Annotated in this window: 62 protein-coding genes and 3 pseudogenes (1 of these 65 running past the window's edge); 33 read left to right on the top strand and 32 right to left on the bottom strand. The window is 57.6% G+C overall.

Annotation, left to right across the window (positions count from 1 at the left end; genetic code table 11):
* Window positions 1-639 precede the first annotated feature (639 nt).
* Together GYN01_RS20875 and GYN01_RS20880 are read left to right on the top strand one after the other, a co-directional pair.
* Complete coding sequence (locus tag GYN01_RS20875) at window positions 640-1323, top strand: hypothetical protein (protein ID WP_203307726.1); 684 nt, start codon at window positions 640-642, stop codon at window positions 1321-1323.
* Between the two features lie 34 nt (window positions 1324-1357).
* A complete protein-coding gene (locus tag GYN01_RS20880; protein ID WP_203307727.1) occupies window positions 1358-2020 on the top strand; it encodes a hypothetical protein in 663 nt (220 codons plus the stop codon).
* Between the two features lie 131 nt (window positions 2021-2151).
* On the opposite strand, the gene GYN01_RS20885 is transcribed toward GYN01_RS20880, so the two are convergent.
* Together GYN01_RS20885 and GYN01_RS20890 are read right to left on the bottom strand one after the other, a co-directional pair.
* Window positions 2152-2634, bottom strand: a complete 483-nt coding sequence (locus GYN01_RS20885) for a hypothetical protein (protein WP_238936378.1) — start codon at window positions 2632-2634, stop codon at window positions 2152-2154.
* Window positions 2631-3014 (bottom strand): annotated as a pseudogene (locus tag GYN01_RS20890) (glycoside hydrolase family 19 protein); the annotation flags it as partial. The pseudogene GYN01_RS20890 and the gene GYN01_RS20885, both read right to left, overlap by 4 nt.
* Before the next feature lie 166 nt (window positions 3015-3180).
* Between GYN01_RS20890 and GYN01_RS20895 the strand changes: the two are divergent.
* Window positions 3181-3390, top strand: a complete 210-nt coding sequence (locus GYN01_RS20895; RefSeq protein WP_203307729.1) for a cold-shock protein — start codon at window positions 3181-3183, stop codon at window positions 3388-3390.
* Window positions 3391-3432: 42 nt separating this feature from the next.
* Here GYN01_RS20895 and GYN01_RS20900 read toward each other — a convergent pair whose 3' ends face one another.
* From GYN01_RS20900 to GYN01_RS22860, 3 genes are read right to left on the bottom strand one after another with little or no spacing between them, the layout of a single operon-like run.
* Window positions 3433-3684 carry a hypothetical protein gene (locus tag GYN01_RS20900; protein WP_048402435.1) on the bottom strand — a complete coding sequence of 84 codons (252 nt, stop codon included), beginning with the start codon at window positions 3682-3684 and terminating at the stop codon, window positions 3433-3435.
* Window positions 3681-4055: a hypothetical protein gene (locus GYN01_RS20905; protein WP_203307730.1), complete on the bottom strand. Its 375-nt coding sequence runs from the start codon at window positions 4053-4055 to the stop codon at window positions 3681-3683. The genes GYN01_RS20900 and GYN01_RS20905 overlap by 4 nt, the downstream gene beginning before the upstream one ends.
* A gap of 56 nt (window positions 4056-4111) precedes the next feature.
* Entirely contained in the window at window positions 4112-5269 is a 1158-nt protein-coding gene (locus GYN01_RS22860) for a hypothetical protein (RefSeq protein ID WP_476748491.1), read from the bottom strand.
* A 351-nt stretch (window positions 5270-5620) separates the two neighbouring features.
* Here GYN01_RS22860 and GYN01_RS20915 point away from each other — a divergent pair, with 351 nt between their 5' ends.
* Window positions 5621-6532, top strand: coding sequence for a bifunctional GNAT family N-acetyltransferase/nucleoside diphosphate kinase regulator (locus GYN01_RS20915; protein ID WP_203307731.1), 912 nt, complete (start codon window positions 5621-5623; stop codon window positions 6530-6532).
* Between the two features lie 226 nt (window positions 6533-6758).
* On the opposite strand, the gene GYN01_RS20920 is transcribed toward GYN01_RS20915, so the two are convergent.
* A complete protein-coding gene (locus GYN01_RS20920; RefSeq protein WP_241485756.1) occupies window positions 6759-7109 on the bottom strand; it encodes a replication protein P in 351 nt (116 codons plus the stop codon).
* Window positions 7110-7437: 328 nt separating this feature from the next.
* On the opposite strand from GYN01_RS20920, the pseudogene GYN01_RS20925 reads away from it, so the two are divergent.
* The 3 genes and pseudogenes from GYN01_RS20925 (at window position 7438) to GYN01_RS20935 (ending at window position 9159) form a co-directional block, all read left to right on the top strand.
* A pseudogene (locus tag GYN01_RS20925) lies at window positions 7438-8120 on the top strand (Arm DNA-binding domain-containing protein).
* A gap of 22 nt (window positions 8121-8142) precedes the next feature.
* Window positions 8143-8688, top strand: coding sequence for a GTP cyclohydrolase I FolE (folE, locus tag GYN01_RS20930; protein ID WP_048366310.1), 546 nt, complete (start codon window positions 8143-8145; stop codon window positions 8686-8688).
* A 99-nt stretch (window positions 8689-8787) separates the two neighbouring features.
* A complete protein-coding gene (locus tag GYN01_RS20935; RefSeq protein ID WP_048366309.1) occupies window positions 8788-9159 on the top strand; it encodes a glutathione S-transferase N-terminal domain-containing protein in 372 nt (123 codons plus the stop codon).
* Between the two features lie 86 nt (window positions 9160-9245).
* Here the strand turns inward: GYN01_RS20935 and GYN01_RS20940 are convergent, their stop codons facing one another.
* Window positions 9246-9848, bottom strand: a complete 603-nt coding sequence (locus tag GYN01_RS20940; protein ID WP_203307732.1) for a glutathione S-transferase family protein — start codon at window positions 9846-9848, stop codon at window positions 9246-9248.
* An 11-nt stretch (window positions 9849-9859) separates the two neighbouring features.
* Complete coding sequence (locus tag GYN01_RS20945) at window positions 9860-11026, bottom strand: aminotransferase-like domain-containing protein (protein WP_048366307.1); 1167 nt, start codon at window positions 11024-11026, stop codon at window positions 9860-9862.
* Between the two features lie 82 nt (window positions 11027-11108).
* Here GYN01_RS20945 and GYN01_RS20950 point away from each other — a divergent pair, with 82 nt between their 5' ends.
* From GYN01_RS20950 to GYN01_RS20960, 3 genes are all read left to right on the top strand, one after another.
* On the top strand, window positions 11109-11546 hold the full coding sequence (locus tag GYN01_RS20950; protein WP_203307733.1) for a MarR family winged helix-turn-helix transcriptional regulator: 438 nt from the start codon (window positions 11109-11111) through the stop codon (window positions 11544-11546).
* 187 nt (window positions 11547-11733) lie between these two features.
* Entirely contained in the window at window positions 11734-13083 is a 1350-nt protein-coding gene (locus GYN01_RS20955) for an NCS2 family permease (protein ID WP_048366305.1), read from the top strand.
* Window positions 13084-13143: 60 nt separating this feature from the next.
* A complete protein-coding gene (locus tag GYN01_RS20960; protein WP_048366304.1) occupies window positions 13144-13770 on the top strand; it encodes a LysE family translocator in 627 nt (208 codons plus the stop codon).
* Between the two features lie 207 nt (window positions 13771-13977).
* On the opposite strand, the gene uraH is transcribed toward GYN01_RS20960, so the two are convergent.
* A complete protein-coding gene (gene uraH, locus GYN01_RS20965) occupies window positions 13978-14331 on the bottom strand; it encodes a hydroxyisourate hydrolase (protein ID WP_048366303.1) in 354 nt (117 codons plus the stop codon).
* Between the two features lie 410 nt (window positions 14332-14741).
* On the opposite strand from uraH, the gene puuE reads away from it, so the two are divergent.
* The 8 genes from puuE (at window position 14742) to GYN01_RS21005 (ending at window position 22729) form a co-directional block, all read left to right on the top strand.
* Window positions 14742-15671, top strand: coding sequence for an allantoinase PuuE (puuE, locus tag GYN01_RS20970; protein ID WP_048366302.1), 930 nt, complete (start codon window positions 14742-14744; stop codon window positions 15669-15671).
* The gene (gene uraD / locus GYN01_RS20975) at window positions 15668-16183 is read left to right on the top strand and encodes a 2-oxo-4-hydroxy-4-carboxy-5-ureidoimidazoline decarboxylase (RefSeq protein ID WP_203307734.1); all 516 of its coding nucleotides are present in this window, start codon (window positions 15668-15670) and stop codon (window positions 16181-16183) included. Before puuE ends, uraD begins: the two co-directional genes overlap by 4 nt.
* Window positions 16184-16244: 61 nt before the next feature.
* Window positions 16245-17240: an allantoicase gene (gene alc / locus GYN01_RS20980; RefSeq protein ID WP_048366300.1), complete on the top strand. Its 996-nt coding sequence runs from the start codon at window positions 16245-16247 to the stop codon at window positions 17238-17240.
* Between the two features lie 78 nt (window positions 17241-17318).
* Entirely contained in the window at window positions 17319-17822 is a 504-nt protein-coding gene (locus GYN01_RS20985; protein ID WP_048366299.1) for an ureidoglycolate lyase, read from the top strand.
* A 48-nt stretch (window positions 17823-17870) separates the two neighbouring features.
* A complete protein-coding gene (locus tag GYN01_RS20990) occupies window positions 17871-19160 on the top strand; it encodes a urate hydroxylase PuuD (protein WP_048366298.1) in 1290 nt (429 codons plus the stop codon).
* Between the two features lie 158 nt (window positions 19161-19318).
* Window positions 19319-20683: a nucleobase:cation symporter-2 family protein gene (locus tag GYN01_RS20995; protein ID WP_048402428.1), complete on the top strand. Its 1365-nt coding sequence runs from the start codon at window positions 19319-19321 to the stop codon at window positions 20681-20683.
* Window positions 20684-20809: 126 nt separating this feature from the next.
* A complete protein-coding gene (locus GYN01_RS21000; RefSeq protein WP_203307735.1) occupies window positions 20810-21595 on the top strand; it encodes an outer membrane protein OmpK in 786 nt (261 codons plus the stop codon).
* A 348-nt stretch (window positions 21596-21943) separates the two neighbouring features.
* On the top strand, window positions 21944-22729 hold the full coding sequence (locus GYN01_RS21005; protein WP_048402427.1) for an outer membrane protein OmpK: 786 nt from the start codon (window positions 21944-21946) through the stop codon (window positions 22727-22729).
* Window positions 22730-22739: 10 nt separating this feature from the next.
* Here GYN01_RS21005 and GYN01_RS21010 read toward each other — a convergent pair whose 3' ends face one another.
* Window positions 22740-23351 (bottom strand): TetR/AcrR family transcriptional regulator, encoded by a 612-nt coding sequence (locus GYN01_RS21010; RefSeq protein ID WP_203307736.1) that lies wholly within the window; start codon window positions 23349-23351, stop codon window positions 22740-22742.
* A 137-nt stretch (window positions 23352-23488) separates the two neighbouring features.
* Between GYN01_RS21010 and GYN01_RS21015 the strand changes: the two genes are divergently transcribed.
* The 3 genes and pseudogenes from GYN01_RS21015 to GYN01_RS22790 all read left to right on the top strand — a co-directional run bounded on the left by GYN01_RS21015 (window position 23489) and on the right by GYN01_RS22790 (window position 25925).
* On the top strand, window positions 23489-24694 hold the full coding sequence (locus GYN01_RS21015; RefSeq protein WP_203307737.1) for an MFS transporter: 1206 nt from the start codon (window positions 23489-23491) through the stop codon (window positions 24692-24694).
* A gap of 559 nt (window positions 24695-25253) precedes the next feature.
* A pseudogene (locus GYN01_RS22785) lies at window positions 25254-25532 on the top strand (methyl-accepting chemotaxis protein); the annotation flags it as partial.
* Window positions 25533-25562: 30 nt separating this feature from the next.
* Entirely contained in the window at window positions 25563-25925 is a 363-nt protein-coding gene (locus tag GYN01_RS22790; RefSeq protein ID WP_420850460.1) for a CZB domain-containing protein, read from the top strand.
* 4 nt (window positions 25926-25929) lie between these two features.
* Here GYN01_RS22790 and GYN01_RS21025 read toward each other — a convergent pair whose 3' ends face one another.
* The gene (locus tag GYN01_RS21025) at window positions 25930-26871 is read right to left on the bottom strand and encodes a DUF808 domain-containing protein (RefSeq protein ID WP_048366292.1); all 942 of its coding nucleotides are present in this window, start codon (window positions 26869-26871) and stop codon (window positions 25930-25932) included.
* A gap of 131 nt (window positions 26872-27002) precedes the next feature.
* Here GYN01_RS21025 and GYN01_RS21030 point away from each other — a divergent pair, with 131 nt between their 5' ends.
* Window positions 27003-27608, top strand: coding sequence for a TetR/AcrR family transcriptional regulator (locus GYN01_RS21030; RefSeq protein WP_048366291.1), 606 nt, complete (start codon window positions 27003-27005; stop codon window positions 27606-27608).
* A gap of 91 nt (window positions 27609-27699) precedes the next feature.
* On the opposite strand, the gene GYN01_RS21035 is transcribed toward GYN01_RS21030, so the two are convergent.
* On the bottom strand, window positions 27700-28140 hold the full coding sequence (locus GYN01_RS21035) for a GlcG/HbpS family heme-binding protein (RefSeq protein ID WP_203307738.1): 441 nt from the start codon (window positions 28138-28140) through the stop codon (window positions 27700-27702).
* Window positions 28141-28406: 266 nt separating this feature from the next.
* On the opposite strand from GYN01_RS21035, the gene gcl reads away from it, so the two are divergent.
* The 7 genes from gcl to GYN01_RS21070 all read left to right on the top strand — a co-directional run bounded on the left by gcl (window position 28407) and on the right by GYN01_RS21070 (window position 37114).
* Window positions 28407-30182 carry a glyoxylate carboligase gene (gene gcl, locus GYN01_RS21040; RefSeq protein ID WP_048366289.1) on the top strand — a complete coding sequence of 592 codons (1776 nt, stop codon included), beginning with the start codon at window positions 28407-28409 and terminating at the stop codon, window positions 30180-30182.
* Between the two features lie 54 nt (window positions 30183-30236).
* Window positions 30237-31019, top strand: a complete 783-nt coding sequence (gene hyi, locus GYN01_RS21045; protein WP_048366288.1) for a hydroxypyruvate isomerase — start codon at window positions 30237-30239, stop codon at window positions 31017-31019.
* A 121-nt stretch (window positions 31020-31140) separates the two neighbouring features.
* Window positions 31141-32031 carry a 2-hydroxy-3-oxopropionate reductase gene (locus GYN01_RS21050; protein ID WP_048402423.1) on the top strand — a complete coding sequence of 297 codons (891 nt, stop codon included), beginning with the start codon at window positions 31141-31143 and terminating at the stop codon, window positions 32029-32031.
* Window positions 32032-32107: 76 nt separating this feature from the next.
* Window positions 32108-33007, top strand: a complete 900-nt coding sequence (locus tag GYN01_RS21055) for an urea transporter (protein WP_203307739.1) — start codon at window positions 32108-32110, stop codon at window positions 33005-33007.
* Window positions 33008-33046: 39 nt separating this feature from the next.
* A complete protein-coding gene (locus tag GYN01_RS21060; RefSeq protein ID WP_048402421.1) occupies window positions 33047-33868 on the top strand; it encodes an ion transporter in 822 nt (273 codons plus the stop codon).
* 93 nt (window positions 33869-33961) lie between these two features.
* Window positions 33962-34963 carry a sulfate ABC transporter substrate-binding protein gene (locus GYN01_RS21065; protein WP_203307740.1) on the top strand — a complete coding sequence of 334 codons (1002 nt, stop codon included), beginning with the start codon at window positions 33962-33964 and terminating at the stop codon, window positions 34961-34963.
* A 210-nt stretch (window positions 34964-35173) separates the two neighbouring features.
* Window positions 35174-37114 carry a DNA topoisomerase III gene (locus GYN01_RS21070; RefSeq protein WP_203307741.1) on the top strand — a complete coding sequence of 647 codons (1941 nt, stop codon included), beginning with the start codon at window positions 35174-35176 and terminating at the stop codon, window positions 37112-37114.
* 99 nt (window positions 37115-37213) lie between these two features.
* On the opposite strand, the gene GYN01_RS21075 is transcribed toward GYN01_RS21070, so the two are convergent.
* The 11 genes from GYN01_RS21075 to ccmA all read right to left on the bottom strand — a co-directional run bounded on the left by GYN01_RS21075 (window position 37214) and on the right by ccmA (window position 45246).
* Entirely contained in the window at window positions 37214-37507 is a 294-nt protein-coding gene (locus GYN01_RS21075; protein ID WP_048402418.1) for a hypothetical protein, read from the bottom strand.
* A gap of 292 nt (window positions 37508-37799) precedes the next feature.
* Window positions 37800-38201 (bottom strand): hypothetical protein, encoded by a 402-nt coding sequence (locus tag GYN01_RS21080; RefSeq protein WP_048366280.1) that lies wholly within the window; start codon window positions 38199-38201, stop codon window positions 37800-37802.
* 71 nt (window positions 38202-38272) lie between these two features.
* The gene (gene ccmI, locus GYN01_RS21085) at window positions 38273-39475 is read right to left on the bottom strand and encodes a c-type cytochrome biogenesis protein CcmI (protein WP_048402417.1); all 1203 of its coding nucleotides are present in this window, start codon (window positions 39473-39475) and stop codon (window positions 38273-38275) included.
* Window positions 39468-39941: a cytochrome c-type biogenesis protein gene (locus GYN01_RS21090; protein WP_048366278.1), complete on the bottom strand. Its 474-nt coding sequence runs from the start codon at window positions 39939-39941 to the stop codon at window positions 39468-39470. Before GYN01_RS21090 ends, ccmI begins: the two co-directional genes overlap by 8 nt.
* A complete protein-coding gene (locus tag GYN01_RS21095; protein WP_048366277.1) occupies window positions 39938-40474 on the bottom strand; it encodes a DsbE family thiol:disulfide interchange protein in 537 nt (178 codons plus the stop codon). The genes GYN01_RS21090 and GYN01_RS21095 overlap by 4 nt, the downstream gene beginning before the upstream one ends.
* Complete coding sequence (locus tag GYN01_RS21100; protein WP_048402416.1) at window positions 40471-42459, bottom strand: heme lyase CcmF/NrfE family subunit; 1989 nt, start codon at window positions 42457-42459, stop codon at window positions 40471-40473. The genes GYN01_RS21095 and GYN01_RS21100 overlap by 4 nt, the downstream gene beginning before the upstream one ends.
* The gene (gene ccmE / locus GYN01_RS21105) at window positions 42459-42932 is read right to left on the bottom strand and encodes a cytochrome c maturation protein CcmE (protein ID WP_048366275.1); all 474 of its coding nucleotides are present in this window, start codon (window positions 42930-42932) and stop codon (window positions 42459-42461) included. Before ccmE ends, GYN01_RS21100 begins: the two co-directional genes overlap by 1 nt.
* Window positions 42929-43105 carry a heme exporter protein CcmD gene (ccmD, locus tag GYN01_RS21110; protein ID WP_048366274.1) on the bottom strand — a complete coding sequence of 59 codons (177 nt, stop codon included), beginning with the start codon at window positions 43103-43105 and terminating at the stop codon, window positions 42929-42931. Before ccmD ends, ccmE begins: the two co-directional genes overlap by 4 nt.
* The gene (locus GYN01_RS21115) at window positions 43102-43860 is read right to left on the bottom strand and encodes a heme ABC transporter permease CcmC (protein ID WP_203307742.1); all 759 of its coding nucleotides are present in this window, start codon (window positions 43858-43860) and stop codon (window positions 43102-43104) included. Before GYN01_RS21115 ends, ccmD begins: the two co-directional genes overlap by 4 nt.
* A gap of 85 nt (window positions 43861-43945) precedes the next feature.
* On the bottom strand, window positions 43946-44614 hold the full coding sequence (gene ccmB, locus GYN01_RS21120) for a heme exporter protein CcmB (protein ID WP_048366272.1): 669 nt from the start codon (window positions 44612-44614) through the stop codon (window positions 43946-43948).
* Window positions 44611-45246 (bottom strand): cytochrome c biogenesis heme-transporting ATPase CcmA, encoded by a 636-nt coding sequence (ccmA, locus tag GYN01_RS21125; RefSeq protein ID WP_048402443.1) that lies wholly within the window; start codon window positions 45244-45246, stop codon window positions 44611-44613. Before ccmA ends, ccmB begins: the two co-directional genes overlap by 4 nt.
* Before the next feature lie 191 nt (window positions 45247-45437).
* Between ccmA and fliK the strand changes: the two genes are divergently transcribed.
* Window positions 45438-47009, top strand: coding sequence for a flagellar hook-length control protein FliK (fliK, locus tag GYN01_RS21130; RefSeq protein WP_048402414.1), 1572 nt, complete (start codon window positions 45438-45440; stop codon window positions 47007-47009).
* Window positions 47006-47326: an EscU/YscU/HrcU family type III secretion system export apparatus switch protein gene (locus tag GYN01_RS21135; RefSeq protein ID WP_048366270.1), complete on the top strand. Its 321-nt coding sequence runs from the start codon at window positions 47006-47008 to the stop codon at window positions 47324-47326. The genes fliK and GYN01_RS21135 overlap by 4 nt, the downstream gene beginning before the upstream one ends.
* Window positions 47327-47340: 14 nt before the next feature.
* Here the strand turns inward: GYN01_RS21135 and GYN01_RS21140 are convergent, their stop codons facing one another.
* The gene (locus GYN01_RS21140; RefSeq protein WP_048402413.1) at window positions 47341-47643 is read right to left on the bottom strand and encodes a hypothetical protein; all 303 of its coding nucleotides are present in this window, start codon (window positions 47641-47643) and stop codon (window positions 47341-47343) included.
* Window positions 47644-48039: 396 nt separating this feature from the next.
* Between GYN01_RS21140 and GYN01_RS21145 the strand changes: the two genes are divergently transcribed.
* Both GYN01_RS21145 and GYN01_RS21150 read left to right on the top strand, forming a co-directional pair.
* Window positions 48040-49389 (top strand): FAD-dependent monooxygenase, encoded by a 1350-nt coding sequence (locus GYN01_RS21145; RefSeq protein WP_203307743.1) that lies wholly within the window; start codon window positions 48040-48042, stop codon window positions 49387-49389.
* Window positions 49386-49649 (top strand): NUDIX hydrolase, encoded by a 264-nt coding sequence (locus GYN01_RS21150; protein WP_053221376.1) that lies wholly within the window; start codon window positions 49386-49388, stop codon window positions 49647-49649. The genes GYN01_RS21145 and GYN01_RS21150 overlap by 4 nt, the downstream gene beginning before the upstream one ends.
* An 87-nt stretch (window positions 49650-49736) precedes the next feature.
* Here the strand turns inward: GYN01_RS21150 and GYN01_RS21155 are convergent, their stop codons facing one another.
* The 8 genes from GYN01_RS21155 to GYN01_RS21190 form a co-directional block, all read right to left on the bottom strand.
* The gene (locus tag GYN01_RS21155) at window positions 49737-50129 is read right to left on the bottom strand and encodes a DUF2802 domain-containing protein (RefSeq protein WP_048402412.1); all 393 of its coding nucleotides are present in this window, start codon (window positions 50127-50129) and stop codon (window positions 49737-49739) included.
* Window positions 50130-50609 carry a chemotaxis protein CheW gene (locus tag GYN01_RS21160; protein ID WP_048402411.1) on the bottom strand — a complete coding sequence of 160 codons (480 nt, stop codon included), beginning with the start codon at window positions 50607-50609 and terminating at the stop codon, window positions 50130-50132. It abuts the gene before it with no gap.
* Window positions 50610-50693: 84 nt separating this feature from the next.
* Window positions 50694-51545 carry a CheW domain-containing protein gene (locus GYN01_RS21165; protein ID WP_048402410.1) on the bottom strand — a complete coding sequence of 284 codons (852 nt, stop codon included), beginning with the start codon at window positions 51543-51545 and terminating at the stop codon, window positions 50694-50696.
* Between the two features lie 84 nt (window positions 51546-51629).
* Window positions 51630-52418 carry a ParA family protein gene (locus tag GYN01_RS21170; RefSeq protein WP_048366265.1) on the bottom strand — a complete coding sequence of 263 codons (789 nt, stop codon included), beginning with the start codon at window positions 52416-52418 and terminating at the stop codon, window positions 51630-51632.
* Between the two features lie 51 nt (window positions 52419-52469).
* Window positions 52470-53360 (bottom strand): flagellar motor protein MotD, encoded by an 891-nt coding sequence (motD, locus tag GYN01_RS21175; protein WP_048366264.1) that lies wholly within the window; start codon window positions 53358-53360, stop codon window positions 52470-52472.
* 15 nt (window positions 53361-53375) lie between these two features.
* Window positions 53376-54116, bottom strand: a complete 741-nt coding sequence (locus GYN01_RS21180) for a flagellar motor protein (protein WP_048366263.1) — start codon at window positions 54114-54116, stop codon at window positions 53376-53378.
* Window positions 54116-55255, bottom strand: a complete 1140-nt coding sequence (locus tag GYN01_RS21185) for a protein-glutamate methylesterase/protein-glutamine glutaminase (RefSeq protein ID WP_048366262.1) — start codon at window positions 55253-55255, stop codon at window positions 54116-54118. The genes GYN01_RS21180 and GYN01_RS21185 overlap by 1 nt, the downstream gene beginning before the upstream one ends.
* A gap of 49 nt (window positions 55256-55304) precedes the next feature.
* Window positions 55305-56078: the end of a chemotaxis protein CheA gene (locus GYN01_RS21190; protein ID WP_203307744.1), read on the bottom strand. Its footprint extends 1386 nt past the window's final position; 774 of the gene's 2160 nt are visible here — the last part of the coding sequence; the start codon falls outside the window, past its right edge; the stop codon is at window positions 55305-55307.

The raw sequence follows: 56078 nt of genomic DNA on the forward strand, positions 1-56078 counted from the left end.
CCTTCTAAGTCAATAATTGCACTTATCATTTTTACGGGGATGCAGAACATGTGAACAACAGGGTTATCGAGAGGTGAAATCAGCAATATTTTTTCAGGCTTTTTTTGAATATTTTCAGATAAGCTTTTTGAAAATATCGGCTTCTAGCAAACCGCAGGCTGTCCACTTAAATCCCTTTTCCGTCCCCTAAACATGGTCGTCCTCACCTACCGAAGCACTGAATAAGTATCTAAAGTCTGTACAAAAATACTGTGTTGCTACAGCCGGTTGAGTCCGCCCAGCACTGGAGCCGCCAATTTTTGCCAACGATTATGACGCTACCCCATGCGCCAGAGCATGAGCCTCTGAGGAAATGGCTGGGATAATGCAACGAAGGCGCGTGTAATTCACAATTTGAAAAAGACTAAATACCGACTATTGTATTTATGAGAAGCCAGTAAGACCAGCGAGGCCTCAGCCAACACCTAATGCATAACTAGAACTGAAGCCGGCCCCATAAATTTAACGATGGATAACCCTGGCGAAAACTGAAGAGAACCTCAAAGTCCTGCCCGGTACAACAAGCCCTCCAAAAAACGGGCTAAATGATTTGTGTTTTTTGAAATTCAGCTATATGCAACAATCACAAGGAGCCGTTAAGTGCCATATACATCTGATAATTTTGAATCTCGTTCATATTCAGAAGCCGAAGCTAAAAAGGTATTAGCAAGATTACAGTCCATTATTGATAATGAAAAAGAATATCGAAGGAATATGTTGGATTCAGCAGATGCTTTCTCCTCAATTTTAAGTGCCTCGGGTGATGTGTTGGGTATGATTTCTCAACAAGAAAAAGCCAGCAGGAGCGTTGCCTTTAAAATTAAAAACGACAGCGAAATGGTGTTGATCCCACAATACACCACAATTAAAGACGTTAAGTCGGTTAAAGAAAACATGAATGCTTGTGCTCCGGGAATTGGCACGCAGATTAAATTTTCATACAGTCACAATGGTGGCATTAATGCTGGTGGACATATTGAAATAGGATTCATGCTTACCAATTCAAAATTTGATTCTTTAAAGTGCGTCATTGACTTTCAAACGAATTATGATGAATGGCACCCAAGGATGGTCGAAATTATCGACCCCGAAACAGATAAAGCAATAAAGAGACACCTATTCAAAACCAGTCGTTACAGCTTAAGCTATATTCGATTCAATCATAAAAGCGATGAAAGCTTTTCTTTCGGGTTAGCTACATTTAACAGCCTGGATAGCAAAGGGGAATCATATCTAAACCTTACGCTTACCGCATGGCGAAAGGCAGCGGATGATGTGTTGTAAATGTATTTGAACCAATATTTACAGGCGATAAATAATGACTTCTAAAGATTTTTCCGCAAGTACCTCCAGAAACTCCAGCTCATGCCTAAAACTATCTAAAGCGTACTGGAAACATATTCACAGAACTTCGGGTGAAGACCAGTCAGCGAGAATACTTCCATATATTGGCTTGGTTGCAGGAATGATTTCAGGGACAACGTCGTTAATAAACGGTGTTATGGGCATGAAGAATTCCAACAACGCCGCGAGATCGATAAATGTTTCTATTAATAACTTCTCCACGTATTCACTGGTTATTTATAAGCTAGCGGACGTTTTCGAAACGGAAATCAATGACATTATAATACCAAGGGATCAGAAAGGCACGCTGATACTCAATAACTGTAAGTTTGAAGTCAATAACGGGCCAGAGCTACACATCATGATTGATGATGGCAAAGCCAGTGCTTTATGCATAGCCAAATTGGGATGGACGCTAAGCAAAGAGCAAATGCGCATCCGCTCTATCACATTCAACGCTGATAGAGATATTGTTTATAATGATTCAGATTGCAGCTCCACAAAAGGTAATCTTGACTATCCGATTTACGACTTAGCTTCGCCAGGAAACAACAACGTATCTATTATCATTACTAACCCTCCAGTAAAGGATGCTGAATGCAGCATTAGTATCAACTTCTTTGACGGCGACGTTTAATTTTCTAACTTAAAAGGCTGTGAATACGACCTCGTTTCTCCCAGGCTTGTTCGTGCTGCATGGATATTTTCGTCAACGATCCGAAAGGTAAAGCAAGCCTAGAAACACGTGAACATATTTATTGCGGATACCTAAATAAACTCTGAAAAGACTGGTGCAATACGCCTGCTCCACGAACTGAACGCTTGGGCCATGATGAAACAGATGTCTTTCGCTGATGCCGAATCCGCTGATAAACGTAAGCTGACCTGTCGCGAGCTTTTTCTGATTGCGCCGGTTGCGTCGAGTAGGACTGACAGCCGCAGGTCAGCAGTAGCAAGGCGATCACGCAGACGTGCCTGTTTCGTTTTCTCATCGGTGAGGGCTCGGTAATGGGATTGGTCGCTGGCTGCCAGCCATTGCTCCAGGGCGAGGCGCTTGCCCTGCTCTGCCATAATTTGCTCTGAGTTGGCATTGCCCAGATTCGTGCGCTCGGTTAGGTGGGCCGTTTCCTTGATGGCCAACCGCAGACCATGGGCGTTGGCCTGCCACTCCCATGCGGCCCACGCGCTGCCAGCCATAAGTCCAAGCGTCAGCAGTAATGACCCGCCCCACTTCACCGCATCAAGCTTCAAGACAACACCTTCAGTGCTCGCGCATAGAGCATCTGACGATCAGCCAGCCCATTCAGCCCGCCATTGATGCGCCGGGTGATGGTTTCAAACTTGCCTTCATCAGCCAGGGTGTTGTGGCCTCGGGTGGCCCAAAACCACGCCGCCGACATGCACGCGTGTTGTGGCTTTTCCAGCAATTCGGCTTGGTTGATCAGATCAAGGCCCAGCGCTTCGCCGCAGGTTTTGTAGTTGCTGCGGCCGGTGATCTGAATCAGGCCACGGCCGCGATATTTGGGGCCGTCCCCCGACTGAGTGTTGCCGAGGTCGACCCTGCCCTCATATCGAGCTTGCGCGGCGGTTGGGCCCCAGATTTCTCGCATGTATTTGAGCTGATCTGACTTTCTCTTTCTTAATTGTGAATGACTCTTGAATTGAGCGAGCAACAAAGCTCAACAGATGATTTCGGATGACCGGTAGGCAAAACTGTAACTTCTGACAGTATCGTTCCTCATCCGGTAACCCCAAGATCAAATACCATTTACCATTTCAATAACAAGGTAAACAACCATGGCTACCGGAACAGTTAAGTTTTTCAACGTATCCAAAGGGTTCGGCTTCATTAAATCTGATGACAGCGACGCTGATATTTTCTTTCACGTAACTGACTTAGGAAGTTCTACATCACCTAATGAATTGAAAGAGTACGTTAAAGTTTCTTATGAACCATCAAAAAACATTAAAGGTGTTGCGTCAGCCGTGAATATTGAAGTTATTTAGTTAAAATCCAGCAAGCACCGAGGCTGGGTGATGCGTGCGGCTTTAGTCTTCGGCCGGAACGACCGCCTTTGGCAGCGGGAAGCGTTTCTTGATGTCGACGACGGAGCCCAGCCACGCGGTGTAGTCCGGCGCGTTGCCCTGTCTCAGGCCGTCATAGTCAGCCTCCAGCCGTAGCGGGTCTGACTCGCTCAGGTAAGCCGCGCGGCGTGTGGCCAATATGCCGTCGAGTTGGGCGCGTTCTTTGTCAGCCTGAAGCTGTTCGGCGGTTTTGAGTTGGCTGAAGTCGATGTTCATTCAGGAAGCCCTATGTGGCCGCCCGTGCCGCGCTTAGCCACCGGCACGACGTTCTCGGTTGAGACGGCGCCCAAGTTGGCCACGGCTGTTCCCCACTGAGTGAGCAGCAGACGTATTTGATCGGCCAGGTCTTTGACGTGGGTTTGTGCGGGGGTGATGGCATAGGGCGCGCCGTTTGCTGAGGCACCGTTATAGGCGGAACGAATAGATAAAACAGTGGCGCTCGGGATGTTGACGATTTCGTAAACGGCGCCGTCAGGGCCGACGAAAATGTCGCCGACCAGTGCGTTACCCGCAAAGGAGGTGCCCGCGCCGGTCACAGTCGTTGAGCCCTTTACGACCGATACGGTGCTGGTTCTGTACCAAGACATACTTTTCTCCAGACAAAAAAATACCCGCGACGTGGCGGGCTTAGTGAGGTTTAAAATTATCGATAAGGAAACGGATAATTGGCGGTGTTGATGACCAGCGCTGTCGGGTATCTATCAACCGAAAAACCTTCAAAAGATCCTGGCAGGCTGTATTGGTTACTGGGCGTTCCTGATTGCGTGGTGACGCCCGCCGGGGCAAACATAAAGCTGATGCCGCCCGAACGCCCAAAGGCGCCCTCTGACATCCCATACACAATGCCATCAACCCCCGTAAGAGCATTACCTAAAAAGGCATTGGCGGCTCTCGACCACGGTAAACACGCCGCATATTCGACCCCCGCGCTCAACGGAATATCAATTAAGTGGTGTGCCTGGCTGTCAACATTGGCGGTTTGGCGCCTAACCAATTCCCATCGTCCTCCCGCGTAACCGTATCGCCTGCCGTATCGATCCGTCCCTGTCGGTGCAGGTGCACCCATGGATGCGATGACGTTCAAGGGAGCCTGCAACGAGTTGAAAGTGATCTCTCCTGCCTCGTTAAAGGTTTTGAGGTATGGCCCTCCAGGAATGTCATTTCTCATCAGATCGAAGCAATAGAGCAACAACCGGTTATAGACCTTGCCCGTCCTGCGATTGATGCGAACAGGGAACGGACAGAACACAGCAAGACCTCTGGCTGTGTCGCACCAAACAACGCGACTGATCGGGTTGCCATTAACGTACACGGCGCGCTTGCCACGGCCATCATTCAGGTGATGAAAGCTGTTTGTGGTTGCCATCGGTAACTTCCTATAAAGCGTGGCTCGGCTCAGTCCATCCGAAGGATGCGAGCGACATTGCCTCGGGCGCGGTATACCAGTACCGATAGAACAATCAGCACCATCAACAAGAACGGCGACACTGTTGAAACGGGCTTGGAAAACATCACGGACAGAGTAATAAGCAGTGACTCGCACCCTGTACCAACGGCCAGCAAGTAAGCCAGCCATGACACTACCGTCAGCGTGATAAAACTCACTTTTGGCGAACACGACAAAGCCGAGATTTGGCATATGGGTGTGCTGAGTAGTGTTGATAAGATTGGCGGTCAATCGCAGGAACTCAGCGGGAGCGCTGTCTACCAACCTTCTCAATGTAAGAGATAGACGATCAATGTTGCCGACACTTACAGCGTCAACTACGGCCTTCGTATCACGAGCTACTTGTTCAGACATTTTCTGCGCCTGCGAACGAGAAAGCCCGCGACTTGGCGAGCCTTGGAATAGATTGACCCCAACAACACTCCCGGCTTGGAGCGACGGGTGTGGCGGGTCCGAAAACGAAAAAGCCCCGGCAAATGCCGAGGCTTGATTTTAGAAATGTACAGATGTTGCACCCAGTAACAGTCCAGCATCCACGTACATTTAGAGGAGCCGTTCACGGCTATCCACTGGGTCTACGGCTAGACCGGTAAAAGCCCGGTCGCTGATAGGAACTACTCGCGATATGTCTTAAAATAGCCGGTTGCCGAAGAACCGTCATGACCATGAAGGGCTTCCATCCTTAAACAAATAAGTGTGATTAAGATGAACAAGCCTTTCATTTCTCTGTGCCCTGAAATTACTCGTGCGCACGCGCTGAAGCTGATGGATTGGTTGGAGGATGAACGCGTCACCTGCTATCTGAGCGATTCGCGTCATGTCTCCCGCTCCATCGAGCAAGCCATCGATCGGACTCAATCGCCGATCCTTACCCATCTATTCAACAGGGGCGGTCGGTTCTTCATGGCCTACGACCGGCATGACGCTCCGGTAGGCTTTGTCCGTCTAATCAAGACCGACTCGAATTGCGAGATAGTCCTGGTCATCGGAGACAGCGATAAATGGGGCCGAAACCTTGGCGCCCGCACGATCCGCGAAGGTATGAAACTGGCCTTTCTCGACATGCGGGCAAAGAAGCTCATCGCCAAGATCCACCCGGACAACGCGCGCTCGCTGAAAGCCTTTCTGCGCAGCGGCTTTGTACTTGAGAGCGAAACTCCGACATTAAAGTCGTTCTCAATGACGGTAGGGCGCTATCTCCAGCTATTGCGAGAAGGCACCGTTGGCGATTCTACTAGGATCTACATCACTGAAATCGACAAGGCCAGGCTCGAGAGTCTAATCGCGCTCGAGGAAGGCCCGGCCGTTGTTGAACTCGAACATGAGCTCGAGCGAGCCATTGTCGTCAAGCCGCAGCAGGTGGCCAGCAATGTAGTTACGATGAACTCCAGGGCCTTGCTGCAGCTGGATGACGAAGAGATCGAAGTGGCCTTGGTCTATCCTGAAGACGCGGACACCAACGCAGGTAAGCACTCCGTACATTCCGACATCGGCGCCGCCATCTTGGGCTATCAGGAGGGTGACGCCATCGACTGGAGGATAGCTGATCGAACCCGTCGGATTGAGATCAGGAAAGTGCTTTACCAGCCGGAGGCTGCGGGCGATTTCCACCTATGATTTCGCGTTCTGCCAAGTGTTCGCCCATCTGGCCCAAAGCCATAACCCTCAAAAAAAGAACGCCGAGCGCTGCGACTGGAGATGCAAGCTACCAAGACCTCACACCTTTAGCCCTTCTTCCGTAACGAAAAAGCCCCGCTCAGTGGCAGGGCTTTGACTTGTCATCTCTCATAACGCGCAAGATCGACATGATGGGGTTAATTTAGGGCGCGGTCAGGGGCATCACTCAAATCCAACTTGTGAGCGCAGCAGTGAACGGCCCAGCGGTAAGCACTCGGCTCCACAAGGGCCAGGTTGGGGAAGCCTCGCGGTGAGCAGTGACCAGCTTCGGCAGTCCCAGCATTTCCGCCGTTGGCGTGCCCCAACCGATGAACACACCCACGCTGGGCACAAAGTCCTTGGCAGCCTGACGCGCTCGCATCAGTCCAAATCTCAGTTGCTCAGTGCTGCAAATACCCGCTTCGAAAAAAACCTGCATCCACTGCTGCTTGGCAGCTTTGTACGTCGCCATGTCCGGCCATGCTTGCTTCCAGGCAAGAAAGATCGAGCGCAGTTCGCGAAAGAGACCGTTGATCACCTTCCCCCGCTCACCGAGAACGGCTCAGACGCACACCTGGTTGGCGGATTCGCCGGTACCGCGCTTTGGAGTGTGGGCGGGTATTCGATTGTCATTTTTGTGGTTCGCAGAAACTAACCGCAGGGAATTTATAGAGGTAACTCCAGGAAAGTTGAATCAGCCCCTATGTCTGATTACGAACCGGACAAAGTGCCAGAAGGAAAAATGGCAGAGATGCTCGGCCCTACAAAACGAGCGCTCGAAGGCAAAAGAGCACGCGGGGTAATCCCTATAGGGTTTGGAACAATTTTGATGGGCGAATTTTGTATAGTTTAGGGAGATATGACGCATGGCTAGAAAGCCAATGGGCTTGTCCGCAGGAGTTGAATGTGCAGGTCAGTCAATTCGCATCAGGTTCACGTGGCAGGGTGAGCGGCGATGCGGAACACTTGCCTATCCCCAAACGCCGAAGGGGATCAAAGCAGCCGCTGATTGACGCGCTCACGCAGTCAGTCTCGCGAAACATAAGGTGCTCGATGAGCGCCGGTATGCAGAGCTTTTCCCTCAGTCGAGTTATGCCACTGACTCATTTTCAGTTGTGTTCGGCGAGCACGCGCAGATCTGGTTGAAGGGTCGAGACATTGTGAGTGGTACCCGTAAAAACTACCGAGTCTCGCTCAACCTCTACTGGATGCCCGCGCTCGCCACCATCCTTACGTTTCCCCACCCAGTCGGAACGTTGAGTTCATACAGCAGGCAAGCGTAAGCGACAAACATTTCCAGGAAGCATTAGCAAAACTGAAAATCAGGGTGCGTCGCCAATACAACTGTAGGCACACGTACGCTACCATGTGCCTCATTGCAGGCATGAACCCTGCGTTTATCGCCAATCAGCTAGGCCACAGCGTGCAGATGTTGCTTTCAACTTACGCTAAATGGCTAAATTCCAGCACAGACTGGAGCGAGCTCGGGAAACTCGAAAACAGCATGATTGGTACAAATTTGGTACGACCCGACGAGGTGCCACTATGAAACCCGCACGGAATATAGCCCTGTGACATTGGAACAAAACTACACCGCCATCCTCGGTCAACTGGGCGAAGACGTCTCCCGTGAAGGCCTGCTCGACACACCAAAGCGCGCAGCCAAAGCCATGCAGTACCTGTGCCGTGGCTATGAGCAAACCCTGGAAGAAGTCACCAACGGTGCCTTGTTCAGCTCAGACAACAGCGAAATGGTGCTGGTCAAGGACATCGAGTTGTATTCGCTGTGCGAGCACCACCTGCTGCCGTTTATCGGCAAGGCGCATGTGGCCTACATTCCGAGCGGCAAAGTACTGGGCCTGTCGAAGGTGGCACGTATCGTCGATATGTATGCCCGTCGCCTGCAAATCCAGGAAAACCTCAGCCGCCAAATTGCCGATGCCGTGATGCAAGTCACGGGCGCCTTGGGCGTTGCGGTGGTGATCGAAGCCAAGCACATGTGCATGATGATGCGCGGTGTCGAGAAGCAAAATTCGTCGATGATCACCTCGGTGATGCTCGGCGAGTTCCGCGACAACGCGGCCACACGCAGCGAGTTCCTGAGTTTGATCAAGTAATACGCGTATAAAAAAACCGGCGTTCATCGCCGGTTTTTTTTCGTCCGCCGAATTCAGGTAAGCTGCGGGCCTTATTTCTTGCCCCATGAGGCTTTTACTGTGTTTATCAAAGCGCTTCGCGTAGGCCTGGGTCAGTTGATCATCGCTGGCGACTTCATGACCCGCCCCAGTAAAAAACAACGCCCTGACGCTGCTCAGGCGCAGGTGGACCAAGCGGCCAAAAACCTGACCCTGTATCAGTTCCATGCCTGCCCGTTCTGCGTCAAAACCCGCCGCACCCTGCGCCGCTTGAACGTGCCGGTGGCGCTGCGGGATGCGAAAAACAATGAGCAGGATCGCCAGACCCTGTTGGAGCAAGGCGGCAAAATCAAAGTGCCGTGCTTGCGCATTGAAGAAGATGGCAAGACGACCTGGATGTACGAGTCCAAGGTAATCATTGAGTACCTGAACAACCGTTTCGCCAACGTGTAACCCGCAAAACTCAGGCCTCGCCCGCCACTCCAGGGTGGGCGGATGTAAAAAAACCGGCACATGGCCGGTTTTTTTATGGCGCGGGTTTATCCCAGCATCGTCACGTGGCGCGGGTGACTGGCCACCCGCTGTAACCAGGCCTGAATACTCGGGTAAGACCCAAGCTCAAAGCCGCCCTGATGGGCGACATGGGTGTAGGCGTACAGCGTCACATCGGCAATCGAGTAGTGCTCGCCCACCAAATAGGGTGTGCGGGCCAACTGTTGCTCCATGACATCCAGCGCCTTGTAGCCGCGCTTTTGCAGTGCGCGATACTCCTCAAGTCGCGCTTGCGGCAAACCCAGATAAAACTGGATAAACCGCGCCACCGCGATGTAAGGCTCATGGCTGTATTGCTCGAAAAACTGCCATTGCAACACCTGGGTGCGCAAGCGCGGTTCGGTGGGCAGAAACTCGCTGCCGTCCGCCAGGTAATTGAGAATCGCGTTTGACTCCCACAAGCACGTGCCGTCTTCAAGCTCCAGCACCGGCACTTTGCCGTTGGGGTTTTTCGCCAAAAATTCCGGGGTTTCGGTTTCGCCCTTGAGAATGTCCACCGGATGCCATTGGTATTCAAGCCCCAACAAATGCAGCATCAGCTTGATTTTGTAGCAATTGCCCGAGTTGTAATCGCCATAAACCTTGAGCATCGCGAGTCCTTTTACGCCGCCTGGGCGGCTTGTGCCTGACGAATAACATTAGCCAGGCGCTTAAGGCCCTCGTGCAAACGCGCAGGGTCGATGTGGCTGAAGTTCAGGCGCAGGCTGCCAACGTTCTGGTCCGGCTCGGCAAAGAACGGTTCGCCCGGCATGAATGCCACATTCTGCTCCAGCGCCGGCTTGAGCAAAGTACGGGTGTCAAATGGTTGTTTGAGAGTCAGCCAGAAAAACAACCCGCCCTGTGGCACCTGCCAATCGGCCAGATCCGCGAAGTGCTCTTGCAGCGCGGCTTGAAAACCATCACGGCGAATGCGGTAGAAGTCACGCAACTCGGCCAGGTGATTGCTCATTTTTTGCGTGCCGATCCACTGCAAGGCTTGCCATTGGCCCACACGGTTGGTGTGCAGGTCGGCGGATTGCTTGAGGCGCAGCAAATGCGGGTACAGATCGGGGCTGGCAATCAAGAAACCGACGCGCAGACCTGGCAGCAAGGTTTTGGAAACAGTGCCGGTGTAGATCCAGCTGGCCTTTTTCAAACGGCTGACAATCGGCGTGGCGCTGCCACCGTCGAAGTTCAGCTCGCGGTACGGCTCGTCTTCGATCAGCGTCACGCCGAACTCGTCCAGCAAGGCTGCAACGGCATCGCGCTTGGCTTCGCTGTAACGCACGGCCGACGGGTTCTGGAACGTCGGGATCAGGTAGATGAAGGCGGGCGAATGTTGTTCCAGCTCGCTGCGCAGTGCGGCCAGGTCCGGGCCATCGGCTTGCAACGGGAAGCTCAGGCACTGCGCGCCGAACAATTGGAAAATTTGCAGCGCCGCCAGGTAAGTCGGGGCTTCGAGCATGATCTCGGTGCCCTTGTCGATGTACAGCTTGGCGGCCAGGTCGAGGGCTTGCTGCGAACCGCTGAGTACCATCACTTGGCTCGCGTCGCAGTCAACGCCCAGGGCGCGGGCCTCTTGGGCCAGCACTTCACGCAGCGCCGGTTCGCCTTCGCTCATGCCGTATTGGCCCATCGAGGCGGGCATGTCGGTCCAGTCGACTTTGGGCAGCATCGCTTCGGCCGGTAGACCGCCTGCAAAGGACATGACTTCCGGACGTTGGGCCGCAGCCAGAATTTCACGAATCAAAGAGCTTTTCAGGCGGGAAACACGTTCGGAGAAGGCCATACAGATCACCGGTAGCGGAAGTAATTGGAAATAAGTCAAACTGATTGACCGAAATTACGCCGCGTAGCCTAGATACGTCAATATGCTTGACCTTAAAAATCCGAACACTCAGCGTGCCGCCATGCAAGCCTTCTTCTTTGGCTATCAAGCATTTACCGCCAAAGCGGATGAAATGCTGGCGCGTCGTGGGCTGAGCCGGGTGCATCAGCGCATCGTGTTTTTTATCGCGCATTACCCCGGTGTCAGCGTCAAAGAACTGCTGACATTGTTGGGGGTCAGCAAGCAGGCACTCAATACGCCATTGCGCCAGTTGATCGAGATGAACCTGGTGCGCAGCGTCGCGCCAGAGACCGACAAGCGCAAGCGCCTGCTGGCGTTGACCCCGCAGGGCGTGCGTTTTGAGCGCAATTTGCGTCGCGAACAGGTCAAGCTCTTGCAACGGGTATTCGCCCAAGAAGGCGAAGACGCGGTGAACGGCTGGTTGGCAATCAATCATGCCTTGGGGCAAAACCGTACCTGACGCGGTCATCACCCTCCCCCTGACAACACCCTTCGTACATTTCTGAAAACATTATTTGCTTTATTTGTATACAAAAGCATAATTCAGCTCACGCTCTTTCTTGACCTTGCAGTCAGAAAAAGCCGTTTCTTGCCTTATTTGCCTCAACCAGCGCGCTCAAAAACAATAAAAGCCTGAGGAAATCACTGTGGACAGCTCTAAACCGCAAGCCCCTGCCCTGGACCTTTCACCGCCCGTTCAACGCGGCTGGCTGGAACGTCTGTTCAAACTGTCGCTGCATGGCACCACCGTCAAAACTGAGTTGATCGCCGGGCTGACCACGTTCATCACCATGGCGTACATCATCTTCGTCAACCCCAACATCATGGCCGACGCGGGCATCAATCACGGCGCGGCCTTTGTTGCCACCTGCATTGCTGCCGCCCTCGGCAGCTTGCTGATGGGTTTGTATGCAAACTGGCCTGTGGGCCTCGCACCCGGTATGGGCTTGAATGCGTTTTTCACCTACACCGTAGTCGGCACCATGGGCTACAGCTGGGAGACCGCGCTGGGTGCGGTGTTTGTCTCGGGCGTGTTGTTTTTGATCCTGACCCTGTCGCGCATACGCGAATGGCTGCTCAACAGCATCCCCGTGAGCCTGCGCTATGCGATGGGCGCAGGGGTCGGGCTGTTCCTGGGCATCATCGGCCTGAAAACCTCGGGCATCATCGTCGACAGCTCCGCCACCCTGATCAAACTCGGGTCGTTGCGCGATCCGGCCCCCTTGCTGGCCGCCGTGTGTTTTTTGATGATTGCGATCCTCAGTTACCACCGGGTGTTCGGCGCCATTTTGATCAGCATCATTGCCGTTACGTTGGCGGGCTGGAGCCTGGACCTGGTGCACTACAACGGCATCCTCTCCGCCCCGCCCAGCCTGGCGCCGACGTGGATGGCGATGGACCTCAAAGGCGTATTCAACATCAGCATGATCAGCGTGGTCCTGGCCTTCCTGTTTGTGCACATGTTTGATACCGCGGGCACCTTGATGGGCGTGGCGCAACGTGCAGGGCTGATCAAGGCCGACGGCAAAATCGAAAACCTGTCACGCGCACTTAAAGCCGACAGCGCCTCCAGCGTTTTTGGCGCCGTGGTCGGCGTGCCACCGGTCACCAGCTACGTCGAAAGTGCCGCCGGGGTTGCCGCAGGCGGGCGCACCGGGCTGACGGCTGTGACGGTCGGCGTGCTGTTCGTCGCGGCCATGTTTTTCGCACCGCTGGCCGGCATGATTCCGGCGTATGCAACGGCCGGTGCGTTGATTTACGTGGCCATGCTGATGATGGGCGGCATGCAGCACATCAACTGGGAAGAACCCACCGATTGCATCCCGGCGATTGTGACCATGATCATGATGCCGTTGACCTTTTCAGTGGCAGACGGCATCGCACTGGGTTTTATCAGCTTTGTGGCGCTAAAGGCGGGCACGGGTAAATACCGGGAAATCTCCGTCAGCGTGTGGGTGCTCTGCGCGATTTTCATTGCCAAGTTTATTTACCTGTAAACGCGGCAATACCAACCGGCCCCGCCATTGCGCGGGGCATTTGTTGCAATGGAGGAAGTGATGAGTCTGGAAACCTGGCTGCTGTTCAGCAGCGCGGCATTGGTGGTAATCCTGATTCCAGGGCCGCTGTCGTTATTGATGATCAGCAACAGTTTGAACTACGGCCTGCGCCGTTCGTACCCGGCCTTTCTGGGCGGTGTGATTGCCTCGATCTGTTTACTCAGTGCCTCGGCGCTGGGGCTGGGCGCCTTGCTGCTGGCCTCGGAGCAATTGTTCAGCGTCCTCAAAATTGTCGGCGCGCTGTACCTGTTTTACCTCGCCTGGCAGAGCTGGAAGCAATCGCGGCTGCCGGCCCAAGCTGCCCAGGTGCCTGAAGCTGCCCCAAAACCGCGCTTCAGCGCCCTGTTTGGGCGCGCCTTTGTTTTGGGCGCCAGCAACCCGAAAGACATTCTGTTTTTTGCGGCATTCTTGCCCCAGTTCCTCAACCCCGACCAACCCTTCCTCAGCCAGTTACTGGTGATGATCGCCACCTGGACGGTACTCGACTTGTGCTGCAAGTTGGCTTACGGGCTGGGTGCCCACGGCGCTGCGGGTTACTTGCGCAGCGGCAAGGGCCAAAGCTGGTTTAACCGGGTCAGTGCCGGCTTGTTCGGCGCGGCGGGTACAGCGTCGTTGTTGAGCCGTTAGGCCCGATCAGCGCGTTTGTGTGTCGCGCACTGTTGAATGTTTGACGACGGCCACGCCGCCGGATCAAAGCCCCGCTCCTGCGCGACTCCAGCCTGTAAAGCTAGTCGCGCAGGAGCGCATCGACGCTGCGATGACCGGGTTGCTTTTCAACAGGCGAAAAAAAGCCCGCAGTGTGAGCGGGCAAAAACCACATGCGCAGGGTGAAAACTAGCTGCCGCGATACGTGGAGTAGCTGTACGGCGAAATCAACAGGGGGACGTGATAATGCGCTTGTTCGGCATTGATACCGAACCGCAGCACCACGACATCCAAAAAGGCCGGCTCTGGCAGCTGTACACCGCGGGCGCGGTAGTAATCGCCAGCGCTGAACTGCACTTGATACACCCCGGAGCGGTAGTCGTCACCTTCCAGCAATGGCGCGTCGCAACGGCCGTCGCTGTTGGTCAGCGCGGTGGCGACCAGTTCCAGCTGTGAACCCTCAACCCGATACAACTCGACTTTGATCGAGCTGCCTGGGCAACCGTGTGCGGCATCCAAAACGTGCGTGGTTAAACGTCCCATTGATTTTGCGTGCCTGGCGAATGAGCGTTCACTCAGGCCTCGCGCCTCCCGGAGTCAGTGAATAAAAAGGAGCCAGCGCACTCTATCGATGCACGATTGAGCAGCGGCGAAGCCACGATTAAGACATTTATCAAAAAAATTGTACACAATTAAAATCACAACTTAATGCAGACCCCGAATCACGCGGCTTCACAGCTAATCCCTGTCAACGACGCAGCTCTCGACGACTTCATATTCACGACCTGACCGATCAGGCAGGTTTCTTGCTTGTACACATGCAGCACAAATCATGGTAAAAATGCCAAAAAGCAGGCTTACAAAGTGTTTGTAAAGTTGTATACAATCAGGCCATCGCAGTGAAGCCAGGTCTGGCCTAACGACTGTCAACACGAATAATAAGGAAGACTGTAGTGAGCGCTGATTATCCACGCGACCTGATTGGTTACGGTCCTAACCCTCCCCACCCGCACTGGCCGGATAACGCGCGCATTGCCCTGTCGTTTGTACTCAATTACGAAGAAGGCGGCGAGCGCAACATCCTGCACGGTGACAAAGAGTCCGAAGCCTTCCTCTCGGAAATGGTTTCAGCGCAGCCACTGCAAGGCGAGCGCAACATGAGCATGGAATCCCTCTACGAATACGGCAGCCGCGCTGGCGTGTGGCGGATTCTCAAGCTGTTCAAAGAATTTGATATTCCCCTGACCATTTTCGCCGTGGCTATGGCTGCCCAGCGCCACCCCGACGCCATCCGCGCCATGGTCGCAGCTGGCCATGAGATTTGCAGCCACGGCTATCGCTGGATCGACTACCAGTACATGGATGAGGCGCAAGAGCGCGAACACATGCTCGAAGCGATCCGCATCCTCACCGAAATCAGCGGCGAGCGCCCCTTGGGCTGGTACACCGGCCGCACCGGCCCCAACACCCGCCGCCTGGTGATGGAAGAAGGCGGTTTCCTGTACGACTGCGACACCTATGACGACGACCTGCCGTACTGGGAACCCAACAACCCGACAGGCAAGCCGCATCTGGTGATCCCGTACACGCTGGACACCAACGACATGCGCTTCACTCAGGTGCAGGGTTTCAACACCGGCGAGCAGTTTTTCCAGTACCTCAAGGATGCCTTCGACGTGCTCTATGCCGAAGGTGCGCAGGCGCCAAAAATGCTTTCCATTGGCCTGCACTGCCGCCTCATTGGCCGCCCTGCCCGCCTGGCCGCCCTCAAGCGTTTCATTGAATACGCCAAAGGTCACGATCACGTCTGGTTCGCCCGCCGCGTTGACATCGCCCGCCACTGGCACGCCACACACCCTTTCGCCGCAGAGAACTCGAAATGAGCGCATTCAAGACCCTCACGCCTTCAACCCTGAGCCGCGAAGCGTTCGTGCAAGCCTTTGCCGATATCTATGAACACTCACCCTGGGTTGCCGAAAAGGCCTACGACCTGGGCCTGGATGCCAGCGTCGATCAGATCGAAAGCCTGCACCAGCGCATGAGTGACATTTTGTTGAGCGCCGATCACGCCAGCCAGCTGGCACTGATCAACGCTCACCCGGACCTGGCCGGCAAAGCTGCCGTCCAGGGCCAACTGACCGAAGCCAGCACCCATGAACAGGCTGGCGCCGGTATTCACCAATGCACGGCCGAAGAGTTTCAGCGCTTCACCGAGCTGAACGACGCCTACAAAGCCAAGTTCAAGTTTCCCTTCATCATGGCGGTAAAAGGCAGCGACCGGCACCAGATCCTCGCCGCGTTCGAAACCCGCATCCATAACCCGGCAGACGCCGAGTTCAAATGCGCGTTGGCAGAAATCAACAAAATAGCCCTGTTCCGATTACTCCAGCTCTAAGCCGACCCGGCACGTGCCGGTCAGGCATCTCCAGCCACTTATTCAAAGGCAGACCAGAAGAATGAAAGCTTACGCCGTACCGTTCGAGAAGTTCGTCAACTTGGCCGACGCCCGTTTGGGCACCAAAATCATCAGCGTCACCGATGATTGGTTCGCCGACGCCAACCGTCTGTTCCAGCCGACCCCGGCCGTATGGAAGGAGGGCGTTTTCGATGACAACGGCAAGTGGATGGACGGCTGGGAGTCCCGCCGCAAGCGCTTCGAAGGCTACGACAGCGCGGTGATCCGCCTGGGCGTACCCGGCTCGATCAAAGGCGTGGACATCGACACTTCATTCTTCACCGGCAACTTCCCGCCGTCTGCCTCCCTTGAAGCCTGCTTCCTGGCCTCGGGTGAACCGAACGAAAACACCCAGTGGGTTGAAGTGCTGTCGGCTGTCGAGCTGCAAGGCAACAGCCACCACTACCACGAGATCAACAACGATCAGGCGTTCAGCCACCTGCGTTTCAACATCTACCCGGACGGCGGCGTTGCCCGCCTGCGTGTCTACGGCGTGCCGTTCCGCGACTGGTCGGCGGTGGGCGACAACGAGCAGGTTGACCTGGCTGCGGCCCTCAACGGCGGCCGCGCGCTGGCCTGCTCCGATGAGCACTTCGGACGCATGAGCAACATCCTCAACCCCGGCCGCGGTATCAACATGGGCGATGGCTGGGAAACCGCCCGTCGTCGTACACCGGGCAATGACTGGGTCATCGTCGCGCTGGGGCATCCGGGCGAGATCGAAAAAATCATCGTCGACACCCTGCACTTCAAAGGTAACTACCCGGACAGCTGCTCGATTCAGGGCGCTTACGTCAAGGGCGGCACCGACAGCCAGATCGAAACCCAATCGCTGTTCTGGCGTGAACTGTTGCCGAGCCAGAAGATGGAAATGCACGCTGAACACACGTACAGCGAGCAACTGAAAAACCTCGGCCCGATCACTCACATCCGCCTCAACCTGTTCCCGGACGGTGGTGTCAGCCGCATCCGTGTACTGGGCAAAGTCGCTAAATAAGGTAGAGCCAGCAGTCGCTGCCGCAGGCGGCGACTGCACCCACAAAACACCACAGCAATCCGAATAAGAAGACCCACCATGCGCACATTAACGATTGAACCCTTGAGCAAAGAAGCTTTCGCCGCTTTCGGTGACGTGATTGAAACCGATGGTAGCGACCACTTCATGATCAACAACGGTTCGACCATGCGCTTTCATCGTCTGGCCGAAGTTGAAACAGCTGCCCCGGACGACAAAGCGATCATCAGCATTTTCCGCGCCGATGCGCAGGACATGCCGTTTACCGTACGCATGCTGGAGCGCCATCCGCTGGGCAGCCAAGCCTTTATCCCGCTGCTCGGCAATCCCTTTCTGATCGTGGTCGCGCCCGTTGGCGATGCACCTGTATCAGGTTTGGTCCGCGCTTTTGTCAGCAATGGCAGGCAGGGCATTAATTACCATCGCGGCGTTTGGCACCACCCGGTGCTGACGATCGAAAAGCGGGATGACTTCCTGGTGGTTGATCGCAGTGGCACAGGCAATAACTGCGATGAGCATTTCTTTAAAGAGGATGAGCTGTTGATCCTCGCCCCCCACCAATAAGAGAAGGCCCAAACGCTCAAAAAAGAGCGACGGGCAGAGGTAAAGACTGTGGAAGCACATTTAATGGAATGGCTGAATCTGAGCGTGCGCTGGATTCATATGATCACCGGTGTGGCCTGGATCGGCGCGTCGTTTTATTTCGTCTGGCTGGAAAACAACCTCAACCGTGCCAACCCCAAAGACGGTCTGGCCGGCGACTTGTGGGCCATTCACGGCGGCGGCATCTACCACCTCGAAAAATACAAACTGGCCCCACCGACCATGCCGGAAAACCTGCACTGGTTTAAATGGGAAGCCTATTTCACCTGGATGTCCGGCATTGCCCTGCTGTGCCTGGTGTTCTATTTCAATCCGGCGCTGTACCTGATTGCACCCGGCAGTACCCTCAGTGGCCCTGAAGCGGTCGCCATCGGTATCGGGTCGTTGATTGCCGGCTGGTTTGTCTATGACTTTCTGTGCGACTCCGCCCTGGGCAAACGCCCGGCGTTGCTCGGCTTGGTCCTGTTTGTACTGCTGGTTGCGGCAGCGTTTGGCCTGAGCAAAGTGTTCAGCGGGCGCGGCGCCTACCTGCACGTCGGCGCCATCATCGGCACCATCATGGTGGGTAACGTGTTCCGCACCATCATGCCGGCGCAGCGCGCGCTGGTGGCGGCCATCAAGGAGGGCCGCACGCCCGATCCGGCACTGCCGGCCAAAGGCTTGCTGCGTTCGCGTCACAACAACTATTTCACCCTGCCGGTGCTGTTCATAATGATCAGCAACCACTTCCCGAGTACCTATGGCAGCCAGTACAACTGGTTGATCCTGGCCGGGATCGCCGTGTTGGCCGTGTTGGTGCGTCACTACTTCAACACCCGCCACAACAGCCATAAATATGCCTGGACCTTACCGGTCGCAGCCTTGGGCATGATTTGCCTGGCCTACGTCACCGGCCCGACCCCGACACCAGCAGCCCCGCAAGCGGCCAAGGTGATCAAGTATCAGCCAATCCCGGAAACCGCCGTCAGCGGCGTCAAGCCAGATGCCCATCCCGCTCCGGTCACGGCGCCCGCCGCCGCTGAAAAACCGGTGGCAACGGTTGACTTCGAACAAGTGCATGCCGTGATCCAGGAACGCTGCACCGTGTGTCACTCCTCAAAACCCACCAGCCCGCTGTTCAGCGCAGCACCGGCTGGCGTGATGTTTGACACCGCACAACAAATCCAGCTGATGGCGCCACGCATTCAGGCGCAGGCCGTCGCCAGTCAAATCATGCCGTTGGGCAACATTACGCAAATGACCCAACAAGAGCGTGAACTCATCGGTTCCTGGATCAACACAGGAGCTCAAACTAACTGATACACACTGTTTGTGGCCGCTACCGAAGGCTGCGATCACCCCTCGCCGGGGTGCCCGGTTCGATACGTCTTGCAGTCTGTCGAACCTGTCGCAGTCTTCGGTAGCGGCTACAAAACCACACCACTAGCTCACAACAATAAAAATGACCGAGGTGTTGCATGTCCGATTTAACTGAAGCGCGCATACCCGCCGTGACCGCCCCGCCGCCTATTCAGCGGTTGCCGATGTTGCAATTGATTCTGGTGGGTTTGCAGCACGTGTTGCTCATGTACGGGGGCGCCGTGGCCGTGCCGCTGATCATCGGACAAGCCGCTGGCCTGAGTCGTGAGGAAATTGCTTTTCTGATCAACGCCGACTTGTTGGTGGCGGGGATCGCAACCATCGTGCAGTCGCTGGGCATTGGCCCTATGGGCATCCGCATGCCGGTGATGATGGGCGCCAGTTTTGCTGCGGTGGGCAGCATGGTAGCGATGGCCGGTATGCCGGGTATCGGCATGACCGGCATTTTCGGTGCCACCATTGCAGCCGGCTTCTTCGGGATGATCATTGCGCCCTTCATGTCCAAAGTGGTGCGCTTCTTCCCGCCGCTGGTGACCGGTACGGTCATCACCTCAATTGGTTTGTCGCTGTTTCCGGTCGCCGTGAACTGGGCGGGCGGTGGCAGCAGCGCTGCACAATTCGGCTCGCCGGTGTTTCTGTGCATTGCGGCATTGGTGCTGGGCACCATCTTGCTGATCAACCGCTTCATGCGCGGCTTCTGGGTCAATATTTCAGTGTTGATCGGTATGGCGCTGGGCTATGTGCTGTCGGGTGCGATGGGCATGGTTGACCTCAACGGCATAGGTAACGCGCCGTGGTTCCAGGTGGTCACACCCTTGCATTTCGGCATGCCTGAGTTCCATCTGGCGCCGATCTTGTCGATGTGCCTGGTGGTGGTGATCATTTTTGTCGAGTCCACCGGGATGTTTCTGGCGCTGGGCAAGATCACCGGTCAGGAAGTCACCCCGCGCATGCTGCGCCGCGGCTTGCTGTGTGACGCAGGCGCCTCCTTTCTGGCCGGGTTCTTCAACACCTTCACCCATTCCTCCTTCGCCCAAAACATCGGCCTGGTGCAGATGACCGGCGTGCGCTGCCGTTCGGTGACGATCATGGCGGGGGTATTTTTGATCACCCTGAGCTTGCTGCCCAAGGCCGCCTTTTTGGTGGCTTCGATTCCCCCAGCGGTACTGGGCGGCGCAGCCATTGCCATGTTCGGCATGGTGGCGGCGACCGGCATCAAAATCCTGCAAGAAGCCGATATCGCCGACCGCCGCAATCAGTTACTGGTCGCGGTCAGTATCGGCATGGGCCTGATTCCTGTGGTGCGCCCCGAGTTCTTCGCCCACTTGCCGATGTGGATGGGCCCCATCACCCACAGCGGTATCGCGATGGCTGCCGTCAGTGCGGTGTGCCTCAATCTGCTGTTCAACGTATTGGGCGGCGCCGAGCGTGCAGCCTTGAGTGGCCACGTGCATCAGCACTGATCACACGCCTTCACCCAGTGGGGGCTGATGAAAGCTGTCACCTCACCCCAACCCTCTCCCTGTGCAAAGGGTTGGGGTTGGGGTGAGGGCTTTTGCTTTAAAACAATAATAAAAAAGGAGTTACCCATGAAGTGCACACACTGGGGCGCTACGCTCGCGGGTGGGTTTTTGGCTGCCGGTCAGGTCATGGCCGGGGATCTGTTTTTATGGCAAACCAACAGCCTGACCTACCTCTACGGCAAGAACTTTGCGATCAACCCCTCGATCCAGCAAACCGTGACCTTTGAGCACGCCGACAAATGGAAGTACGGCGATAACTTCCTGTTCGTCGACCGGATCTTCTACAACGGCAAACCCGATCGCAACAAAGGCCCTCACACCTATTACGGCGAGTTCAGCCCGCGCTTGTCGTTCGGTAAAATCCTGGACCGCAAACTGGAGTTCGGCCCGATCAAAGACGTGTTGCTGGCCATGACCTATGAGTACGGCGAAGGTGACAGTGAGGCGTATCTGATCGGCCCCGGTTTTGATCTGGCCGTGCCCGGGTTCAATTACTTCACCCTTAACTTCTACCGCCGTCACACCGAAGGCCCACGCCCCGGCACAGGTGTCTGGCAGATCACACCGTCGTTTTCCTACACCCTCCCCATGGGGCGCTCCAATGTGCTGATCGACGGCTACATGGACTGGGTGGTCGACAACGATCAAAACTCACGCGGCACCTATCACGCCAACCTGCACTTCAACCCCCAGGTTAAATATGACTTGGGCAAAGCGTTGAATGTGGGTGAAAAACAACTGTATGTCGGCTTCGAATACAGCTATTGGAAAAACAAATACGGCATCGAAAACAGCAGCCGCCTGGGCACCCACCAGAACACGGCCAGCGCCTTGGTTAAATTCCACTTCTAGCACCCTTTGCGTGCACGCTCCGTCATGGCCTGCCCGGTGGCGATGACGGAGCACTTGAGCCGAACAGTCAGAAACAGTATTCTGCGCGGCCGCTCACACTTGAGCGGTGTTTAAAAGCTGACTTACAAGCCAACTTAGTCCATTCAGATCAAGTAGTTACACGCCAAATGACTCAACTGTCCGATACAGCTGAGCGCATTCCCTTGGCCAATTGCCAAGTGTGGCCCAACACGTGCTCAGGGTATTAAAGTTGACCGAAGAGCCAACTTTTAAACACGGAACCAAAGTGCCAACACAGAGCGCTACGTTCCATTCACCGCGTCACACTTTACTTTTTGGAGCAACCGAATGAAGCGCACACTGACCAGCCTGATGCTCGCGGGGAGCGTGCTGGGCGGGGCACCGGCCGTTGCCGGCGACCTGATGCAATGGCAAACCAACAGCCTGACTTACTTGTGGGGCAAGAACTTCCAGGTGAATCCATCGATTCAACAAACCCTGACCTTCGAACACGCAGACAGCTGGAAGTACGGCGATAACTTCTTCTTCCTCGACCGTATTTTTTACAACGGTAAAGAAGACGGTAACGTCGGCCCGAACACCTATTACGGCGAGTTCACACCGCGCTTGTCACTGGGCAAAATCTTCGACCAGAAGTTTGAATTTGGCCCGATTAAAGACGTGCTGTTGGCCATGACCTACGAGTTTGGTGAAGGCGATACCGAGGCTTACCTGATTGGCCCAGGTTTTGACCTTGATGTGCCGGGCTTCGACTTCGTGCAACTGAACTTCTACCAGCGCTTCCCAGAAGGCAACCGCGCCGGCAAAGGCGTGTGGCAGATCACACCGGTATGGTCTTACACCCTGCCCGTGGGCAACTCTGACGTGCTGATCGACGGCTACATGGACTGGGTGGTCGACAACGACCAGAACGCCCGTGGCACCTACCACGCCAACCTGCACTTCAACCCGCAGGTCAAATATGACTTGGGCAAAGCGTTGAACTGGGGTGCCAAACAGCTGTACGTCGGTCTCGAATACGACTACTGGAAAAACAAATACGGCATCGAAGACAGCGGTTCCTTCAAAACCAATCAGGACACCGCGAGCCTGCTGGTCAAATACCACTTCTGATGCACCGGCCTCAGCCGGTTTGCCCCGGCTGAGGCACTCGCAGCACCCCGCGCAGCATCAAGTCCAAACTGTCCAGCGCCGCCGTCAGGCGCTGCGGCGGTTGTTGATCGGCCGCGATCCAGAACGAGGCGTCCATCAAGCCGCCTTGAATCAAACGCGCCAACGCCTCGGGATTGGTGCGCTGAATCACCCGGGCCTCGATCAAGTCGCGCAACATCGCGGCCAGCGACGCACTGCAATCAGACTGGCTGCTTTGCAGGTACTCCGAACCCAAGACAGAGGGAGCATCGCGCAACATAATGCGCTGCACTTCAACCTCCAGGGCCATCTGCAAAAATACCCGGCAACGTCCCCTGAACCCTTCCCACGGGCTGCTCGCCTGCTCGAATTCCTGCGCCAGCTGGGCGTCCAGCTCAGCGTCAATCTGTTGCACCACGGCCTGCAATAAGCCCTTCTTGTCGCCAAAGTGGTGATACAGCGCGCCACGGGTCAAACCCACCGAGGCGGTCAGCTCATCCATCGAGGTCTGCGCATAGCCCACCGATCCAAACGCCTGACGCGCCGCGTCGAGCAGCTTGGCACGGGTTTCTTCTATCATTTGTGAACGCGCTTTGGGCGCCATGTCCGCCTCCTTTATTTTTTGGATACGCGGCGTATGTTAATTGACATACGGCGCGTATGCGTATATTTCTGCATACGCCGCGTATGTCAGGTTTCAAAAAAGCCCCATCGCGGCCCACTTATCGTTGCGGAGCTTGTATGGCAAACCCTTATCGCGAGATTTTCAGCGCCCCCGGCAGCATGGCTTTTTGCGCCGCGGGCCTGATCGCACGCATGCCGATTTCCATGACCGGGATCGGCATCATCACCCTGCTGGCACAGTTACGCGGGTCGTATTGGCTGGCGGGCGCCGTCGCCGCGACCTTCGCGCTGGCGATGGCGCTCATCGCACCCCAAATTTCACGCTGGGTGGACCGCTACGGGCAAGGCCGCGTATTGCCTGGCGTCACCGCCATCGGGGTCAGCGCACTGCTGGCCTTGTTGCTGTGCAGTTATCTGGGCACACCCGACTGGACACTCTTCGTATTTGCCGCATTGGCCGGGTTCATACCCAGCATGCCCGCCATGGTGCGCGCACGCTGGAGCGAGCTGTACCGCGGCTCGCCCAAGTTGCACACCGCGTTTTCGCTCGAATCGGTGCTCGATGAAGTGAGCTTCATTATCGGCCCGCCCATTTCCGTGGGCCTGAGCGTGGCCGTGTTCCCACAGGCTGGCCCACTGGTTGCCGCCGGGCTGCTGGCCATTGGCGTGACCGCGTTTGTGCTGCAACGCCAGACCGAGCCACCGATTCACCCGCGCAGCACCGAACACGGCGGGACCGTGTTACGCCAAGGTGCGGTGGTTATTTTGCTGCTGGTATTGCTGGGTATGGGCACCATCGTCGGCACCGTGGACGTGGTCAGCGTCGCCTTCGCCCAACAACAGGGTCAACCCGCGGCCGCCAGCATTGTGCTGTCGGTGTACGCCTTGGGTTCCTGCGTGGTGGGGCTGATTTTCGGCACGCTAAAACTGAACATGCCCTTGCCCAAGCAGTTTTTGATCGGCGCACTGGCCACCGCCATCACCGTGGTGCCGCTGATGTGGGTCAACAGCATCGCAACCCTGGCGGGCGCCATGTTTGTCGCAGGGCTGTTTTTCGCGCCGACGTTGATCACGGCGATGGGCCTGGTAGAAAACATCGTCCCGGCGGCCAAGCTGACCGAAGGGCTGACGTGGATGATTACCGGCCTGGGCATGGGCGTAGCACTGGGTGCTGTGCTCGGTGGCTGGGTGATTGACGCTTACGGCGCGCAGGCAGGTTTTGCCGTGTCGTTGGGCGCAGGCACAGGCGTGCTGTTATTCGCCGTGCTCGGCTATCGCCTGCTGCACAACAGCACCCTGCCCCGCACCACCCGCTTCGCCTGACAGAGCCTGCCTGCCCGCGCCCGCGCGGGTAGTGGCCATATAATGGCAATGCGCATTCTATGGCTATTATGTTTCGCGCCCGGCGGCCGATACAGACAGTGCAATATTTTTTCAGAAGACGCTCTGTCTCAAGCCTCGGGAGTACAAACGGATGTTCAACCGCCGATGGCGCCAACGCTGCGCCAACCTTGAAACGCAATTAAATGCGTTAGAGCAGGACAAACAGGCCCTTGAACAGGAGGTTCAAGCCCTGCGTGCACAGGTCATTCAAGACCGCGACCAGCAGCAAGTGCTGGAACACTACGAACGCTACCAACAAGACTTGCACAGCAAGCTGGAGCGTTTTGACGAATCGTTGCAAAAAACCCGCGATGGCGTGGTCGCACAGGCCGAAAGCCTGCAAGGTGAAGTGGTTCACTTGCGCGACAACAGCAATGTATTTGCGCAAACGTCAGCCCTGCTGGCCGGCTTCTCCAGTTCGCTGGGGCATATGGCCGGTCAAGGCGTCAGCAGTGTCGAAAGCGTCGGCGTGCTGCGCCAGCGCGTGGGCGAGATCAGTCGCATCGTCGAGCTGATCAAAGCCGTGTCCGACCAAACCAACCTGCTGGCCCTCAACGCCGCCATTGAAGCGGCCCGCGCGGGTGAACAGGGCCGCGGCTTTGCCGTGGTGGCCGATGAAGTGCGCGCGCTGGCACAACGTACCAATGGCGCAACCCAGGAAATCAGCCAACTGGTGTCGAGTATCAACCAGGAAACCGAAGCCGCCAGCACCGCCATTGGTGTGTTGTCGGATGAAGCCTCACGGCTGTCTGGCGATGTCTCGCGCTCGGCTGAAACCCTCGACGAGATGATGACCCTGGGCGAGCACATGAGTCAGTTGATCGAAGGCATTGCCCTGCGCTCGTTCTGTGAGTCAGTGAAGCTTGATCACTTGCTGTTCAAGTTGATGGTCTATCAACGCTTGTTTAAACAGGACGAGAACCTGCAACTGTCGACCCACACCACCTGCCGCCTCGGCAAATGGTATTTGGCGCCAGAAACCCAGGCGCGTTATGCCGACAACCGCGACTTCCAGCAACTCAACGAGCCGCACCGGGTTGTGCACCAAACCGCGCACAACGCCCTGCAGGCAGCCCAGGAGAAAAACTGGAGCCAGGTGCTATTGCAAATCAACGACATGGAAAGCGCCAGCCTCACGGTCAGCGCCATGCTCGACAACCTGAGTCACTGACCGCTCAACCCTTGATGGCGCGCCACACTTTGCTGACCGCCATCACCCCCGCCAACACCACAGCGCCGGCAATGATGCCGGCCACGGCGTTGAGCAACGTCGGCACAATCACCGACAGCGGCCCCACAAAAGGCGCGCTGCTCTGAGCCAACGCCTCAACCCAGTGATGCAGCACCGGCACGCCGTGGACCAGAATCCCGCCACCGACCATAAACATCGCCGCCGTACCAATGACCGTCAGCGCCTTCATCATGTACGGCGCAGCATTCAACACGCCTTGGCCGAAACTGCGCTGAACCCGCGGCCAGGTGCCATCGCCGGTCTTTTGGGTCAGGTACAAACCGCCGTCATCCATCTTCACGATGCCCGCCACCACGCCATAAACCCCGACGGTCATGACGATGGCGATGCCGGACAGCACCACCACTTGTTGCATCAGCGGCGCATCCGCCACAGTGCCCAGGGTGATCGCAATGATCTCGGCCGACAGAATAAAGTCTGTGCGCACGGCGCCCTTGATTTTGTCTTTCTCAAAAGCCACCAGGTCGACTTCAGCATCCGCTGCGGCCGCCGACAGCGCGGCCCGATCGTGTTGATCGGCGTGCTTGCTGTGCAAAAACTTGTGCGCCAGCTTTTCAAAGCCTTCAAAACACAGATACGCGCCACCCACCATCAACAGCGGCGTCACCGCCCAAGGTACAAACGCGCTGATGGCCAACGCCGCGGGTACCAGGATCAGCTTGTTGCGAAACGAGCCCTTGGCCACCGCCCACACCACCGGCAGTTCGCGCTCGGCGCGCACCCCGCTGACCTGTTGCGCATTCAGCGCCAGGTCATCACCCAGCACCCCGGCAGTCTTTTTGGCGGCCATTTTTGTCATCAGCGCGACGTCATCAAGTACCGCGGCGATGTCGTCGAGCAACATCAGCAAACTGCTGCCTGCCATGGGGGTTGTCCCTTCCAGATTGAAAGACGCTAAGCATAGCGTGTGCCAGCCCTCAAGCGGCAATCTTGAGCCGCCCGCAAGCCCGGTGCTAACATGCCCGACCGCCCAAGCAGGCAAGGAAATACGGGTTTATGAGCAGCATCCGCGAACGTAATAAAGAGCTGATTTTGCGCGCCGCCAGCGAAGAATTCGCTGACAAGGGTTTCGCCGCCAGCAAAACCAGCGACATCGCGGCCAAGGCAGGCGTGCCCAAGCCCAATGTGTATTACTACTTCAAGTCCAAGGAGAACCTCTACCGCGAGGTGCTCGAAAGCATCATCGACCCGATTCTACGGGCCTCGACCCCATTCAATGCCGACGGCGAACCGAACGAAGTACTGAGCAACTACATCCGCTCAAAAATCCTGATTTCCCGCGACCTGCCGTTTGCGTCCAAGGTCTTTGCCAGCGAAATCATGCACGGCGCGCCGCACTTGAGTGAAAAACAGGTCGAGTTGCTCAACGCTCAGGCCAAGCACAACATTGAGTGCATTCAAATCTGGATCGACCGCGGGCAAATTGCCCCCATCGACCCGCACCACCTGATGTTCAGCATTTGGGCCGCGACCCAGACCTACGCAGACTTCGACTGGCAAATCTCGGCCATCACCGGCAAAGCCAAACTCGACGACCACGACTACGAAGCGGCGACCCAAACGATCATCCGGCTGGTACTCAAAGGCTGCACACCGGACTGAAGCTGAACACTGCTTGTAGTCGCTGCCGCAGGCGGCGAGTCTTTAAAACATCAAAGGCTCGCCGCCTGCGGCAGCGACGACAGCACGAGACTCAGACCACCACGCCTGCACCCGCCCGCAAACCTTGCGCTTCTATGGCGCTGATCGCGCACTGTTCATCGATGTCAGACGTATCGCCGCTGATCCCCATCGCGCCAATCACCTGCCCATGCTCATCGCGTATCAACACCCCACCTGGCGCCGGCACCACCTCACTTTTGCCCATGCCATTGAGCGCTGCAAAAAACGCGGGGCGCTGCTGCGCATCCAGCGCCAGCAAGCGCGAACCCTTGCCCAGCGCAATTGCGCCCCATGCCTTGCCAATTGCAATGTGGGGCCGCAACAGGCTGGCGCCATCTTCACGCTGTAACGCCACCAGATGCCCTCCGCCATCCAGCACCGCCACCGCCAACGGTGCGGCTGAGATCTGGCGCCCGGCTGCCAGGGCGTGAGTGGCCAGGTTTAACGCGAGTTTCAAGGTTAAAGCACTCATGGTTGCCGTCCTTATCTTGTTATTGGAAACCCTTTGGGTCGTCTTGATAGACGACCTGATACAACCAATAGAACACAATAAATATTAACTTTGTATACAATTTTACGCATGCGAATCGCCTGATAAAGTTGCAATCCCTCTATTTCACGCCTTCAAAGCCAAGCTCCACAGATTAACCAAAACCCATTGACCTGCACCACGGAGGATGAATACACTCGCCACACAGCCACTTGTATACAATTACAAAACGTAAGAGGCACAAAGCAATGAGCAAAATGAGAGCAATCGAAGCTGCCGTTCTGGTGATGCGTCGCGAAGGTGTCGATACCGCATTCGGTATCCCGGGCGCCGCCATCAACCCGCTGTACTCGGCCTTGCAAAAGGTCGGCGGCATCGATCATGTACTTGCTCGCCACGTGGAAGGCGCCTCGCACATGGCCGAGGGCTACACCCGTACCAAGGCCGGCAATATTGGCGTGTGCATCGGCACCTCCGGCCCCGCAGGCACCGACATGGTGACCGGCCTCTATAGCGCGTCCGCCGACTCCATCCCGATTCTGTGCATCACCGGCCAGGCGCCACGAGCGCGCATGCACAAGGAAGACTTCCAGGCCGTCGACATCACCAGCATCGTCAAACCCGTGACCAAATGGGCGACCACCGTGCTGGAGCCGGGCCAAGTGCCTTACGCCTTCCAGAAAGCCTTTTACGAAATGCGCTCCGGGCGCCCTGGCCCGGTACTGATCGACCTGCCGTTTGATGTGCAAATGGCTGAAATCGAATTTGACATCGACGCTTACGAGCCGCTGCCATTGGCTAAGCCGTCAGCCACCCGCGTGCAAGTCGAAAAAGCCCTGGCCATGCTCGACAAGGCCGAGCGCCCGTTGCTGGTCAGCGGCGGTGGCGTGATCAATGCCGACGCCAGCGAACTGTTGGTGGAATTTGCCGAACTGACCGGCATCCCGGTCATCCCGACCCTGATGGGCTGGGGCACGATTGCCGACGACCACCCTCTGATGGTGGGCATGGTCGGCCTGCAAACCTCGCACCGCTACGGCAACGCCACCCTGCTCAAATCGGACGTGGTGCTGGGCATCGGCAACCGCTGGGCCAACCGTCACACCGGCTCGGTCGAGGTGTACACCGAAGGTCGTCAATTCATTCACGTCGACATTGAGCCGACCCAAATCGGCCGTGTGTTCACCCCTGATCTGGGCATCGTTTCGGATGCAGGTTCAGCGCTCAAGGTCTTCCTTGAAGTGGCGCGCGAATGGAAAGCCGCGGGCAAACTGAAAAACCGCAGCGCCTGGCTGCAAGACTGCCAGCAGCGCAAAGCCACCCTGCACCGCAAAACCCACTTCGATAACGTGCCGGTCAAGCCGCAACGCGTGTACGAAGAGATGAACCAGGTATTCGGCAAAGACACCTGCTACGTCAGCACCATTGGTTTGTCGCAAATTGCCGGTGCGCAATTCCTGCACGTCTATAAACCACGCCACTGGATCAACTGCGGTCAGGCAGGCCCGTTGGGCTGGACCATTCCTGCTGCGCTGGGCGTGGTCAAAGCTGACCCAAATCGCAACGTGGTTGCCTTGTCCGGCGACTATGACTTCCAGTTCATGATCGAAGAGCTGGCCGTTGGCGCACAGTTCAACCTGCCCTACATCCATGTGGTGGTGAACAACTCCTACCTGGGTCTGATCCGTCAGGCGCAGCGCGGTTTTGAAATGGACTACTGCGTACAACTTTCTTTCGACAACCTCAACGCACCGGAACTCAATGGTTATGGCGTTGACCACGTCGCCGTGGCACAAGGTTTGGGCTGTAAAGCGCTGCGCGTCTTCGAGCCGAGCCAGATCCAGCCCGCACTGCGCCAGGCGCAAGCGCTGATCAAAGAGTTCCGCGTCCCGGTGGTGGTGGAGATTATTCTCGAACGCGTGACCAATATCTCGATGGGCACCGAAATCAACGCCGTGAATGAGTTTGAAGACCTGGCGCTGGTGGGCAACGATGCACCGACTGCCATTTCGATGCTCGACTAACTAATCGTCCTGCCCCTCTCCCACAGGGAGAGGGCTCAAAAGCTGGAGTTCGCCATGCCGCGTTTTGCCGCCAACCTGTCCATGCTGTTCACCGAACAGGATTTTCTTGTCCGTTTTCAAGCGGCTGCCAACGCTGGTTTCCACGGCGTTGAATACCTGTTTCCGTACGACTACAGCTCTGCCGATATCAAGGCGCAGCTCGATGCCAACAAACTGACCCAAGTGCTGTTCAATTTGCCAGCCGGTGATTGGGCCAAAGGGGAGCGCGGGATCGCCTGCCTGCCGGACCGTGTTGAAGAGTTCCGTGCCGGTGTCGACCTGGCCATCGCTTACGCGCAAGTGTTGGGCAACGACCAGATCAACTGCCTGGCGGGTATTCGCCCACAAGGTGTTGACGAGGCCGTGATCGAAAAAACTTTCGTCACCAACCTCAAATACGCCGCTGACAAACTGCAAGCGGTGGGCATCAAGCTGGTGATGGAAGCGATCAACACCCGCGACATTCCGGGCTTCTACCTGAACAACACGTCTCAGGCGCTGGCGATTCAGGACAAAGTGGGCAGCGCCAACCTGTTCCTGCAATACGACATCTACCACATGCAAGTCATGGAAGGTGATCTGGCGCGCACGATGCAAACGCACCTGCCACACATCAACCATATCCAGTTGGCCGACAACCCAGGGCGCCACGAACCGGGCACCGGCGAGATCAACTACCGCTTCTTGTTCGAACACCTGGACCGCATTGGCTATCAGGGCTGGGTCGGCTGCGAGTACAAACCGTTGACCAGCACGGAAGCCGGGCTGGATTGGCTCAAGACGCATAACGCGGTTTAAGCGATAGCGCGACTCTTCGTCGCTGCCAAAGCGGGCAGCCTTTAAAAGGTTGCTGCTCCGCCCTTCTCAACCTTGGGCAGCGACTACGGCTGTTCATCCAATAAAAACAAGAGGATTTGTCATGGCTAAAATCGGATTTATCGGCACCGGGATCATGGGCTCACCCATGGCCAGCAACCTGCAAAAGGCCGGGCACAGCCTGTTCCTGTCCACTCACCACGGTGCCGCCCCTGCCGAACTGGTTGCCGCGGGCGCCGTCGCACTGGCCAACCCGAAAGAAGTCGCCCAGGAAGCCGAATTCATCATCGTGATGGTGCCCGACACCCCGCAGGTCGATGACGTGCTGTTCCGTGAAGACGGGATTGCTGCGGGCCTTAGCCCCAACAAAGTGGTGATCGACATGAGCTCGATCTCGCCAACCGCCACCAAAGCCTTCGCCGAAAAAATCAACGCAAAAGGCGCGCAGTACCTCGACGCACCCGTCTCTGGCGGCGAAGTCGGTGCCAAGGCCGGCACCCTGAGCATCATGGTCGGCGGTGACGAAAAAACCTTCCAGCGTGCCCTGCCTCTGCTGCAAAGCATGGGCAAGAACATCACGCTGGTCGGCGGTAATGGCGACGGTCAAACCGCCAAAGTCGCGAACCAGATCATCGTCGCTCTGAACATTCAGGCGGTGGCTGAAGCCTTGGTATTTGCTGCCAAGAACGGCGCCGATCCCGCCAAAGTGCGCGAGGCATTAATGGGCGGCTTTGCGTCATCCAAGATCCTTGAAGTGCACGGCGAGCGCATGATCAAAGGCACTTTCGATCCGGGCTTTCGCATCAGCCTGCATCAGAAGGACCTCAACCTGGCACTGGCCGGTGCGCGCGAGCTAGGCATCAATCTGCCCAACACCGCCAACGCCCAGCAAGTGTTCAGCACCTGCACCGCCATCGGTGGCAGCAACTGGGATCACTCGGCGCTGATCAAGGGCCTGGAGCACATGGCCAACTTCTCAATCCGCGACAAATAATCGCTGTGCTTATAGCCGCTGCCCCGCCTCGGGCAACGGCTACACCTCTCACCCGCCTCTGAAGTGTGTCGCCACCATGCACGCCTCCCCCCTCAGCCAGCATTGCCCGGATTGGGCGACTGCTCTGTGCAACGGTTTCAGCCAGATTTTTTTGCAACGTCACCCCTTGTGTGGCGTGTTTTGCTTACTCGCGATTGTGGTCAGCGCTCCCGCCCTGGTCGGCGGCGCCCTGCTCGGCGGTCTGAGCGGTCTGTTAACCGCCCAGCGGCGCGGCTACCCGAAAGCCCAGCGTCAGGCCGGGCTTTACAGCTACAACGGCGTATTACTGGGCTTGTTGCTGAGCCATCAACTGCCGTGGTCGCCCATGCTGCCGCTGCTGATCATCGCCAGTGCTGGCCTGAGTACCATGCTGATTCATCAGTGGCTCAAACGTGCCCACCGCGATCAAAGCCTGATGGCCTACACCGCGCCCTTTGTCGCGCTCGGCTGGCTCTTGCTCAGTCTCAATGCCGCACCCGCTGCCAGCCTGAGCGCCACACCGCCGGTCACTGCACACACGCTGCTGCAAGGGCTGTTCAGCGGCCTGGGCCAAGTCATGTTGTTGCCGTCGCCGATCGCCGGTCTGCTGATCGTGCTGGGGCTGTGGCTCAGCCATTGGCGTGCCGCGCTGTGGGCGCTGGCAGGTTCACTGGCCGGCCTGGGTTTTAGTCTGCTTGAGCACGAAGCGCTGGCCGCGCTGAGCGGCTTGGGGGGGTACAACGCCGCACTCGCCGCACTGGCCCTGAGCCAGGGTACACGCCAGCCCTGGCGGCCACTGGCGGGCATTGCACTGGCCCTGCTGCTGACACCCGGCTTCGCCGCCCTCGGCCTGCCTGCGCTGACGGCGCCCTTTATTCTCAGTTGTTGGCTGGTGCAGGCCAGCATTCGCATCATTAAGCCTGCGGGGGCGCGATCCGGGTTGCGCATTGAACGCTAATCCACGAATCTTCTTACCTTTGAGATTCGAGCTACCCACATGGATAACAACGATTGGCGTCAGCGTTTGTACGTCATGGTCTTTCAGGCCGACACACCCGCCGGACGCCGTTTCGATACCACGCTGCTGCTGATCATTCTGTGCAGTCTGGTGGTGGTGATACTCGACAGCATCGACAGCATTCATCGCGACTACGCCAGCGTGCTGGCCTATATCGAATGGGGCTTCACCTTCGTGTTTGCGATTGAATACGGCTTGCGCCTGTATTGCTCGCCCAAACCCCTGCGCTACGCCTTCAGCTTTTACGGGCTGGTGGATTTGCTGGCCATTGTGCCCGGCATCCTGGCGATCTATTACAGCGACGCTCAGTACCTGCTGATTATTCGTATCATCCGCATGCTACGAATCTTTCGCGTGCTCAAGCTTGCCCCTTACTTGAGTCAGGCCAATTACCTGCTCTCGGCGTTACGAGGCAGCAAGCAAAAAATCATCGTCTTTCTGGTCAGTGTTTCCACGCTCGTCACCGTGTTTGGCACCCTGATGTACGTGGTCGAAGGGCCCGAAAACGGCTTCACCAGCATTCCAATCAGTATCTATTGGGCTATCGTCACCCTCACCACCGTGGGCTTCGGTGACATCGTGCCCAAAACCCCGGTCGGGCAAATCATCTCGGCGCTGGTGATGATCACCGGTTACTCGATCATTGCCGTGCCCACCGGTATTTTCACCGCCGAACTGGCCAATGCCATGCGCGGTGAGCAACTCAAGCACAACTGCCCCACCTGCAAGAAAGAACGCCACGAACCCACGGCCTCGTTTTGCTCGCGATGCGGTAACGCGTTATTCACCAAAAATGCATAAGCAAAGCTTTTTTTAATCTTTTAAGCACTAAGCGCCAGCAGCTATAGTTGCTGGCAAATTGCCCCATTTGCCCCCTATAACAAGGAATGAGCCGTGAAAAAACTTTTTAGCGCTTCTGTCCTGGCCGCAAGCCTGGCCTTTATCGGTGTTGCCCACGCCGCGCCCAAGCCGCTGCTGAACGTTTCGTACGACGTCATGCGCGACTTCTACAAGGAATACAACCCGGCTTTCCAGAAACACTGGGAAGCCGAGCACACAGAAAAACAGAACATTCAAATGTCGTTTGGCGGCTCCAGCAAGCAAGCGCGCTCGGTCATCGACGGTCTGCCCGCTGACGTCATCACCATGAACATGGCCACCGACATCAACGCCCTGGCAGACAACGGCAAGCTGGTGCCTGAAAACTGGGTCACGCTGCTGCCCGACAACAGCGCGCCGTTCACCTCCGCCACGGTTTTCATCGTGCGCAAAGGCAATCCAAAAGCGCTGAAAGACTGGTCAGACCTGGTCAAAGATGGCGTTGAAGTCATCGTGCCCAACCCCAAAACGTCCGGTAATGGTCGTTACACCTTCCTCTCGGCATGGGGCTACGTGCTGAAAAACGGCGGGGACGAAACCAAGGCCCGGGACTTCGTTGGCAAGCTGTTCGCCCACGTACCGGTTCTGGACACCGGCGGCCGTGCGGCCACCACCACGTTCATGACCAACCAGATCGGCGACGTATTGGTGACCTTCGAAAACGAAGCCGAAATGATTGCCCGCGAATTTGGTCGTGACCAGTTCGAAGTGATCTACCCAAGCGTGTCGGCCGAAGCTGAGCCGCCGGTGGCCGTGGTCGATAAAGTGGTCGACAAAAAAGGCACGCGTGCGGTGGCCGAGGCTTATCTCAAATACCTGTGGTCGCCTGAAGGTCAGGAAATCGCCGCCAACAACTACTTGCGTCCACGTGACCCGGCCGTGCTGGCTAAATACCAGGACCGCTTCCCGAAAGTTGACTTCCTGTCGGTGGAAAAAACCTTCGGCAACTGGCGTGACGTGCAAAAAACCTACTTCAACGACGGCGGGGTCTTTGATCAGATCTACCCGGCCAAGTAACCCGACCCAGCCAGGGTCGCAAATCCGCACCCGCGTCGCCGCTGCCGAAAGCTGCGTGCGGCGGCGAAGCCGTCGTAAAGTCCCTCGGCAGCGGCGACGTGACTTAAAGCACACCGCAATAAGCTGTACATAAACACAGTAAAAACAGTTGCTCTCGTTTTAATCTCTGCCATGCTGTGCACCTTCTGCGCAGCATGAACGAGTGAAGCGATGCGGCTGTTTTTGTGTGAAAAACCTTCCCAGGCCAAGGATATTGCGGCCGTGCTCGGCGCCAGCCGACGCGGCGATGGCTGCTGGACGGGGCCTGACGCCACCGTTACCTGGTGCATTGGCCACTTGCTCGAAACCGCCCCGCCAGACGCCTACGACGAGCGCTACAAGCGCTGGGTGCTGGCCGACCTGCCGATCATTCCGGATAAATGGAAGATGCGGGTCAAACCAAAAACCGCCAGCCAGTTCAAAGCCGTCAAGCGTCTGCTGGGTGAAGCCAGCGAACTGGTGATCGCGACCGACGCCGACCGCGAAGGCGAAATGATCGCCCGCGAACTGGTCGATCACTGCCGGTATCGCGGCCCGATTCAACGCTTGTGGCTGTCTGCGCTGGACGACGCTTCCATTCGTAAAGCGCTGGCCGCACTCAAACCCGGTGCAGAGACCTTCAACCTGTACCACAGCGCACTGGGACGCTCGCGCGCCGACTGGCTGATCGGCATGAACATGAGCCGTCTGTTTACCCTGCTGGGGCGTCAATCCGGTTATCAGGGCGTGCTGCCGGTGGGTCGCGTACAAACCCCGACCTTGCGCCTGGTGGTCGACCGCGACCGCAGCATCAGCGACTTCGTGCCCGTGGCGTACTGGGCCATTGAGGTACACCTCAAGCACGACAGCCAAGTGTTCACCGCGCAATGGCGCGCCGACCCGCACACCTGTGACGAACAGGACCGCTGCCTGAATCAGGCTCACGCCCGGCAGGCCGCCACAGCGATGCAAAACGCCAGCCAGGCACGCGTGGTCAAACTGCGCACAGAGCGCATGCGCGAAGTCGCGCCGCTGCCCTTCGACCTCGGCACGTTGCAAGAAGTGTGTTCAAAAAAGCTGGGGCTGGGCGCCCAAGAAACCCTCGACATCGCCCAGTCGCTGTACGAAACCTACAAAGTCATCACCTACCCGCGCAGCGATTGTGGCTACTTGCCACAAAGCCAGCACGCTGAGGCCGCGTCCATCCTCCACGCGTTGCAGCAGGCCGACCCCAGCCTTGGCGCATTAGCCACTCATCTGGACCCTCAACGCCGCTCACGGGCCTGGAACGACGCCAAAGTCAGCGCTCACCACGGCATCATCCCCACGGCGGCAGCCAAAAACCTTGAACGTCTGACGGGCAAACCGAGGGCTGTTTATACGTTGATACGCGCACGTTATCTGGCGCAATTCTTGCCCAATCATGAGTACGACCGCACCCAGGCCGATTTCGATTGCGCGGGCCAGGCCTTGCGCGCAGTGGGCAAACAAATCGTCGAACCCGGTTGGAAACGCGCACTGCCCCACGCCCTGGCCCCCGCCAAAGGCCAAGCCCCGGCGCCGCAGCCGCTGCCCCTGCTGCGCGAAGGTCTGGATTGTGCGATTACCGACGTGCTGCTCAAAGACCTGTGGACCCAACCGCCCAAACCCTTCACCGAGGGCGATTTGATCAAGGCCATGAAAAACGTCGCCAAGCTGGTGCAAGACCCGCTGCTCAAGCAAAAACTCAAGGACACCACCGGGATCGGCACCGAAGCCACCCGCGCCGGCATCATTCAAGGCTTGCTGGACCGCGGCTACCTGAGCAAAAACGGCAAAGCGCTGGCCGCCACTGCGCCCGCCTTCAGCCTGATCGACGCGGTGCCGCGCGCCATCGCCGATCCGGGCACCACCGCCATCTGGGAGCAAGCACTGGACATGGTGCAAAGCGGTGAAATGAGCCTTGAGACCTTTGTCTCCAAGCAGGCGGCGTGGATGAGCAAGCACATCGAGCGGTGCAGCGGCCTGCAAATGACCATCAGCGGGCCTGCCAGCCCGGCAGGCGGCGCACCGGCCTGGAAGAAAAAACGCAAAAGCTCCACGGCCAAAACCAAGCCTAAGCGCGCAGTGCGAAGTTCGAGTAAAGAGGCGTGATTGCCTAAAGCACAGTGCGGGCGCACCGCGTCAACGTGTATCAATCACGCGCTCATGGCGTGGTTCACCCCACCTCTAACATCCAACCCCACAAGGCACTTATTTCCCGACGCTAAATTCACCATTGATATTTTCAAGTTTTGGCACATCGGAAGGTTCATAGTAGCCAGAAGTGGGGTAAGAGTATTTGCTGGCACCAAGCGAACATCTAGCGTTGACATAGCACTGTTCTTTTCCTGTTTTTTCGTTTTTCCTAATCTCCGAATCCACGACCCTACAACTTTTCTCAGCGCTGCTTAAATACCAAGCATCCATGCACTCATCAGCAACGGCCATCTGCTGTACGCCCAGCATCAAGATCGGGAATACCATTACGCACATTAAACGATTCATATTGATTGCCTCTTTGAGGGGAAAGTCATTTAAATCTAGAGGGCAATGAGAGGGGCGTACACTGTTAGAGCTGACAGTTTTTAATACGTTTTTAACCTAATAACACTCGCGGTTAATCCAAACTACAACCGTCCCTCCAGCCCCTTCAGATGACGGTATTCAATGATCGATTTAAGTACGCCCCAACCACCCATCTAAGGGCCATATTTGATAGCGGGCAACAGGGTGGATGGACAAACAGCGCCAAGCGCTGGCACTGAAGGTATTTACCTTCAGTGCCAGTGACCGGTTTTTACTTGAACTGCCGGCTCAAGCCCGGCGGTACACCACTGATATCAGTCTCTTCCCACGGCCCGTTCGGGCTGACGGAGCGGCTCCAGCCGTTGCTCCAGCGGTAATAGGTGCGCTGGCGGTAGAACGTGTCGGGTTGCTCTTCAAGCACATAAACGCCCAAGCGGGCATCCCAATGACTCGGCCCGCCGGGTGGCGGTGCAAAGGTCGCCGAGGTGCGTGGCAATGGCTTTGGCGGCTTGGGAATCGGCATGTCCGGCAACGGCTTGCCAGCCGGCTGCGACGACGGTTGCGGCACCGGGGCTGGCGTGGTCGGGGCGGTTTGATCCGAAGGCTGATGAACCGCACAGGCGCTCAGGCCTAACGCGAAACTGAGCAGGGTGATGCGAGCAAGCGGATGCATGAGGGTTCTCTTGTCGTTAATCGCGTACAGGCGCACGTTTGCTCGCGCCTGTACGGGACAGTATTGACCGGTTATTTATCCGGGCTGTCGATGGTCAGCTGTTGCAGCGCTGTGGTGCTGCTGGACAGCGGTTTGCTGCGCCCTGCCCATTCGCCAGCAGTCGGCTGGCCAGCACGGGAGATGCGTGCAACCAGTTGGACTTCAGGAAAGTTCGACAGTTTCAATTGCGGCATCATCGCATCGCTGTCCGCCAGTTCAACCGTAATGGGCAAGTCGGCCACGGTTACGCGCTTAACCGCCAACGGCGCCGGTGGCCCGGTCACGGCACGGGCGAAAATGAACACGCTGTCGGTCGGCAATACACTGGCTTTCACCGCGTCCGCCAGATCGACGCTGACCTTGATCGATGCCTGAGCCTTGGCCACAGGCGCAGCCTCAACCTGGGCCCCATTGGCCTGCAATTGCTCACGGGCTTTTTCGATGCCGCCTTCGAGCGCTGCGCGAGACGCGTCGCCTTCAGGCAGTTCGTTCATCAGCCGCTGCCAGTAGCCAATGGCTTGCTGATAACGCTTGGCCTCGAACGCTGCGATGCCCAAAAGGCCCAGACTGGTGACTTCTTTAGGGTCGGCCTTGAGCGCTTCATCGGTCAGCGCTTGCGTGGTGGCGCTCCACTGTTTGTTGTCCGCAAAATACTGCGCCTGCGCCCATTGGCCCAGCAACTCGGGTTGACGACCGGCCAGCGCAACGGTTTTTTCGAACACCTTGGCCGCGTCTGCCGGACGGTTTTGCGCCATGTAAGCGCGACCCAGGAAGTACAAACCTTCAGCCGAGTCAGGCTGTGCGGCGGCCGCACGCTCCAGCCGCGCGACCATTTCTTCAAGCGATTGCGGCGGCTGAGAGAATTCGCGGGTCAGCTCAACCTTGTCGCTCGCACCGTAGTGCAAGTAAAGCCCCAGGCCCAACACCGGCACCATGACGGCAGCCAGCAACGGCACGGCTTTACCGAGGCTGGACACCCGCGCCGGGGCGGCGCCTTCGGTGTCGGCCAACAGTTCGCGCGCGGCTTCCGCACGCCCGGTTTCAAGTTGGGCGTCGGTCAATACACCGTCTTCACGCTGAGCCAACAGCTCAGCCACGCGCTCCTGATACAGGGCCACGTTCAGTGCGGTGCGGTCTTCCTCACGCTGGGCGCGACGGGCGCGCAACACCGGGATCAAGATAAAGCTGAGGGCGATCAGTAGCAGCAAACCGGCTGCAAGCCAGAAATCAATCATCTTTGGTTTTATCCAGCAAAGTGTCGAGGCGCTGACGCTCCTCGGCAGAAAGGGTGTCTACCTGTGTGGCGCGTTGGCTGCGACGACGGCCCACGATCACGCCAATCACTACCAGACCACCAACGAGCAAGCCCAGCGGGCCGAACCACAAAATCGCGGTTTTGCCGGTCAGCGCCGGTTTGTAACGCACGAAGTCACCGTAACGGTCGACCATAAAGTCGATGATCTGCTGGTTGTCCTTGCCCTCACCCAGCATGCGAAAGATCTCGCGGCGCAGGTCAGTAGCAATCGGCGCGTTGGAGTCGGCAATGTCCTGGTTCTGACATTTTGGACACCGCAGCTCTTTGGTCAGATCACGAAAACGGTCACGCTCGGCGTCATTTTTAAACTCGTACGTGTCGATGGCAGCATGGGCCACGCCCGTGAGGGTCAGGCCAAAGGCGATCGCGGTTAACCAGCGCCTCATGGTTTGGCCTCGTCAACCAGCGCCTGGTACTTGCCCGCCAGTTGCTCACGCCACACGGTTTCATCGATCACGCCCACGAACTTGTGACGAATCACGCCCTGGCTGTCGATGATGAACGTTTCAGGGGCACCGTATACGCCCAGGTTCAAGCCCAGCGAGCCGTCCGCATCGTCGATGTCCAACTGATACGGGTTGTGAAAATCCTTGAGCCATTTTTTCGCGTCGCCGTTGTCGTCTTTGTAATTGACGCCGTAGATCACCACGCCCTGCTCGGCCAGTTTGGTCAGCACCGGGTGCTCGACCCGGCACGAAATGCACCAGGTCGCCCACACGTTGACCAAAGCTGGCTTGCCCTTGAGGTCGGCCTCGGTCAGGGTCTTGTCACCCTCCACCGACGGCAGGCTAAAGGCCGGGAATGGTTTATCGATCATGGCCGACGGCAGTTCGGTCGGGTCCAGGTACAAGCCCTTGTAAAGAAACCACGCCATGCCCAAAAACACCGCCAGTGGAATCAGCATCAACCAACGTCTCATGCCGCAGCTCCTGTCATGCCCAGCGCGTCACGCACACGGGTTTTTACTTTGACCCGGTAACGACGGTCCATCGCGGCCAGTAACCCGCCAAAGCCCGTCAGCAACCCACCAAACCAGATCCAGCGCACAAACGGCTTAACGTGCACACGAACCGCCCAGGCACCCTCGCCCAACGGTTCGCCGAGCGCCACATACAGGTCGCGGGTGAAACCGGCATCGATGCCCGCTTCCGTCATCATCGAACTCTGCACCGTGTACAGGCGTTTTTCAGGGTGCAGCACGCTGACTTCCTTGCCATTGCGCACCACGCGCACGGTGCCTTTGTCTGACGTAAAGTTCGGGCCCTGGTAGTGCTTGGCCCCCTCAAAGATGAAGTGATAACCGCCCAGCTCCATCGACTCGCCCGGTGCCAGGCGCAGGTCGCGCTCGGCACTGTTCTGACTCGACAACACCACGCCTACCGCGCACACCGCTATGCCCAGGTGGGCAATTTGCATGCCCCAGTAGCTGCGGGTCAGGCTGCGCAGGCCTTTGACCAGACCTTTGTGACGGGTTTTGTCGCCGATATCGCGCACCCCGGCCAGCAGCACCCAGGCGGCCAGCATAAAGGTGGTCAAGACCGCCCAGTTAAAGTCGCCGTAAGCCACGCCAGCAATCGCCGACAACGCGGCACTGCCCAACAACACCGGGGTGAGCATGCCCAACAGCCATTTAACCGGGGTGTCTTTCCAGCGCACCAGCACACCCACCGCCATCACCACCATCAGCAACGCCATCAGCGGGATAAACAGCGCGTTGAAGTACGGCGGGCCCACCGACATTTTGGCGCCACTGATGGCGTCCAGAATCAGCGGGTACAACGTGCCCAGCAGAATCATCGAAGCGGCGACCACCAGAATCAGGTTGTTGCCCAGCAGCAAGGTTTCACGCGACCACAGGTTGAATCCGACGTGGCTTTTCACCACCGGGGCGCGCAATGCAAACAGCGTCAGCGAACCGCCCACCACAAACAGCAGGAAAATCAGGATGAACACGCCGCGCTCAGGGTCAGAGGCAAACGCGTGCACTGAGGTCAATACGCCCGAACGCACCAGGAAGGTGCCCAGCAGGCTCAACGAAAACGCAGCAATGGCCAGCAATACGGTCCAGCTTTTGAATACACCGCGTTTTTCTGTCACCGCCAACGAGTGAATCAGCGCCGTGCCCACCAGCCAAGGCATGAAGGACGCGTTTTCAACCGGGTCCCAGAACCACCAGCCGCCCCAGCCAAGCTCGTAATAGGCCCACCACGAGCCCAGCGTGATGCCGATACCGAGGAAGGCCCAGGCCACGATGGTCCACGGACGCGACCAGCGCGCCCACGCGGCATCAAGACGCCCGCCGAGCAAGGCGGCAATGGCAAACGCAAACGCCACCGAGAAACCCACATAACCCATGTACAGCATCGGCGGGTGAACGATCAGGCCGATGTCTTGCAACAGCGGATTAAGGTCGTTGCCATTGGCCGGAATCTGCGGCAATAGCCGCGCAAAGGGGTTGGACGTCAAAATCAGGAACAGCAGGAAGCCGACGCTGATCATGCCCATGATCGACAGCACCCGCGCCAGCATCACCTGCGGTAATTGGCGCGAGAAGATCGACACGGCGAAGGTCCAACCGCCCAGAATCATGGCCCACAACAGCAGCGAGCCTTCGTGGGCACCCCACACCGCGCTGAATTTGTAGTACCACGGCAGCGCACTGTTGGAGTTACTGGCCACATAGGCCACCGAGAAGTCATCGGCCATGAACGACCAGGTCAGGCAACCGAACGCAAACAGCAGAAAGGCGAACTGGCCCCAGGCGGCCGGTTGCGCCAGGCTCATCCATAATTTGTCCCCACGCCAGGCCCCGAGCAACGGCACGATGGCCTGCACAATGGCAATGCACAGCGCCAGAATCATGGCCAATTGGCCCAACTCCGGGATAAACAATCCAAACGTCATCACTTAACCTCTTTGGCCGGTGCAGGATTACCCGGTGCAGGCGCGGATTGGCCGCTCTCTTTCAACGCCTTGGTGACTTCAGGCGGCATGTATTTTTCGTCGTGCTTGGCCAGCACTTCGTCCGCCACTACCACGCCCTGGGCGTTGAGCTTGCCCAGCGCAACGATCCCCTGCCCTTCGCGGAACAGGTCCGGCAGAATGCCGCGGTATTGAATGGTGACGGCTTTATTGAAATCGGTGACCACAAACTCAACGTCCAGCGAGTCGCCGCTGCGCTTGAGCGAGCCGTCTTGCACCATGCCACCGGCACGAATGCGCGTGTCGACCGGCGCTTCGCCGTTGGCGATCTGGGTCGGGGTGTAAAACAGGTTGATGTTCTGCTGCAAGGCGCTCAAGGCCAATGCCACGGCAGCCCCGGCACCGACCAGAATCGCCAGGATGATGATCAAACGTTTTTTACGCAGCGGATTCACTTCGTGTTCTCCCGGCGCAAACGACGCGCCTCTTGTTGCAGATAACGCCGACGCGCCAGGACCGGCAGCGCCACGTTCAACGCCAGGACCGCCAGGCAAATGCCATAAGAGGTCCAGACATACACCGCGTGATGGCCCATGGCGATAAAGTCGCCAAAAGAAGCAAAACTCATCGCGCACCCTCCAGTGCTTTGAGCACTTCAGCTTTGACCCAACTGCTGCGGGCCTCGCGTTTTAACACCTCAAGCCGCATGCGCAGCAGCAGCACGGCGCCAAAAAAGCAATAAAACCCCGCCACCGTGAGCAGCAGCGGCAGCCACATTTCCATTGGCATGGCCGGTTTTTCAGTCAGGGTGAACGTTGCCCCTTGGTGCAGGGTGTTCCACCACTCCACCGAGTATTTGATGATCGGGATATTGATCACACCGACAATCGCCAGCACGGCGCAAGCCTTGGCCGCGCTGTCACGGTTGGTAATGGCATTGCCCAACGCGATCAGGCCGAAATACAGAAACAGCAGAATCAGCATCGAGGTCAGGCGCGCATCCCACACCCACCACGAACCCCAGGTCGGTTTGCCCCAGACGGCGCCAGTGACCAGCGCCACGGCGGTCATCCACGCGCCAATCGGTGCGGCGGCTTGCAGTGCCACGTCGGCGATTTTCATCTTCCACACCAGCCCTACGACGCCGCAGACCGCCAGCATCACGTAGCAGGACTGCGCCAGCATCGCGGCAGGCACATGGATATAAATGATCCGAAAACTGTTGCCCTGCTGGTAGTCCGGTGGCGCAAACGCCAGGCCCCAGACCACCCCGCTGACAATCAGCAAGACGGCGGCAATGCTCAACCACGGCAGCAGGCGGCCACTGATGGCATAGAACCATTTGGGCGAGCCGAGTTTGTGAAACCAAGTCCAGTTCATCACGCTGTTTCCATCACGGTGCCGGTCACGACAGGGTGAGTGTCATGCCAGCCAGGGTCTTTACTGGCCAATGAATGGCCAGACCTCATTATTCGCCGACGCTGATTTTCAGGCCGGCGGCTATAGCAAACGGTGTAAGGGTTACTGCCAGGGCGGTCAGGCTACCCAGCCACAGCAAATAACCCGTCGCGGGCATCCCCATAAGCGCCGCCTGCAAGGCACCACTGCCCAGGATCAGCACCGGGATGTAGAGGGGCAGAATCAACAAGGCGAGCAACAGGCCGCCGCGCTTGAGACCCACCGTCAAGGCAGCCCCCACGGCACCGAGCAAGCTCAGTACCGGCGTGCCAAGCAGCAACGACATCAGCAACACCGGCAGACACGCCACCGGTAGCCCCAGCATTAATGCCAGCAACGGTGACAGAATCACCAGCGCCAGCCCGGAAAACGCCCAGTGTGCCAGCACTTTGGCCAACACCAGTAGAGCAAGGGGGTGCGACGAAAGGACCCACTGCTCCAGCGATCCGTCCTCGAAATCACTGCGGAAAAGCCCGTCCAGCGAGAGCAAAACCGATAAAAGGGCGGCCACCCACAGCAGCCCCGGAGACAAGGTTTGCAACAATTGAGTTTCAGGACCGACCGCCAGCGGGAACATTGCAATCACGATCGCGAAGAACACCAGCGGGTTGGCCAACTCGGCCGGACGACGAAACAATAAACGCGCCTCACGCGCCAGCAACACGGCAAACACACTCATACAGCCCAACGCCCCAAATCAATATCGCGATAACCGCCAGGCACGCGGGTCAAGGTGTGATGCGTGGTGAGCACCACCATGCCGCCCTGTTCGCAATGACGGGCCAGGTGCTCTTCCAGTTGCGCAACGCCTTGTTTATCGAGCGCGGTAAAGGGCTCGTCAAGAATCCACAGCGCCGGGCTGTCCAGATACAGGCGAGCCAGGGCCACACGTCGCTGCTGCCCCGCCGACAAGGTGTGACACGGCACGTCTTCAAAACCTTTGAGACCCACGGCTGCCAGCGCGGCCCAAATGGCCTCGCGCGACGCCGCACGATGCAACGCACACAGCCAACTGAGGTTTTCTTCGGCGCTGAGCAGGTCTTTGATGCCCGCCGCATGCCCGATCCACAACAGCGTGTTGGCCAGCTCAGTGCGCTGTTGGCTTAAAGGCTCGCCATTTAGGCGTATTTCACCCGCCGTCGGCTGCATCAGGCCCGCCAACAAACGCAGCAGGCTGGTTTTGCCGCTGCCGTTGGGGCCGCTGATTTGCAGCATGTCACCGCTGGTCAGGCGCAATTCGAGGTTTTCGAACAACATCCGCCAGTCACGCTCACAGGCGAGCGCTACGGCTTCTAGAAGAGGGCTGGTCACGTAATTGAGGCCTTCACGGTTCAAGTCGGCGCGGGCGTGGCCGTTAAAGTGATGCAGGATAAATGCATTTGCGGCCTGATTCAGCGAGCTGGATCAAACATTCGTAATGTTTTGCTGCCCTCTGAACGACGGGGCGGCATTATACATGCCATGTCCTACTCTAAAGAGGGCAATTTCGACAGGTTGTAACGATGAAAGGCGACATGAATATTCCCCCGCTCCTGCCAACGGCACCAAACGGTGCACGCTCCGGCGTGGTCGGGGGTGAGCTGCTCAAGTTATTACAACCCCTCGACGGCTTGATCAGCCCCGGCCAAAGTGCCAAGGCTGAAGTGCTGTCGCTCAAGCAAGACGACCAGGCGTTTCAATTGCTGCTCAAGCTGACCCTGGCGGGCGGGCGCCAAACCAACGTGCAAGCCAACAGCAATTTCCCGCTGCCGCTGGGTACGCAACTGGCCGTGACCCAGCCCAGCGCCGGCAACCTGGCCATCAGCGTGCAGCAGGCGTTGAGCAGCAGTGTCGCCACGCTCACCCGCCTCGACACCCAGCAGTTGCCCTTGGGCACCCTGTTGCAAGGCAAGGTGCTAACGACCCAGGTGTTGCCACAACCTGCGGGGCAACCGGCGGTGTATCGCTCGCTGGTCACCCTGCTCAATACCGCTCTGAGTGGCAGCACCCTGGCGCTCGACAGCCCACAACCCTTGCGTCTGGGCAGCCTGCTGACGGCACAAGTGCAAGGTGCGCAAAGCCTCAACTTCGTGCCCCTGAGCGGGCGGCAGGATCAACTGGCTATCGCGCAACAATTGGTCACACAACAAAGCCGCCAAGGCTCGCTGGAAGGGCTGTTAAACGCCCTGCAAAACCTGCCGTCTAGCACCCGCATGCCTGCCGAGTTGCGCGCATCAATCGATTCGCTATTGGCAGGTTTGCCTACCCCCGCCCAACTGGGCACCCCAAAAGGGTTGAGCGACGCCCTGCTCAATAGCGGCGCGTTTCTGGAGGCCAAACTGCTGGGCGGTCAACCGCAAGCGTTGGCGCCAGACATGAAGGCCACTTTATTGCGATTGATTGCGCACATTTTGCCCGGCGTACCCGCCAATACCAGCCTCAACCCTGGCGCTGCCGCCAGTGCTCAGGCGCAAGCCATGCCCACGTTCGTGCGCAACGCGCTGGGCATGCTGGGGCAAGTCAGCGCCAAACCGCAGCCAACGGGCTTCCCGTTGCCCACGCGCACCCCGCACAACGGCGAAGGTGAAGACAGCCTGCAAAGCCTGCTCAAGCTCGCCGCCGCCGCTATCTCGCGCTTACAGAGCCATCAATTGTCCAGCCTTGAGCAAAGCGGGCGCACCCCCGACGGCGGGCTGTTGACCACCTGGCAGCTGGAAATCCCGATGCGTAACGCCCACGACATCGTCCCGCTGCAAGTGAAGTTCCAACGCGAAGACCCGCCCGAAAAAGACCCTGAAGACAAGCGCGAAACCCGCGAAGTCAAAGACCCACTCTGGCGCGTGGAGCTGGCCTTCGACCTCTCGCCTCTGGGGCCGCTGCACGTGCAGGCGCAATTGCTGCGCGGCAACCTGTCGGGCCAGCTCTGGGCCCGACACGCCTTCACCGCCGAACTGATCGCAAGCCAACTGGTTCACCTGCGCCAGCGTCTGAAAGACGCCGGGCTGAGTGTGACCGATCTCGATTGCCACCAGGGCACACCGCCGCAAGGTGGCCATAGCCCACTGGAACAACGCTGGGTCGACGAAACCGCATGAAAACGCCCACTCCCCCGCCGCGCCAGGCGATTGCCCTCAAATATGACGGCCAACAGGCTCCCACCCTCACGGCCAAAGGCGACGATGAATTGGCCGAAGCCATTCTCAAACTCGCCCGCGAGTACGACGTGCCGATCTATGAAAACGCCGAGTTGGTGAAACTGTTAGCGCGCATGGAACTGGGTGACAGCATCCCCCAGGAGCTTTACCGAACGCTGGCCGAGATCATTGCTTTTGCCTGGCAGTTGAAGGGCAAATTCCCGGCGGGATTTGATCCGGATGCGCAGCCGGTAGAGCGGGATGTAACGCCGCGATAATTAACGTCACAGGGTCAGAACGAGCCTTCGGCATTCGGGTCAATCGTGTGCGTCAGGTTAATGCCTTCAGACCATATAGACTGTTCAGCCTCCAGCGTCAGTAGATAACTGAGTTCGAAGGTGGGCGTGTATTGAAACCAGCGGGGCAAGAATGACAAATGGATCACACTGCCTGGCGCCTCATCTGTAATCGTTATTGCCAAGCCTGGCTCGCCCACCATCAGTCTACGGTCCCAACACAACCGGTAGCTGTTGCCGGGGCTTACATCCACCCCGAGCACAATCTCAACGTCAATGGCTTGCGTCACCGGGCGCATAGGTATGACACCTTGAGCATCGGCATCGGGAACTATCGGTGCAAGGGGAACCGCCGCTGGCCCAACCATCATTGAACTCCCATCATGAGTGATGCGCGCAGTTCTAATAAACCGCAGCATTCAACATTCAAAAGAACACGTTATAAAGCGCCCTCTTTTCAGGGCATCGACTCAAATGACGCGTCATGCCGAACTCTGACTATCAATTATTCACTGGCCCCTGAACGACCCTGTTAAAAGCCGCCTCGCGCTGATTATTATCCCGCCCCACACTTTGCACTACTGTCACTTCTGACAGTGGCGTGCCTGGGTGGCGCCCGTTACAGTCGGGCCATTATTTGCACAGGCAGGCTTGAACATGGGGCTCACCTTGCCCCTATTAAGGGAAAAAACCCAGTGAAAAAAGCCGTGGTGATTGGCGGCAGCCTGTCAGGCTGCCTCGTGGCACAAGTGCTGTCAGCACACTTCAGCGAGGTGGTGATCCTGGAAAAGGATCAATTTGACGCCACGACGGCGCCCCGAAAAGGCGTCCCTCAAGAGCACCATCTGCATCTGGTGCTTAAACAGGGCATGGACATCATTGAAAGCATCTTCCCCGGCATTACACATGCGCTGAATGCTGAGGGCGGCGTACCGCTCAATCTGGGCCGCGATCTACGCTGGTTTCAGGGCGGCGAATGGAAAGTCCCTTACCTCAGCGGGCTTTCATCGATGGTGTTCAGTCGCTCACTGCTGGACAAAACCTTGCGCCAGCGCATCCTCAGTAACCCGCGCGTCACCGTCAGCCGCCATACCAGGGTTAGCGGCTTGATCTGCAATGGCACCCGGGTTGAAGGGGTCACGCTCAGTCGAGAGGGGGTTGATGAAACACTGCGCTGCGAATTAGTGGTGGATTGCAGCGGCTTTGGCACTAAAACACCGCAGTGGCTAAAGGCCAATGGCTTGGGTGACGTGCAAATCAGCACCCTTAAAAAACACACCCACTATTCATCGCAGCTGTACCGCAGCACAGGCGCCGTGGACAGAAAAGCGGTCATGATCTGGGACCAGGGCAGTAACAAATATGATGTGGGGCTGATGTTTCCGATTGAAAAGAACACATGGCTCATTTCAGCCGCTGGCTGCTTTGAGTCCAATCCCACACATGATGTGACCGCCTACAAGGCCTTTATCAGCGCACTCACGCAGCCCGATATCAGTGACTTCATCGCGCAAGCCGTTCCGGTGTCTGAACTCTCAAGTTTTAAATTTGGGGGCAGCACCTGGCGCCACTATGAAAAAATGAGCCACTTCCCGGACGGGTTATTGGTGGTGGGGGCCGCCTTTTGCAACCTCAATCCATTCTTCGCCCAAGGCCTGACGATGTGCGCCAGCCACGTCAAGGTTTTACGTGAACACCTCACTCAAGGGCTGCCCGCACGGACGCTGCAAAAAAAACTGGCGCGTGTCTCGCGCATGCCTTGGGACATGGCTGAAATTGAAGACCTTCGTCACTCACGCGTCGAAGGCAAGCGCACTCTTTTCAAGCGATTCATGATGGCCTATGTCGGCATGTTCTACACACTCTCTAACCACAACACGTTCGCCAGGGAACTTCAGCTCAAGGTCATGCATCAAGTCGCATCGCCCTATGCACTCTTTCACCCGTCTATAGTCATGCGCATAGCGGGCATGGCCTGCTCGTCTGCCTGGCGGGCCAAATCATCCGTGCGAAGGGCGTCCTCCCATGACACTCCCCCCTATTGACCTATCACGCACGCGTGTCCAACGAGTTGATCGAGCATGAATTCGATTACGTCTATGTGGGGCGATATGAGGCTGAGCCGCGACCTGACCCCAACGAGGCGTGCGCCTGGAAATGGATAGACCTAGAAACCCTGAACGCTCAACTGGCCAATCAACCCGAGCTATTTACGGTCTGGTTTAAACAGATCATTCAACAACCGGGCGCGCAACTGCACGCCTTGAAAGAGCGTGCAGCCAGCGCACCAACTGCTGCCGGCTAAAACCACACGCAACAAAAAGGGCCGCTGCAACACAGGTTGCAGTGGCCCTTTTCACGTGATCCGTTTACGCAATTACCGGCTAAAAACTCAGCCTTTGTGCATCTTGCTCATCAACTCGGCCTCAGCCTGGGTCAGGCCACAGGACTCGGTCAATTCGTCGATGCTGGCACCCATGCCAACCAGGCGCGCAGCCTGGGAGAACGACAGGCTGGTCGGGTCGCGCTGTTCCAATTGCGTGAGTTTTTCAGGCAGCGGCGCCACCACCGCGCGCAACTCGTGCAGGTCTTCACCCATTTGCACGTTGCCGTTCTGGTAGGTGTCCAACCGTCGACCCAGCTCTTTGATGCGCTGATCGCGCAGCGCATCGCCCGCTGCCTGCTGCGCCGCAATCAAGCGCTGGCTGCGTACGTAGGACACGAACATCCACACCGTCAGCACCCAGAGCAGGCCCAGGACTATTACCGCCACCTCAAGCATCAATCAGATGTTCTCCAGATCCGACCATTCTTCTTCGCTCATCATTTTGTCCAGCTCAACCAGAATCAGCAGCTCGTCGTTCTTATTGCACACGCCCTGGATAAACTTGGCGGATTCTTCGTTGCCTACATTCGGCGCGGTTTCGATCTCGGACTGACGCAGATAAACCACTTCCGCCACGCTGTCGACCAAAATGCCAACCACCTGTTTGTCGGCTTCGATAATCACGATGCGACTGTTGTCTGTGATGTCAGCGTTCATCAAGCCAAAGCGCTGACGGGTATCGATCACCGTTACCACGTTGCCACGCAGGTTGATGATGCCCAGCACGTAGGAAGGCGCACCCGGAACCGGAGCGATTTCGGTGTAGCGCAGCACTTCCTGTACCTGCATCACGTTGATGCCGTAAGACTCGTTGTCCAGCTTGAAGGTGACCCATTGCAGGATCGGATCTTCGGAACCCTTTGCACTTGACTGATTCATACCCCAAACCCCTGACTAAATACCGCTAAAACGGTGTGTGTGCTGTCTGACCGCGCCATTGGCCCGGCCGTTTGTTTTGTCTGTTTACGCCTGCGGCGCGGGTACGGCTTTGGCCATATGCTTGACCGCGCCGCTGGCGATCAATTCGGCCAGCTCCGCCACGTCCAGCAGCGCGCACATGTGTTCAATCACCGTGCCCGCCAACCAGGGACGCTGCCCACGCTGGGTGCGCCATTTGATTTCGTTGGGGTCCAGGCGCAGCGAACGGCTGACTTGATGCACTGCCAGGCCCCATTCATAGCCCTGAACCGAAATAACGTATTGCAGCCCTTCGCGAAAGTCATCGCGGTAACGGTCGGGCATGACCCAGCGTGCGGTGTCGAGCACCTTGAGGTTGCCACTCTGGCTCGGCAAGATCCCCAAGAACCATTCCGGCTGACCGAACAGCGGCGTCAGCTCACGCCCGGCCAGCGAATAAATCGACCCCAAACACACCAGCGGCACGGCCAGCGTCAGGCCCGCCACGTCGAACAACAAGCATTCGAACGGTTCGGCTGCCCACGCCGGGCGACCATCACTGAGGGCAGGCAAACGCCCACCGGGCGCCGTCGGCAAATGCACATCGACCAATGGCCGGGCCAATGCTTGCTCGACCTGCCCCCCCTCAGGCCACTCAACCGCCAGCGCTGCCGGGGCACGAATGGGCACCACCACTGCGGGTGCGGGTGCAGGCACCACCGCGTCACGCACCTGCTCTTCCAGCACCGCCGCCGCGAAATCGTCCAGCCCGACGGTTTCAACCTCTGGCATGACCAACGGCATGACCGGTTCAGGCTCAGCCGCCAATAGCTCCTCAGTGGCCTCTTGCAACAGGCCGTCGAGGTAGGACTGCAACGCCAATTGCGGGCGCGTCGGTATCAATACAGGTTGCTTCATAGAGTGGCCCACGCCCAGCCTTCACACCCGAGACCTGTAGAGGTTATCGGCCGCACAACTTTGATACTTGAATGCACACCCACTTCACGCCACCTGCGGTGCAAGTTGGCGGCTCAGCAAATGCTTGAGCAAGGCGCGATACGCCACCACACCACGGCTTTTAGGGTCGAACTGCGACGGCGCAAGACCGGCGCGACTGGCGTCACGCAAACGTGTATCGACCGGGATATAACCCTGCCAAATCGTTTCGGGATACAGGTCACGCAACACCCGCAAGGTGCTCATGGACGCTTGGGTACGCCGGTCAAACAAGGTCGGCACGATGCTGTACGGCAACTCCTGTTTGCGCGAGCGGTTGATCATCGCCAGGGTGTTGACCATGCGCTCCAGCCCCTTGACCGCCAAGTGCTCGGTTTGCACCGGGATCACCAACTGCTGGCTCGCCGCCAAGGCATTGACCATCAACACGCCCAGCAGCGGTGGGCTGTCGATGATCGCGTAATCGTAGTCTTGCCACAGTTGCGCCAGCGCACGGGCAATCACCAGCCCCAGGCCACTCTGCCCCGGCGACTGGCGCTCAAGGGTGGCCAACGCCGTGCTCGAAGGCAGCAACGAGATGCGCTCGTTACTGGTGGCCAGCAACAATTGGGCGGGCATGCCTTCTGGCACCTGGCCCTTGTGCAAGAACAAGTCGTAGTTGCTGTGCTCAAGCGTATCGGGGTCGTAACCAAAGTAACTGGTCATGGAGCCGTGGGGGTCCAGATCGACCACAACCACGCGCTTGCCCGCCTCGGCCAGCAAACCGGCCAGAGCGATGGAGGTGGTGGTCTTACCGACACCACCTTTTTGATTGGCTACTGCCCAGACTCTCATTAGCGTGTTCCTCCCGGCGGCATGACCGCTTGGCCGAGAATTGACATTCAGTTATAGGGCCGGCGACGGAGAATTGACGGCATTCGCCCGAACCGGCGGCTTTGTCACCGGCGGTGCAGTTTGTGTGCCAGCTCGCTTCAACGCCGCATCCGGGGTGGCATGCGCAGAGCCGGTGCCGGTCAGACTGCGGCGCACATCGAGGTTGCGCGACACCACCAACACCACGCGCCGGTTCAGCGCCCGGCCTTCTGGCGTGGTGTTATTGGCCACCGGCTGAAACTCGCCGTAACCGACCGACGCCATGCGCGCCGGGTTAACCCCTTGCATGGCCAGCATGCGCACGATGCTCGACGAGCGCGCCGAAGACAGCTCCCAGTTAGTGGGGTACTGCGCCGTGCGAATCGGCAAATCATCGGTGAAACCTTCAACGTGAATCGGGTTGTCGAACGGCTTAAGGATGGTCGCCACTTTGTCGATGATGTTGAAGGCCACGTCACTGGGCATCGCGTCACCACTGCCAAACAACAAACTGGAATTGAGTTCGATCTCAACCCACAACTCGTTGCCACGCACCGTCAACTGATTGGACGCAATCAAATCGCCAAACGCGTGGGTGATGTCATCGGCGATGGTTTTCAGCGGGTCGCGGGTGATTTGACCAATGCCTGCGTCGGTCTGGTCGCTGTCTTTGACCAGCGGCTCGGCAGGCTTGGTGGTCAACGGCCGCTCATCACCGACCGGAATCGGCTTCATGGTGCGTTCAGCGTCGTTGAACACCCCCACCAGCGCCTGGGAGATGACCTTGTATTTGCCTTCGTTGATCGAAGAGATCGAGTACATGACCACGAAAAACGCAAACAGCAAGGTGATGAAGTCCGCGTAGGACACCAGCCAGCGTTCGTGATTGACGTGTTCTTCAGGCTGCCGACGGCGACGGGACATAGCGCAAACTCTCCATTAATCCATGAAGCCCTGAAGCTTCAACTCAATGGAGCGCGGGTTCTCGCCCTCGGCAATCGACAATATGCCTTCGAGCAACATTTCGCGGTAACGCGACTGGCGCATGGCAATCGACTTCAGCTTGCTGGCGATCGGCAACAGAATCAGGTTGGCACTGGCCACGCCATAAATGGTGGCGACGAACGCCACGGCAATGCCGCTGCCCAACTGGCTGGGGTCGGCCAGGTTACCCATCACGTGGATCAAGCCCATCACCGCGCCGATGATGCCAATGGTCGGCGCGTAGCCACCCATGCTTTCAAACACCTTGGCGGCTTCGATGTCGCGGCTTTCCTGAGTCATGAAATCGACTTCAAGAATGCTGCGGATCGCCTCCGGCTCCGCGCCGTCGACCAGCAATTGCAAGCCTTTGCGTGAGTAGTCGTCAGGTTCGGCGTCGGCGACGCCTTCCAGGCCGAGCAAGCCTTCCTTGCGCGCCGTCAGACTCCAGTTGACTACGCGGTCAACGCCGCCAGCCAGGTCGATATGGGGCGGAAAGAAAATCCAGATCACGGTTTGCATGGCGCGTTTGAAGGCGCTCATGGGCGACTGCAACAACGCGGCACCCACGGTGCCGCCGATCACGATTAACGCGGCCGGACCATTGGCCAACGCGCCAAGGTGGCCACCTTCGAGGTAGTTACCGCCGATGATGGCCACAAAGGCCATGATGATGCCGATCAGGCTCAGTACATCCATCAGTGACACGCCTCGACCAAGTGCTTGCCGATGTCATCCAGGCTGTACACCGCGTCCGCCAGGTTGGCTTTGACGATCGCCATTGGCATGCCGTAAATCACACAACTGGCTTCGTCTTGCGCCCAGACACTGCTGCCACCCTGCTTGAGCAGACGCGCGCCTTCGCGGCCGTCTGCGCCCATGCCGGTCAACACCACTGCCAACACTTTGTCGCCGTAAGACTTGGCCGCAGAACCGAAGGTGATATCCACACACGGCTTGTAGTTCAAACGCTCGTCGCCCGGCAGAATTCTCACCGTGCCACGGCCGTCGATCATCATTTGCTTGCCACCCGGCGCCAGCAGGGCCAGGCCCGGACGCAGAATGTCGCCGTCTTCAGCTTCTTTGACGCTGATGCGGCACAGCTTGTCCAACCGCTCGGCAAACGCCTTGGTAAAGGCCGCTGGCATGTGCTGAACCAGCACGATAGGCGCCGGGAAGTTGCCCGGCAGTTGCGTCAACACGCGCTGCAAGGCTACCGGGCCACCGGTTGATGTCCCAATCGCCACCAGCTTGTAGGCCTTACGTTTTGGCGCCGGTGAAGACGGCGCGGCCGCAGGCGCACTGCGACTGGCAATCGGCGTGGTGCGTGCCGGGGTTGGCGCAGGCGCCGTGGCGACAGGTGCAAAACCGCTGACCGCGGGCCGCGAGGGCGCCACTGAAGGTTGCGCCGAGGGCTGCGGTGCGCTGGAAAAACGGCGGTTGCTGCGCGAAATGGTGTGCACCTTCTCGCACAGCAACTGTTTGACCTTATCGGGGTTGCGCGAAATGTCTTCGAAGTTTTTCGGCAAAAAGTCCACGGCCCCTGCGTCCAGTGCATCCAGCGTGACGCGGGCACCTTCGTGGGTCAGTGAAGAAAACATCAACACCGGGGTCGGACACTTCTGCATGATGTGACGCACGGCAGTGATGCCGTCCATCATCGGCATTTCGTAGTCCATGGTGATCACATCGGGCTTGAGCGCCAGCGCCTGATCAATCGCCTCTTTGCCATTGGTGGCAGTGCCGATCACCTGGATCGTCGGATCAGCCGACAGAATTTCCGAGACGCGGCGGCGGAAAAAACCCGAATCATCCACCACCAGGACCTTGACTACCATAAACACTCCGTTAGGCGGCGCGAGACGCTAGCGCCCCGCTCCACCAGATTCAAATACGCCGTGCGGCGTAGCGTTTGAGCATGCTCGGCACATCCAGAATCAAGGCAATACGGCCATCACCGGTAATGGTGGCACCCGACATGCCAGGCGTGCCCTGGAGCATTTTGCCCAACGGTTTGATGACCACTTCTTCCTGACCGACCAACTGATCGACCACAAAGCCGATGCGCTGGGTGCCCACCGAAAGAATCACCACATGCCCTTCGCGCTGCTCTTCATGGGCGGCCGAGGCCACCAACCAGCGCTTGAGGTAGAACAACGGCAGCGCTTTATCGCGCACGATCACCACTTCCTGCCCGTCAACCACATTGGTGCGTGACAGGTCGAGGTGGAAAATCTCGTTGACGCTGACCAACGGGAACGCGAAGGCTTGATTGCCCAGCATCACCATCAGGGTCGGCATGATTGCCAGCGTCAGCGGTACTTTGATCACGATCTTCGAGCCTTGGCCCAAGGTCGAGTAAATGTTCAGCGAGCCATTGAGCTGGGCGATTTTGGTTTTCACCACGTCCATGCCCACGCCTCGGCCCGACACATCGGAAATCTCGGTTTTGGTCGAGAACCCCGGCGCGAAAATCAGGTTGTAGCAGTCGGACTCGCTCAAACGGTCAGCGGCGTCCTTGTCCATCAAGCCTTTTTTCACGGCGATGGCGCGCAACACGTTCGCGTCCATCCCTTTGCCGTCATCGGAGATGGACAGCAAAATGTGGTCGCCTTCCTGCTCGGCAGACAGGATCACCTTGCCGCAACGGGCCTTGCCAGC

It is taken from the genome of Pseudomonas weihenstephanensis (assembly GCF_016812185.1).
GTDB classification, from domain to species: domain Bacteria; phylum Pseudomonadota; class Gammaproteobacteria; order Pseudomonadales; family Pseudomonadaceae; genus Aquipseudomonas; species Aquipseudomonas weihenstephanensis.

Coding starts and splice junctions, on each gene's coding strand:
- uraD (WP_203307734.1), top strand. CDS start 15,668: ATGAGCGCATTCAAGACCCTCACGCCTTCAACCCTGAGCCGCGAAGCG.
- GYN01_RS21000 (WP_203307735.1), top strand. CDS start 20,810: ATGAAGTGCACACACTGGGGCGCTACGCTCGCGGGTGGGTTTTTGGCT.
- GYN01_RS21050 (WP_048402423.1), top strand. CDS start 31,141: ATGGCTAAAATCGGATTTATCGGCACCGGGATCATGGGCTCACCCATG.
- gcl (WP_048366289.1), top strand. CDS start 28,407: ATGAGCAAAATGAGAGCAATCGAAGCTGCCGTTCTGGTGATGCGTCGC.
- GYN01_RS20960 (WP_048366304.1), top strand. CDS start 13,144: ATGAGTCTGGAAACCTGGCTGCTGTTCAGCAGCGCGGCATTGGTGGTA.
- GYN01_RS22790 (WP_420850460.1), top strand. CDS start 25,563: ATGAGTCAGTTGATCGAAGGCATTGCCCTGCGCTCGTTCTGTGAGTCA.
- GYN01_RS21025 (WP_048366292.1), bottom strand. CDS start 26,871: ATGGCAGGCAGCAGTTTGCTGATGTTGCTCGACGACATCGCCGCGGTA.
- GYN01_RS20985 (WP_048366299.1), top strand. CDS start 17,319: ATGCGCACATTAACGATTGAACCCTTGAGCAAAGAAGCTTTCGCCGCT.
- GYN01_RS21060 (WP_048402421.1), top strand. CDS start 33,047: ATGGATAACAACGATTGGCGTCAGCGTTTGTACGTCATGGTCTTTCAG.
- GYN01_RS21160 (WP_048402411.1), bottom strand. CDS start 50,609: ATGAATCAGTCAAGTGCAAAGGGTTCCGAAGATCCGATCCTGCAATGG.
- GYN01_RS22860 (WP_476748491.1), bottom strand. CDS start 5,269: ATGTCTGAACAAGTAGCTCGTGATACGAAGGCCGTAGTTGACGCTGTA.
- GYN01_RS21010 (WP_203307736.1), bottom strand. CDS start 23,351: ATGGCGCCCAAAGCGCGTTCACAAATGATAGAAGAAACCCGTGCCAAG.
- GYN01_RS21135 (WP_048366270.1), top strand. CDS start 47,006: ATGAAAACGCCCACTCCCCCGCCGCGCCAGGCGATTGCCCTCAAATAT.
- GYN01_RS20915 (WP_203307731.1), top strand. CDS start 5,621: ATGAACAAGCCTTTCATTTCTCTGTGCCCTGAAATTACTCGTGCGCAC.
- GYN01_RS21090 (WP_048366278.1), bottom strand. CDS start 39,941: ATGAGGCGCTGGTTAACCGCGATCGCCTTTGGCCTGACCCTCACGGGC.
- GYN01_RS21140 (WP_048402413.1), bottom strand. CDS start 47,643: ATGCGCCCGGTGACGCAAGCCATTGACGTTGAGATTGTGCTCGGGGTG.
- GYN01_RS21170 (WP_048366265.1), bottom strand. CDS start 52,418: ATGAGAGTCTGGGCAGTAGCCAATCAAAAAGGTGGTGTCGGTAAGACC.
- hyi (WP_048366288.1), top strand. CDS start 30,237: ATGCCGCGTTTTGCCGCCAACCTGTCCATGCTGTTCACCGAACAGGAT.
- GYN01_RS20945 (WP_048366307.1), bottom strand. CDS start 11,026: ATGGCCTTCTCCGAACGTGTTTCCCGCCTGAAAAGCTCTTTGATTCGT.
- ccmB (WP_048366272.1), bottom strand. CDS start 44,614: ATGAGTGTGTTTGCCGTGTTGCTGGCGCGTGAGGCGCGTTTATTGTTT.
- uraH (WP_048366303.1), bottom strand. CDS start 14,331: ATGGGACGTTTAACCACGCACGTTTTGGATGCCGCACACGGTTGCCCA.
- GYN01_RS20900 (WP_048402435.1), bottom strand. CDS start 3,684: ATGAACATCGACTTCAGCCAACTCAAAACCGCCGAACAGCTTCAGGCT.
- GYN01_RS21095 (WP_048366277.1), bottom strand. CDS start 40,474: ATGAGACGTTGGTTGATGCTGATTCCACTGGCGGTGTTTTTGGGCATG.
- GYN01_RS21080 (WP_048366280.1), bottom strand. CDS start 38,201: ATGCATCCGCTTGCTCGCATCACCCTGCTCAGTTTCGCGTTAGGCCTG.
- GYN01_RS20995 (WP_048402428.1), top strand. CDS start 19,319: ATGTCCGATTTAACTGAAGCGCGCATACCCGCCGTGACCGCCCCGCCG.
- GYN01_RS21100 (WP_048402416.1), bottom strand. CDS start 42,459: ATGACGTTTGGATTGTTTATCCCGGAGTTGGGCCAATTGGCCATGATT.
- alc (WP_048366300.1), top strand. CDS start 16,245: ATGAAAGCTTACGCCGTACCGTTCGAGAAGTTCGTCAACTTGGCCGAC.
- GYN01_RS20895 (WP_203307729.1), top strand. CDS start 3,181: ATGGCTACCGGAACAGTTAAGTTTTTCAACGTATCCAAAGGGTTCGGC.
- GYN01_RS20905 (WP_203307730.1), bottom strand. CDS start 4,055: ATGTCTTGGTACAGAACCAGCACCGTATCGGTCGTAAAGGGCTCAACG.
- GYN01_RS21055 (WP_203307739.1), top strand. CDS start 32,108: ATGCACGCCTCCCCCCTCAGCCAGCATTGCCCGGATTGGGCGACTGCT.
- GYN01_RS21180 (WP_048366263.1), bottom strand. CDS start 54,116: ATGGATGTACTGAGCCTGATCGGCATCATCATGGCCTTTGTGGCCATC.
- fliK (WP_048402414.1), top strand. CDS start 45,438: ATGAAAGGCGACATGAATATTCCCCCGCTCCTGCCAACGGCACCAAAC.
- GYN01_RS20950 (WP_203307733.1), top strand. CDS start 11,109: ATGCTTGACCTTAAAAATCCGAACACTCAGCGTGCCGCCATGCAAGCC.
- GYN01_RS21070 (WP_203307741.1), top strand. CDS start 35,174: ATGCGGCTGTTTTTGTGTGAAAAACCTTCCCAGGCCAAGGATATTGCG.
- GYN01_RS21185 (WP_048366262.1), bottom strand. CDS start 55,255: ATGGTAGTCAAGGTCCTGGTGGTGGATGATTCGGGTTTTTTCCGCCGC.
- GYN01_RS21030 (WP_048366291.1), top strand. CDS start 27,003: ATGAGCAGCATCCGCGAACGTAATAAAGAGCTGATTTTGCGCGCCGCC.
- GYN01_RS20880 (WP_203307727.1), top strand. CDS start 1,358: ATGACTTCTAAAGATTTTTCCGCAAGTACCTCCAGAAACTCCAGCTCA.
- ccmI (WP_048402417.1), bottom strand. CDS start 39,475: ATGATTGATTTCTGGCTTGCAGCCGGTTTGCTGCTACTGATCGCCCTC.
- GYN01_RS21005 (WP_048402427.1), top strand. CDS start 21,944: ATGAAGCGCACACTGACCAGCCTGATGCTCGCGGGGAGCGTGCTGGGC.
- motD (WP_048366264.1), bottom strand. CDS start 53,360: ATGTCCCGTCGCCGTCGGCAGCCTGAAGAACACGTCAATCACGAACGC.
- GYN01_RS21165 (WP_048402410.1), bottom strand. CDS start 51,545: ATGAAGCAACCTGTATTGATACCGACGCGCCCGCAATTGGCGTTGCAG.
- ccmD (WP_048366274.1), bottom strand. CDS start 43,105: ATGAGTTTTGCTTCTTTTGGCGACTTTATCGCCATGGGCCATCACGCG.
- GYN01_RS20940 (WP_203307732.1), bottom strand. CDS start 9,848: ATGCTCAAGGTTTATGGCGATTACAACTCGGGCAATTGCTACAAAATC.
- GYN01_RS21075 (WP_048402418.1), bottom strand. CDS start 37,507: ATGAATCGTTTAATGTGCGTAATGGTATTCCCGATCTTGATGCTGGGC.
- GYN01_RS21015 (WP_203307737.1), top strand. CDS start 23,489: ATGGCAAACCCTTATCGCGAGATTTTCAGCGCCCCCGGCAGCATGGCT.
- GYN01_RS21035 (WP_203307738.1), bottom strand. CDS start 28,140: ATGAGTGCTTTAACCTTGAAACTCGCGTTAAACCTGGCCACTCACGCC.